This is a genomic window from Actinomadura sp. KC345 (assembly GCF_004348515.1).
Lineage (GTDB): Bacteria > Actinomycetota > Actinomycetes > Streptosporangiales > Streptosporangiaceae > Spirillospora.
In genome coordinates this window covers 1-51,963 of record NZ_SMKH01000012.1, presented here as the reverse complement: position 1 = coordinate 51,963, position 51,963 = coordinate 1, and the positions used below count along the sequence as shown (strand labels likewise).

Here is a 51,963-nt window from a genome sequence, read left to right as displayed (position 1 = left end):
AGACACCACCACCCCCACCCCCGAGATCGAGCTCGTCGACCCGGGCGCGTACGAGCACGGCGGCGTCCCGCACGGGCAGCTGGCCTGGCTGCGCGAGCACGATCCGGTGCACCGCCACCACGGCGACCCCGCCCGGGACTTCCCGCCGTTCTGGGCGGTGACCCGGCACGCGGACGTGGTGCACGTGTCGCGGCATCCGGAGCTGTTCTCGTCGTGGCGGCGGCTCGCCCTGTTCGAGGAACCGGAGGAGGAGCACCTCGCCCTGCAGCGGATGATGATGCTCAACCAGGACCCGCCGGAGCACTCGCGCAAGCGGAGCATCGTCAACCGGGGCTTCACGCCGCGCGCCATCGGCGCGCTGGAGGAGCACATCAGGGAGATCTGCCGGGAGCTGGTCGCCGAGACGGCGGAGCGGGGCGAGGAGGCCGACTTCGTCCGGGACCTGGCGGCGCCGCTGCCGCTGTACGTGATCTGCGAGCTGCTGGGCGCCCCGCCGGAGGACAGGGAGAAGATCTTCCACCTGTCCAACACGCTGATCGGCGGGGACGACCCGGAGTTCCAGCGGACGCCGGAGGAGGGCCAGGCCGCCGCGACGGAGCTGTACACGTACGCGAACGTCCTGGCCGCCGACCGGCGGGAGAACCCGCGCGAGGACATCGTCACCAAGCTGCTCCAGCCGGACGCGGGCGGGGAGGTGCTGAGCGGGGACGAGTTCGAGCTGTTCGTGATGCTGCTGTCGGTCGCGGGCAACGAGACGACCCGCAACGCGGCGAGCGGCGGCATGCTGGCGCTGCTGGAGCATCCGGAGCAGTGGGAGCGGCTCAGGGCCGACCGGTCCCTGGTCCGGACGGCGGCGGACGAGATCGTCCGCTGGGTCACCCCGGTCAACCTGTTCAAGCGGACCGCCGCCCGGGACACCGAACTCGGCGGCCGCCGGATCGCCGAGGGCGACAAGGTCGTGGTGTTCTACGCCTCCGCCAACCGGGACGAGGCGGTCTTCGACGACCCGTACGCCTTCGACGTGGGCCGCGACCCCAACCCGCACATCGGGTTCGGCGGCGGCGGGCCCCACTTCTGCCTCGGCGCCCACCTCGCCCGCCTTGAGCTCAGTGTGCTCTTCGAAACACTTTTGGACACTGTGCCCAATATTGAACTCATCGGTAACGTTCGGAGGCTAAGGTCTAGTTTCATCAACGGCATCAAGGAGATGCCGGTGCGTGTGCGGCCGTAGTGACCATGTGCGGGGTGACCGTGTGCGGTCCGACGCGGCCCGCGAGACTGACGGGAGTGGTGCGTGGGCAGGGGATGGCGTGGGTGAGGCAGGCGAGCCGGACGTTCCGTCACGCCCGGGCGGGCCGTTGCGCATCGCCCTGCTCTCGTACCGGAGCAAGCCGCACTGCGGCGGCCAAGGCGTCTACCTCCGGCATCTGAGCCGGGAACTGGCCGATCTGGGGCACACCGTGGAGGTGCTGTCCGGCCAGCCGTACCCGGAGCTGGACCGCGAGGAGATCACGCTCACGAAGATCCCGAGCCTGGACCTGTACCGGGACGAGGACCCGTTCCGCTACCCGGCGCTGAAGGAGTTCCGCGACTGGGTGGACGTCCTGGAGTTCGCGCACATGAAGACGGGCGGCTTCCCCGAGCCGCTGACCTTCAGCCTGCGCGCCCTGCGGCTGCTGAAGGAGCGCCGCCGCGACTTCGACGTCGTGCACGACAACCAGGTCCTCGGCCTCGGCAACCTCGGCATCGCCCGGCTCGGCCTGCCGCTGGTGACCAGCATCCACCACCCGATCAGCGTCGACCGGCGGATCGAGCTGGAGGCGGCGCGCGGCATCAAGCAGAAGCTCGGCAAGTTCCGATGGTACGGGTTCGTCGGGATGCAGTCGCAGGTGTCGCGGCGGATCGGCCCGGTGCTGACGGTGTCGGAGTCGTCCAAGGTCGACATCGTCAAGGACTTCAAGGTCGACCCGCGCGACATCGAGATCCTGCCGCTCGGCGTCGACACCCGCGTCTTCCACCCGCGCGGCGAGCGCGTCCCCGGCCGGATCGTGGCGATGGCCAGCGCGGACGCGCCGATCAAGGGCGTGGACGTGCTGCTGCGCGCGGTCGCCAAGCTCGCCACCGAGCGGGACGTGCACGTCATCGTCGTCAGCAAGCCGCAGAAGGACGGCCCGACCGAGAAGCTCGTGCGGGAACTGGCGCTCGGCGACCGCGTCCGCTTCGTCAGCGGCATCAGCGACGGCGAGCTGGGCGAGCTGCTGGCGTCCGCGGAGACCGCGGTGGTCCCGTCCCGCTACGAGGGGTTCTCGCTGCCGGCCGTGGAGCACATGGCGTCCGGGACGCCGCTGGTCGCGAGCCGCGCCGGCGCGCTGCCCGAGGTGGTCGGCGACGGCGGCGTCCTCGTCCCGCCCGGGGACGTGGAGGAACTGGCCGCGACCCTGCACCGGCTGCACGACTCCGCCGAGGAGCGCGCGCGTGTCGGCGGCGCGGGCCTGGCCCGCGTCCAGGAACGTTTCGCCTGGCCCGCGGTGGCCAAGGCCACGGTCGAGCACTACCGGGCCGCCGTCACCCAGCAGAACTACCTGCGGCTCGCCGCGGGCAAGGGCAAGGGCTGAGAGGCGCCCTTCCGGGCGTCCCTCGCATGGAAAGGAGCACGACCCTGCTGACCGTGGATTTCCAGCGGTTCCGCGTCGACCCCGGAGACCGCGTCCTCGACATGGGGTGCGGCGCCGGACGGCACGCCTTCGAGCTGTACCGGCGGGGAGCGCACGTCGTGGCCTTCGACCAGGACGCCGGAGAGCTGTCCGAGGTCGAGAAGATGTTCGGGGCGATGAGCCTCGAAGGCGACGTGCCCGAGGACGCGACCGCAGAGACCGTGCAGGGTGACGCGCTCGACCTGCCGTTCCCCGACGACCACTTCGACTCGATCATCGCGTCCGAGGTCCTGGAGCACATCCCCGACGACATGACGGCGATGCGCGAGCTGCTGCGCGTCCTCAGGCCGGGCGGGAAGCTCGCGGTCACCGTGCCGAGCTGGCTGCCCGAGCGGGTGTGCTGGGCGCTCTCGGAGGACTACCACACCGCGCCCGGCGGCCACGTGCGGATCTACACGCGGGCCGAGCTGGAGGCCAAGCTGAAGTCGGTCGGCTTCAGGGTGGGCGGCCACCACCACGCGCACGGCCTGCACGCCCCGTACTGGTGGATCAAGTGCGCGGTCGGGGTGAACAACGACGGCAACCCGCTCGCCAAGGCCTACCACCAGATCCTCGTGTGGGACATCATGAAGCGCCCCCTCGCCACCCGGGTGGCCGAGCGCGTCATGAACCCGCTGATCGGCAAGAGCGTCGTCGTCTACTTCGCCAAGCCGGCCGCGCCGGGCACGCCGGCGGCCCCGGCCAAGGAGACCGCGGATGCGGTCTGAGGCGGGCCCGCCCTCGGTGACCGGAGTCCTGTCCGCGGAGGACGTCCTCGCGACGGCGCGGAGCATCGCCGCGCAGCAGGAGGAGTCCGGCGCGATCCCCTGGTTCTCCCCCACGGGCGGCGTCCCCGGCCACGTGGACGCCTGGAACCACGTCGAGGCCGCGATGGCGCTGAGCGTCGCCGGGCTCGGCGCGGAGGCCAGGCGGGCCTACGCGTGGCTGCGCGACGTCCAGCGGCCGGACGGGTCGTGGCCCGTCAAGTGGGTGCTGGGCGAGGTCGTCGAGCCGGGCGGCGAGTCCAACCACGCCGCCTACATCGCGGTGGGCGTCTGGCACGAGCTGCTGACGACCGGGGACGAGGAGTTCGCGCGGGAGATGTGGCCCGCGGTCCAGCGGGCGGTCGAGTTCACCCTCGGGCTGCAGACCCGGCGCGGGGAGGTCATCTGGCTGCGGCACGAGAACGGCCGGGCGTCCGACCACGCGCTGCTGACCGGCTGCTCGTCGATCCACCAGTCGCTGCGGTGCGCGGTCGCGCTGGCCGAGCACCTCGGCGAGCCCCGGCCGGAGTGGGAGCTGGCCGCCGACCAGCTCGGGCACGTGGTGGCCGCGCACCCGGAGGCGTTCGCCGACAAGAGCCGCTGGTCGATGGACTGGTACTACCCGGTGCTGGGCGGCCCCCTGCGCGGCGAGGACGCGGCGCGCCGGTTCGCGGAGGGCTGGGACACGTTCGTCGTGCCGGGACTCGGCTGCCGCTGCGTGTCCGACCAGCCGTGGGTGACGGCGGCGGAGAGCTGCGAGCTGGTGCTGGCGCTGGACGCGGCCGGCGACCGCGACCGCGCGCTGGAGCTGTTCGCGACCATCCAGCACCTGCGCCACGAGGACGGCTCGTACTGGACGGGCTGGCAGTTCGAGAACCGGCGGCACTTCCCCGGGGACCGCTCCACCTACACCGCGGCCGCCGTGGTCCTGGCGGCGGACGCGCTGGCGGACGCGAGCCCGGGCGCCCGCCTCTTCAAGGAGATCGCCGGACGGCCGCTGGGCCCGTCCGAGGCGTCCGACCCGCTGGCGTGCGGCTGCACCCTGGTCTCCGCGGCCCGCTAGCCGGTCTCCGCGGCCCGCTCGTCGTTGACTTGCGGCGAGTCGTTGTTATCCGCGTGTCCTTGACAACAACACGCCGCAAGTCAACGGAGGGGGGCGGTGGTGGTGCGTTCCAGGATGCGGAGTGAGCCCTCGGCGCGGCGCTCCTCGAATTCGCCGCTTTCCAGAGCGCGTCGGTACACGCGGTAGGGGGCCTGGCCGCCGTCCTTGGGGTCGGGGAAGACGTCGTGGATCACCAGGGCTCCGCCGGCCGCGACATGGGGCGCCCAGCCCTCGTAGTCGGCCTGCGCGTGCTCCTCGGCGTGGCCGCCGTCTATGAAGAGCAGCGCCAGCGGTGTCCGCCAGAAGGCCGACAGCGTGCGGGACTGCCCGACGACGGCGACGACCTCGTCCTCCAACCCGGCGGCGGCGATCGTCTTCCGGAACTTGGGAAGCGTGTCCATCCGGCCGGTGCTCGGGTCGACGAGGGACGGGTCGTGGTGCTCCCAGCCCGCCTGGTTCTCCTCGGAGCCGTGGTGGTGGTCGACGGTGACGACGGTCGTCCCCGCCGCCCTGGCGGCGGCCCCCAGATAGATGGCGGACTTCCCGCAGTACGTGCCGATCTCAAGGATCGGGCCCGTGGCGGCCAGGCGCGTCCCGTAGTCGAGGGCCGTCTCGTAGAGTGCCAGGCCCTCGTCGTCCGGCATGAAGCCCTTCGCGTTGCGCGCGGCCCGAAGCAGGTCCGCGGGCATCGGGCCGGTGGACGTCCCGGTACCGGTGGGCTGGTTCTTGGTCATCGATCTCCTCCGTCGGGGCACCCTATCCGGGATCCGCCCGGTCATACCCACCCCCACCGCCCTATATTGGAACATGTTCTACTTTCGGGGTGGGCGCCGCCGCCCCGAACCCGGTTCGGTAGGTTGGCGGGCGAGAGTGGCGCCTCGGGGCCCCTGCACGCTCACGTGTGAACGGAGAAGGCGATGAGAGTACGAGTCGACCCGCTGGTGTGCGAGGCGAACGCCGTGTGCGTCGGGCTCGCTCCGGAGGTCTTCGACCTCAATGACGAGGACGAACTGGAGATCCTCAAGCCGGACGTCCCGGAGGGCGAGCAGGACCGCGTCCGGCACGCGGTCCGGTCGTGCCCGAAGGCCGCGCTGACGCTGGAGGAGTAGCCCCCGCGCCCGGTCGCACCCCCGCCACACGCCCGGTCGCAAAGCGGGCACACCGCACCCGGACGCGCGCGTATCATCCTTGTCGTCCGGTCGGACTCCCCTAGACGATCATGGAGCGCGGTGGTGCACGGTCTCCGGAGGCTCCTGGCAGCGGCCGTCCTGGTCGCGCCGCTGGCCGCGCCGGTCGCCGCGGCGGGCGCCGCCCACGCGGCCCCGGCGGTCCGTATCCGCCACATCCAGGGCGCCGCGCACATCTCGCCGCTGAACGGGTCCGCCGTCGCCGGGGTGCCCGGCGTCGTGACCGCGCTGACCGGCAACGGGTACTGGATGCAGGACCCCCGCCCCGACGGGAACGACGCGACGGCCGAGGGCGTGTTCGTCTTCACCCGCACGCGGCCGGACGTGGCGGTCGGCGACTCCGTCCGGGTGGACGGCCGGGTCGGCGAGTTCCGTCCCGGCGGGGGCTCGTCCGGCGGGCTCACCCGCACGGAGATCGGCGCGACCAGGACCGCGGTCGAGGCGCACGGCGCTCCGCTGCCGGCGCCGGTCGTGGTCGGCGCGGGCGGGCGCCGGGCGCCGGGGCAGGTGATCGACCGGGCCCACGGGAACGTCGAGCGGGGCGGCTCCTTCGACCCCCGCCGCGACGGCATCGACTTCTACGAGTCCCTCGAAGGGATGCGGATCGAGATCCGCGACGCGGTCGCGGTCGGGCCGTCCCGCCACGGCGAGATCCCGGTGCTGCCCTCCGCGGGCGCGGGCGCCGGGACGCGGACGGAGCGCGGCGGCATCCTGCTCCGCCCCGGCGACTGGCAGCGCGTCGGCGACGCCAACCCCGAGCGGATCATCCTCGACGACGCCCTCGCCCCGCTGCCGGGGATGAACGTCGGCGACCGGCTGCCCGGCGCGAACCACGGCGTCCTCGACTACGGCTACGGCGCCTACCACCTGCTGCTCACCGCGGCCCCGCGCCGCGCGGCGGGCGAGCTGACCCGGGAGGCCACGCGCCCGCAGCGGCAGGGCGAGCTCGCCGTCGCCACCGCCCGCCTGGACGGGCTGCACCCGGGCTCGCCGCCCGCGCGGTTCACCGACCTCGCCGGCGACATCGTGACCGGGCTGCGCTCCCCCGACCTCATCGCGGTCAGCGACCTCGGCGACAACAGCGGGCCCGACGACGACGGCACCGTCACCGCCGACCAGACCGTCGCCCAGCTGATCACCTCGATCAGCGCGGCGGGCGGCCCCGCCTACGACTGGCGGTCGGTGACCCCGCGCGACAACGCCGACGGCGGCGAGGAGGGCGACAACCGGCGGGCCGGGTTCCTGTTCCGCACCGACCGCGGGCTCACGTTCGTCGACCGCCCGTCCCTCGCCGACCCGCTCCCGGAGGACCCGCCCAAGGGCCCCGACCCGGCCGTGACGGCGGTCGAGCCCGTCCGGCGCGGCGGGACGGCGGGGCTGTCGCTCAGCCCCGGCCGGATCGCGCCCGGCGACGAAGCGTGGGCGGGCACCCGCAAGCCCGTCGCCGGGGAGGTCACCTGGCAGGGCCGCCGCATCATCGTGATCGCGAACCAGTGGTTCCCGCGGACCACCCAGGACCAGCCGTTCTTCGGCCGGAACCAGCCGCCGTCCCGGCCCACCCTGTGGCGCCGCGACGCCCAGGCCCGCGTGGTGGCCGGCTTCGTGCGGTCGGTCCGGAAGGTGGACGAGAACGCCGACGTGATCGTCGCGGGCGAGCTGAACGACCCGGAGACCGCCGCGCCCGTCCGCACCCTGTCCGAGGGCACCGGGCTCCAGTCCCTCGCGGCGAGGCTGCCCGCGGGCGACCGCTACACGGCGATCTCGGGCGGCAACTCCGAGACCCTCGACCACATCCTGCTCAGCCGGTCCCTGCGCCGGCACAAGCACGAGTTGGACGTGGTGCACCGCAACGCCGAGTTCGCCGATCACCCCGACGACCGCGACCCCGCCGTCGTCCGCATCGCGATTCCCGGGAAGTAGGGCGCTCCCCCAATTTGGGAGGCACCGAAAAGATCGTCAGGGGACGGCCCTGAATACCTCCGGTGTTTTCTCCCCGCCGGGCCGGGCAGCGAGCGATCGTCACACCCCCACCGGGAGGAGACGCCCCCAATGGCGACCCGATACCGGCCGCACATCAGCCTGGTCGGCCTCATCTACCTCATCATCGGCGTGTTCATCGCCTGGGACCGCGGCTACATCGACGAGGGCCTGATCGAGCGCATCATCAGCGCGCTGCTGGCCGTCTTCCTCTGGATCCTCGTCCTGCTCGGCGTCGACTTCCACATCGACTTCTGAGCCTCCGGACCGGGCACGGGCCGTCCTGCGTCCCCGCCATGGGGCGGCCCGTGTCCATACGACAGGGCACCCTCTACGACAGACGTACCTCGCGCCCGGGGCCATGGACCGGGCGCCGTGACGGGGTTATTTTCCGCCCATGACGACAAAGAACTGCAGTTGCGGACATGGCGGCGGATGCTCGTGCCCGAAGGGCTGCTCCTGCGGCTGCAACGGCTGACACCCGCACCCCCGCTTCACTCGGGAACGGCCGCCTTCCACAGCAGAGGGCTTTCCGAGTGCGCGCCGGCGACCGTCCCGGTGGCCAGGACGGCGGGGCCCATGGCGGTCATCGCGGTGAGCCGCCGCTCGCCCGGCCCGGCCAGGCCGGGGACCGGGAGCCGCCGCCAGGTGACGCCGTCCGCGGACGCCAGGACGGCCGCGTCCCGCCGTGAGGTGGTCGCGGCCGCGACGAAGCCGTCCGGCCCCGACGTGATCGCGGTGGCGACGAGGTCGCCGCCGAGGCCGTGCGCGGCCCAGGTCCTCCCGCCGTCGGCGGAGACCAGCGAGGCCCCGTCCGCGCCGATCGCCACCAGGACGCTCCCGTGCGCGGCGACCTTGGCGAGCGGCCCGGCGGCGAGGCCGGCCGGAAGCCCGGCGGCCGTCCACTTCGCGCCGTCGGCGGACGTCCAGACGGCCGGCGCCCCGTCCTTGCCGCCGACCGCCACGTACCTTCCGGCCGCCGCGGTCACGTCGGACGGTGCGCCGTCGAGGTCGGTGCGCCGCCACGTCGTGAGGTCGGCCGACCGCCAGATCACGCCCGTCCCGGCCGCGACGTAGCCGGACGGGCCGGCGGCGGCCGCCACGGGCGGCGGGCCGCCGGGGAACGCGGCCTTCCGCCAGGTCACCCCGTCCTTCGAGGTCATCGCCAGGGGGCCCGGGGACTCGCCGGACGTGCGGCCCACCGCGAGCCAGCCCTTGCCGCCGCGGACGACGTCCGACATCCGCCCGCCCGTTCCGGGGAACCGGGCCCGCTGCCATGCGCGGCCGTCCGGCGCCGTCCAGATCGCCGCTCCGCCGTTGGTGCTGCCGACCGCGACCGACCGGCCCGGGGAGGCCGCGAGCGACCGGACGGCGCGTTCCGGCCGGACGGCCCCCGGCACGCTCCGCAGATCCACGCCGTGCAGGTAGGCGTCGTCGCCCCGGCTGCCGGAGACCGCCACCGCGCCGCCCGAGGCGACCGTCAGCCCACTGCTCCGGACGGGTGCGGCCACCGTGCCGCCGTCCTTCCAGGTGCGGCCGTCGGCCGTGCTCAGGATCGTGTGGGCGCCCTTCGCGCCCTGCACGAGGACCGCCAGCCCGGCGGGCGTCCCGCCGAACCGCTCGACGCCGTGGCCCGGGAAGCGGCTCGCCGCCCGCCAGGTCCGCCCGTCCGCCGAGGTGAACAGGACCCCGAACCGGGTCGTCCTCCGGCGGTCCTTCCGGCCGGACGTGTGCCGGCCCTCGCGGACGGTGGCGAACCCGCCGGGGCCGAACGCCAGTCCCTTGGTGGACCCGTACGAGCCGTGCCCCTGCGGGATGCTCACGCGCGCCCACGTCCGCCCGCCGTCCGTGGAGCGCCAGACGCCCTGGCTCGGCACGGTGCGGGTGACCTTCCTCCTGCCGCGCTTCTGGGTGATGTTCCTGGGGTAGGTCCCGTTGGCCACCAGGACGCTCCCGGACGACGCCACGCGCTCGAAGGCCGAGATCCCCTCGATGCCCTCGATGCGCTGCCACCTCCGGCCGTCCGGCGAGATCCAGGCGACGGCCCGGCCGCTCCCGCCGCCCACGGCCACGAACCCCGTGCCGACGCGGGCCACGTCCCGCACCTCGTCGGACGGCTTGAACACGGCCCCGAGCGCATGCCGCGTCCAGGTCTGCGCGTTCTCGCTCGTCCACGCCACCGCGCCGCCGCCGGACGAGCGGCCGAGCGCCGTCCACCGGCCGCCTCCGCCGGTGACCATGTCCGGGCTGTCGCCGAGCGGGGCCACCGAGCCGTCCGGGGTGCGGACCCGCGCCAGCGACCACGCCTTCCCCGCGTCGATGGAGAAGAGGAACCGGGGCCGCTCCCGCTCCGGGGTGCCGTCGCCCTCGGTGCCCAGGGCGACGAGCGTCCCGCCGACGGAGGCGACGGTGCCGAGGTCCTGGACGAGCCCGTCGGTCTCGGCGGCCGGGTCGGGGGCGAACAGCGCGTCCGCCGCCACCGGCCCCGCGAGGCTCGGCTCGTCCGAGTCGCTCTCCCCCTGGGACACCGTGAAGATCGCGCCTCCGGCGACCAGCACGAGCCCGGTCGCGACCGCCAGCCGCGACCGCGCCCGGAGTCCCGGCCGCGGGGAGGACGCCGGCGCCCTCTTCGGCGCGGGCATGCTCGGCCCGGCCACCAGCACGTCGTCAGGGTCGGGCGCGGGCTTCTTCACCGCGGGCTTCTTCACCGCGGGCTTCTTCACCGCGGGCTTCGCGGACGCGGGCTCCGCCGAGGCGGGCTTCTTCGCGGCCGCCTTGTCAGAGGCCGGTTTCTTGGACGCGGGCTTCTTCGACCCGGGCTTCTTGGACCCGGCCTTCTCGGGCGCAGGTTCGGCGGGCCCGGACTTCGCCGCCGTCGCCTCGTCCCCGCCATCCGTCTCCAGGCGGACCTTGTTGACGCTCGCCGTGCCGCTCCCGGCGCGGTCCCGGGGCGGGGCGCCGTGGCCCCAGCGCAGCCCGGCCGCCCGCCACGCCTCGTAAGCGCGCTGCCAGGGCGACGTCGCCGCCGGCAGGTCGGCGAGGTCGCCGGCGACACCGAACGTCAGCCGCCGCCGGACCTGGTGGGAGCCGGACGCCTCCTCCCCGGTCTCCGGCCGAGCCTCGTCCTGCTCCGGGGTCCTCGCCGTCACACGCGCTCCTTCACGGTCCTCCAGGACCACCATCAAATCGCGCCACATCGCTGTCTGTACGGACATCGAGTGGAACGGCGGCCAATGGGCCCGCGGGAGCGTTCTATCACTTCAGCAACGGCGTATCCGATCTTTCGCTTCGATCGTTCCCTTGTAGGCATAACCCCGGACATGGACGACCGGCGCGTCGGCGGGCGGGACACCGTGAACCTCGGCCGAGACGCCTACACCGTCCGCTTCCACGCGGACACCCGGAGGCACGATGATCTCCACCAGCGACTTGTAGGCCAGGATCCTCAGCCTCGTGACGGGCCCGTCCAGGTCGGCGGCCCGCAGGTCGAGCAGCCCGGTGCCCTTGTAGACGACGGTGGTGAACCGCTCGGGCAGCCGCCAGCGTCCGCCGCGCGTGACCGAGCTCTTGTAGGCGACCTGGAACCGTCCGGCGGGCCCCGGGCGCTCCGGACAGGGCTCGTCCCCGTCACGGGGCAGGTCGGCGGCCACGGCGCCGAGTTCCCCGTGGGTGCGCGCCGCAAGGGCGAGGTCGATGCGCTCATCGAGTTCGGCCTCGCTCAGACGCCCCTCGGCGAAGGCGTCGTGCAGCCGGACGAGCATCTCGTCACGGTCGCGGTCCGAAGCGCGCAGCGAGGGCATGGGCTGGGCGAACTGCTCGACGCTCATCGCATCTCTCCTTCGGGACGGTCTGCCTCCCCTGCCGGGAGTCGCAGGCTCGTCCCTCCCCTGGGTGGAGGGTCAAGTCCAAGACAAGATGTATCTTAACTTTCCGCCCCTCGGTTTTCGAGACATTGGCCGCATCCCGACGCGCGATCATGCCTGCGCCGCCACCGGACCCGCGTCCGCTAAATTCGAGGAAGGCCAGGTGAGGGGGGACGGTCCATGGGCGGGACGCTCGGCCGCGCGCACGGTCCGTACACGCTGTACGACCTTGACGCGCTGCCCGAGGAAGGCCGCCGCTACGAGCTGGCCGACGGCTGGCTGAACGAGCTGCCGGGCGACCTGTGGCACGACCACGCGGCCGAACAGCTCAAGGGCATCCTCAAGGACGCGGCCCGCCAGGCGGACGCCGACGTCCACGTCGCCGGGGCCCCGCAGGACGTCACCACACCCGCGGGCATCCGCAAGCCGGACGTCTTCGCCGTGTCCCGGGACGTCGCCCGCACCGCCCTGGAACGCCAGACCCGCACCTACTACGGCCCCGACCTCATCCTCGTCGCCGAGGTCGTCACCCCGCGCACGGTCAACGAGCAGATCGACCGCGTCCGCAAGGTCGACGAGTACGCCGTGACCGGCATCCCCCACTACTGGCTGATCGACCTTGAGCCCCGTCCCACGGTCACCATGCTGGAACTGCGGGACGACCACTACGAGGTGGCCGCCAAGGCCCGCTCCGGCGAGACCGTCACGCTCAAGCGCCCGTTCCCGATCACCTTCGACCCCGCCCGCCTCTCCGAGATGGATTGAGCGTGCTCATTGCAGTAACGGCCCACTGTGCTCCCGTGCGTGGCCGGGGTTGCTGCTCCAGGTCCTAAGCTCGTGGTGTGCTCCTGCTTACTCCCCTTGATGCGTGGCTGGCGCAGGCCGGTCCGCGGTTCGTCTTGTCCGAGGCCGGCGCGGTGTGGGCGCCCGATGACGACGCAGCTTTGGCGGTCGCCGATGACGTGTTCAAGGAGGGGCAGGTCGTCGCCGTCACTCTCGATCCGGCGCCTGGGGCCGTGCCGGGACGCGGGGTCATCGACCGAACGACTGCGGTCCGGGTGCGGTATGTGCGGCGGGGGCCGGACGGGCGGCACGTCGCGGTGCTGGAGCGGCCCGCGACGGCGGAGGCGCTCGGGCTGCTGCCGCATCCGGAGGGCGGCTGGTACCGGGAGACGTGGCGGTCGGACGTCGCCTTCGCGCCCGACGGCTACCCGGGCGAGCGCGCCAGCGCCACCGCCATCTACTTCCTGCTGCCGCCCGGCGAGGAGTCGATGTGGCATGCAGTCCGGTCCGCCGAGGTGTGGCTGTGGCACCGGGGAGGTCCGCTGACGCTGTACCTGGGCGGGGGCGGCGACCGTCCGTCCGAAACGCAGGAGACCGTCACGCTGGGCCCGGACGTGGCGGACGGCCAGGTCCCGCAGGCCGTCGTACCGGCGGGCGTGTGGCAGGCCGCCCACCCGTCCGGCGACGAGGAAGTCCTGGTCAGCTGCGTCGTCTCCCCCGGCTTCGACTTCACCGACTTCCGCGCCCTGCCCTCTCCGTCGGGCCATTGACCCATGCCACCGACTCTCGGTCTCTTCGCGCTCAACCTGCACGCCTGCGCCGACCCGCACGCCGCCGCCCGGATCGCGCTTCGCCGAGGAGCACGCTCCGGGCGGGCTCGGGGCCCGCACCGCTCCGTAGAGGTACGGCGTGCCGCCCCGTGCGTGGCCTCACGGGGCGGCGCGCCGCAGGTCAATCCGAGGAGAACGCCGAGTCGAAGGAGGCCGTGGGGGGTTCCATCGCGTTGAGGGCGCGGACGAACTCCAGTGCCTCAGGGGCTCCCTGGAGGCGGTCCATGCCGGCGTCCTCCCACTCGACCGAGATCGGGCCGTCGTAGCCGATCGAGTTGAGGGCGCGGAAGACGTCCTCCCACGGGACGTCGCCCCGGCCGGTGGAGATGAAGTCCCAGCCGCGCCGGAGGTCCGCCCATGGCAGGTGGGACGAGAGGCGTCCGCGGCGGCCGTCGCCCGTCCTGACCTTGGTGTCCTTGCAGTCGACGTGGTAGATCCGGTCGCGGAAGTCGAACAGGAAGCCGACCGGGTCGAGTTCCTGCCAGACGAAGTGGGACGGGTCGAAGTTGAGGCCGAACGCGGGACGGTGCCCGATCGCCTCCAGCGTCCGCAAGGTCGTCCAGTAGTCGTAGGCGATCTCGCTCGGGTGCACCTCGTGCGCGAAACGGACGCCGGCCTCGTCGAAGACGTCCAGGATCGGGTTCCAGCGTTCGGCGAAGTCGGCGTAGCCGCGTTCGACCATCGCGTCGGGGGTCGGCGGGAACATCGCGACCGTGTGCCAGATGGAGGAGCCGGTGAAGCCGACGACGGTGTCGACGCCGAGCTTCGCGGCGGCGCGGGCGGTGTCCTCGATCTCGGCGGCGGCGCGCCGCCGGACGCCTTCGGGCTCTCCGTCGCCCCAGATCCGCTCGGGCAGGATCGCCTGGTGGCGCTCGTCCGGGATGTCGCAGACCGCCTGGCCGACGAGATGGTTCGAGATGGCCCAGACCTTGAGGTCGTGCTTGGCGAGCGTCTCCAGCCTGCGGGGGACGTAGGCGTCGTCGGCGAGGGCCTTGTCGACCTCGAAGTGGTCGCCCCAGCAAGCGATCTCCAGGCCCTCGTAGCCCCAGCCCGACGCCAGCCGGCAGACCTCCTCGAACGGGAGGTCCGCCCACTGGCCGGTGAACAGGGTGATCGGTCGTGCCATGTCAGTTGCTCCCTTCGAGGTCGACCCAGCTCCGGGACGCCGCGCTGTCGGCGACCGCGGCGAGGACGCGCTGGATCTGGAGGCCGTCGGCGAACGAGGGGCGGGGGTCGGTGCCGTCCGCGATCGCCGTGAGCAGGTCGGCCATCTGGTGGGTGAAGGTGTGCTCGTAGCCCAGGACGTGACCGGGCGGCCACCACCGCCCCATGTAGGGGTGGACGGGCTCGGTGACGACGATGCGGCGGAAGCCCGCGGTAGCCGCGTCCTCGGCCGCGTCGTAGAGCCAGAGTTCGTTCAGGGACTCCAGGTCGAAGGACAGGGCGCCGGACGAGCCGCTGACCTCGATCCGCAGCGCGTTCTTGCGTCCGGCGGCGGCGCGGGTGGCCTCGAAGGAGGCGAGCGCGCCGCCGTCGGTGCGCCCGATGAACAGGGCGGCGTCGTCCACGGTCACCCGGGCCGTGCCGCCGCCGGGCGCGGGGCGTTCGGGGACGAAGGTCTCCAGCGCCGCCGACACCGCGGTCAGCGTGTGGCCGGTGATGAACTGCGCGGTGTCGACGATGTGCGAGGCGATGTCGCCGAGCGCGCCCGACCCGGCCCTGTCACGGTCCATCCTCCAGTTGAACGGCGCCTCGGGGTCGGTGAGCCAGTCCTGGAGGTACTGGGCCCGGATGTGCCGGACGGTCCCGATGCGCCCCTCGGCGACCAGCCGCCGGGCCAGCGCGACCGCCGGGACGCGCCGGTAGTTGAACCCGACCATCGACCGGACGCCGCGCTCCCGGGCCCGCTCGGCGGCGGCGACCATGGCCTCGGCCTCCGCGACGGAGTTGGCCAGGGGCTTCTCGCACAGCACGTGCTTGCCCGCGTCGAGCGCCGCGACCGCGATCTCGGCGTGGCCGTCGCCCGGCGTGCAGATGTCGACGAGCTGGACGTCGTCGCGGCGGAGCAGCTCCTTCCAGTCGGTCTCCACCGACGCCCAGCCGAGCGACGCGGCGGCGGCGCCGGCGCGCTCGGCGGAGCGTCCGGCCAGCGCGGTCATGACCGGGGTCAGCGGCGGCCCGAAGAACGGCCCGACGCTGCGCCACGCCTGGGAGTGGGCGCGTCCCATGAACGCGTGCCCGACCATCCCGACTCCGACGGTCGTCATGTTCTGCTCACCTCTCTGTCTGGCCGGCGCGCCCGCCCGCGCGTGCGGACGGACGCGCCGGCGCCCCCGTCGCTCAGGACTCGAAGCCGAGCGGCATGTAGCGGTCGACGTTGTCCTTGGTGATCGTCTCGGACGCCAGTGTGATCGACTGCGGGACCTGCAGCTCGACCAGGTCGGTCATGCCCTTGCCCTGCGCGATCAGCCGGGCCAGCTTGATCGCGGACGCGGCCATCGACGGCGAGTAGGTGACGGTCGCCTCCAGCACACCGCCGTTCTTGATCTCGCGCATCGCGTTGGCGGATCCGGCGCCGCCGACCATGAAGAACTCGTCGCGCCCGGACTGCTTGATCGCCGCGAGCACGCCGACGCCCTGGTCGTCGTCGTGGTTCCACATGGCGTCGATCTTGTTGTGCGCCTGGAGCAGGTTGGAGGCGACCTGGTTGCCGGACTCGACGGTGAACTTCGCGTCCTGCTTGGCGGTGACGGAGAAGCCGTGGGCCTTCAGCGCGTCCTCGAAGCCCTTGCTGCGGTCCTGCGTCAGCGGGAGCGTCGCGATGCCCTGGATCTCCACGATGACCGGGTCCGCGACGCCCTTGTCCTTGAGCTTCTTGCCGATGTAGTTGCCGGCCGAGACGCCCATGCCGTAGTTGTCGCCGCCGATCCACGTCCGGTACGACAGGTTGTCGGGGAAGACGCGGTCGAGGTTGACGACCGGGATGCCCGCGTCCATGGCCTTGCGGCCGACCTGGTTGAGCTGCTCGCCGTCGTTGGGCAGGATCACCAGCACGTTGACCTTCGCGCTGATCAGCGACTCGACGGCGGAGATCTGCTGGTTGATGTCGTTGGTCGGCTCCACCGGCTTGAACGTCACGTCGGAGTACTTCTTGGCCTGCTCCTCGGCGTTCTTGGCGATCGCCGCGATCCAGCCGTGGTCCGCGGCGGGCGCGGAGAACCCGAGCGTGACCTTCTTGCCCGCCTTGTCGTTGTCGCCGGCGAGCGTGCCGCCCCCGGCGGCGGGCTCCGGGTCGTCCTCGGTGTTGCTGGTGCAGGCCGCGGCGAGGGTCCCGGCCGCGACGACGGCGCCGCCGAACAGGACGCCTCTGCGGCTCGGACGGGGGCCCTGCTGATTCGGGCGCTGTTCACGCATGACGTGCTCCTGGTTGTGAAGGGTGGGGGTGGAGGTGGATCGTCAGGTGGGCGAGCGGAGCCCGCGGCGCTGCAGCAGCACGGCGGCCACGATGATCGCGCCCTTGGCGATCAGCTGGTCGCTGGTCTGCAGGCCGTTCAGGATGAACAGGTTGGTGATCAGGGTGAAGGCCAGGACGCCGAGGATCGACCCGACGATGGTGCCCCGCCCTCCGGTGAGCAGCGTGCCGCCGATGATCACGGCGGCGATCGCGTCCAGCTCGTACAGGTCGCCGTGGGTGCTGGAGCCCGTGGTGGTCCGCGCCATGATGATGATCGCGGCGATCCCGCAGCAGAACCCCGACAGCGCGTACAGCATCAGGGTGTGGCGGCGGACGTTGATGCCGGCCAGCCGCGCCGCCTCGGTGTTGCCGCCGACCGCGAACGTCCGGCGTCCGAACGTGGTGCGGTTGAGCAGCAGCCAGCCGATGAGCGCGACGGCCGCGAAGATGTACACGACGAGCGGCAGCCCGAGCACCCGGGTGGTGGACAGCCCCACGAGGGCGTCGTTCTCCGGGCGGACGAGCTGGGTCTTGCGGTCCGACATCCGCTGCGCCAGGCCCCGCGCGGCGACGAGCATCGCGAGCGTGGCGATGAACGGGACGAGCCGCCCGTAGGAGATCAGCAGGCCCGTCACGACGCCCGTGCCGGTCCCGACGAGGATCGCGCACAGCGCCATCACCGCGGGGCCGTACGACTGCGTCGCCACGGTCGTCGCCCACACCGACGCCAGCGCCATCACCGACCCGACGGACAGGTCGATCCCGCCGCCGATGATCACGAAGGTCTGGCCGACGGTGATGACGCCGATGGTGGCGGCGAGCACCAGGATCGCGACCAGGTTCCCCGACGTCGCGAAGTTGTCCCGCTCGGTCAGCAGCCCGACACCCGCGAGCAGCAGCAGCGCGACGACCAGTCCGAGATGCCGGATCTCCCCCGGCCCGCGCGCCGCGCCGCCGCCGCCGAACGGCCGCCATGGCCCGCCGCCGTCCGCCTTGCCCAGCGAGACGTGCTTGGTCAGCGACCCTGTCACAGGGCACTCCCTTCCATGATCATGTTGAGCACGGCCTCCTCGTCGAGTTCGCCGGCGCCGGCGGTGTGCACGACGCGTCCCTCGCGGACGACCAGCACCCGGTCGGCGAGGCCGAGCACCTCGGGGACCTCGCTGGACACCAGCAGCACCCCGATCCCGCGCCCGGCCAGCTCGCGGATCACCGCGTACAGCTCGGCGCGGGCGCCGACGTCCACGCCGCGGGTGGGCTCGTCCAGGATCAGCAGGCGCAGGCCGTGGCCTTCTCCGGCGGCGCCGGCCAGCCAGCGCGCCAGCACGACCTTCTGCTGGTTGCCGCCCGACAGCGTCGCGACCGGGCGCCTCGGGTCGGGCGGGCGGATGTCGAGCGCCTCGATCTGGCGGTCCACGTCGGCGAGCTCGCGGCGGCGGCTGAGCCAGCCGAACGAGGCGTACCGGGACAGGCCCGCGACGCTGATGTTCCCGGCGACGGTCTCGTTCATCAGCAGCGCCTGGCTCTTGCGCTCCTCCGGCGCCATGCCCATGCCGCGCCGGACCGCCTCGCCGGTGTCCCCGGGACGGACCGGGCGGCCGTCGACGAGCACCCGCCCCCGCGCGGGGCGCCGCGCCCCGTAGACGGTCTCCAGGATCTCCGAGCGGCCGGAGCCGACCAGCCCGGCGAGCCCGACGATCTCCCCGGCGCGGACGGTGAACGAGACGTCCTCGAAGGCGCCGGGCAGCGTCAGGTTCTCGACGCGGAGCACCTCGGGCCGGTCGTCGTCGCCCGGTGCGGACGGGGGGCGTTCGGGGAAGACGTACTCGACGTCCCGCCCGGTCATCAGCGACACGATCCTGTCGGTCGACGTGCTCTGGGCGGGCAGCCCGACGGCGACGGCCCTGCCGTCCTTGAGGACGGTGACCCGGTCGCCGATCTCGCGGATCTCCTCCAGGCGGTGCGAGATGTAGATGACCGCGACGCCCGCGGCGGTCAGCTCCCGGATGATGCGGAACAGGTTGTCCACCTCGTCGTGGGCGAGCGCGGCGGACGGCTCGTCCATCACCAGGAGGCGCGCCTCGTGCGACAGGGCGCGGGCCATGCTGACGACCTGCTTGCCGGCCGCCGGCAGCCGCCCCACCTCGCGGCGCGGCGGGATCTCGGCGTGGCCGAGCCGGCCGAGCAGCTCGCGCGCCGCCCGCTCGGCGTCGCCGCGCCGGGTGAAGCCGAACGCGGCCTTCTCGTGGCCGAGGAAGATGTTCTCCGCGACCGACAGCCCGTCCACGAGGTCGAGCTCCTGGTAGATGGTCGCGATGCCGGCCCGCATCGCGGCGGTCGGCCCGGCGAGCCGCACCGGCTCGCCGGCGAACACGATCTCGCCCCGGTCCGGCTGGTGCGCGCCCGCGAGCACTTTGATCAGCGTCGACTTCCCGGCGCCGTTCTGCCCGAGCAGGCAGTGCACCTCGCCCGGACGCACGTCGAGGTCGACGCCGTCCAGCGCGCGGACGCCGGGGAACTGCTTGACGATGCCGCGCATCTCCAGCAGCGGTTCGGTTTCGGACGAGCCCATCGGGCCTCCTCGGTGGAAGGTGCCGCAGGGGGAGGGACACGGCGGAGGGGTCGGGACGTGGAGGGGTCAGGAGGCGGAGAAGACGTGGTCGCTGATCAGGCGGGCACCGCCGACCACCCCGGCGGCGCCGGCGAGTTCGGACAGGACGATGGGGAGGTTGCCGGTCGCCAGCGGGGCGGACCGGCGGTAGACGACGCTGCGGATCTCGGCGAGCAGCGCGTGGCCGAGGCCCGCGACGCCGCCCGCGATGATGACGAGCCCGGGGTTGAAGAAGCTGACCAGCCCGGCGAGCACCTGCCCGACGTGCCGGCCTCCGGCGCGGATGATCTGCACGGAGACCGGGTCCCCCGCGGCGGCCGCCTGGGCGACGTGCTCGCCCGACAGCTCCCCGTGGGTCTCCAGCAGCGCGGCGAGCTGCGGCGACTCCCCCGACCGGGCCGCGGCCTCGGCGTCCCGGGCGAGCGCCGCGCCGCCGAAGTATGCCTCCAGGCAGCCGGTGTTGCCGCACGCGCAGAGGGGCCCGTCGTCGTCGACGCGGATGTGGCCGATGTCCCCGGCGCTGCCGGACACGCCGCGGTAGATGGCGCCGTCCACGACGATGCCGCAGCCGATCCCGGTGCCGATCTTGACCAGGAGGAAGTCGTCGACCGAGCGGGCCAGCCCGGAGTGCAGCTCGCCGAGCGCCATCAGGTTCACGTCGTTGTCGACCAGCACCGGGCAGCCGAGTTCCTGGCCGATCGCGTCCCGCACCGGGAACCGGTCCCAGCCGGGCATGATCGGCGGGACGACCGGCATGCCGTCGCGGAAGCTGACCGGCCCGGGGACGCCGATCCCGGTGCCGTGCACCTGCGGGATCAGGCCCTCGTCGCGCAGCTTGCCGAGCAGGTCGAGGGCGCGGTCGAGGACCACGGTCGCGCCCTGCCGGACGTCGCACTGCTCGCTGACGTGCCCGAGCACCTCCATGGCGCCGTCCGTCACCGCGACGTCGATCGAGGTGGCCCCGACATCGAAGGCGACGAACCGCAGGTACGGCGACAGCCGCACGATCCCGGAGCGGCGCCCGCCGCGGGACGCCGCCAGTCCCGCGCCCTCGACCAGGCCCAGCTCGACCAGCCGGTCCAGCTCCACGGCCAGCTTCGACCGCGACAGCCTGACCACGTCGCCCAGCTCGGCCCGCGAGCGCGGCCCCTCGTCGCGCAGCAGCCGCAGCAGGCGTGCCTGATGCACGTTCTGCGGGCGAGCCGACATCCGCATCACGCCGTCCTCTCGGGTCCTGCGACGCGACCGGAGCACCTGTGACCCCGGTCTCATGGCGAGAACGTAACCGGCTTTCGCCGCTTTGAGAAGACCTTTTCATGATCGTGATCAAACTTTCTCCACTCAGAGGACAAAGATGACCGAGAGAAAGCCCCTGCCCGCACGGCGGCGGGCAGGGGCGGAGTCACCGGGCCGGCAGGCGGCCGTGGCGCTGTCAGCTGACGGGCTGGCGGCCGCTCATCGTGCGCATGATGTGCTCGACGAGGGTGATGAGCACCCGCTTGGCGTCCTCCCGGTCGCGGACGTCGCACGAGATCACCGGGATCTCGGGGGGAAGGTCGAGGGCGTCGCGGACCTGCTGGGCGGTGTGGTTTCCCGCCCCGTCGAACCGGTTGACGCCGATGATGAACGGGACGCCGCGCCGCTCGAAGTAGTCGACCGAGGCGAAGCAGTCGGCGAGGCGGCGGGTGTCCACCAGCACGACGGCGCCGAGCGCGCCCTTGGCCAGCTCGTCCCACATGAACCAGAACCGGTCCTGGCCGGGCGTCCCGAACACGAACAGCACGAGGCCGTTCGGCAGCGTGATCCGCCCGAAGTCCATCGCGACCGTCGTCGTGGTCTTCGCGGCGACCGCGCTGGTGTCGTCGATCCCGATGCTCTTCTCGGTCAGGGCCTCCTCGGTCCGCAGCGGACGGATCTCGCTCACCGCGCTCACCAGGGTCGTCTTGCCGACACCGAAACCGCCGGCCACGAGAATCTTGACCGTCAGCGCGGAATCGCCCTGGGCGGCGGCCGCGTCAGAGCGCACGGATTCCATCGATCACTTCCTTGAGTACGCGCTCGCCGGGGAACTGCGCCACCGGCGCGGGGCGCCGGACCTGAATCAGCGAATGGTCGAACAGGTCACCGAGCAGGACACGGACGACCCCGAGGGGAAGTTCCAGATCCGACGCTATCTCGGCGACCGACAACGGGGTGCGGCAAAGCTCCAAGATCATGAGATGTTCCGGTTCCGGCGCCCAGGGGGACGCCGCGAGAGCGGAGGAGTCGCCGTCCTGTGCGGGCGGCTCCACCGCGGCGATCAGCGCCACCAGATCGAACTCGACGCCGTCGTAGTGCGTCCGTCCTCCGGTGAGCGCGTACGGGCGGACGACGGGTCCCGCCGCCTCGTCGTACCAGGCGCCACCGCCTCGCCCGTCCACCTCACACGCCGCCCGGATCGGCCGCGGCGACCCGCGGGTCGGCCGAGAGGTGCTGCCCGACACGGGTCACGAGCATCGCCATCTCGTAGGCGATGACCCCGAGGTCGGCGTCGGCGGCGGCGAGGACGGCCAGGCAGGCGCCGTGCCCCGCGGCGGTGACGAACAGGAACGACGACTCCATCTCCACGATCGTCTGCCGGACGGGCCCGCCGCCGAACGTCTCCCCCGCCCCCCGCGCGAGGCTCTGGAAGCTGGCGGCCACGGCGGCCAGGTGCTCGGACTCCTCCCTGGCCAGCCCGCTCGACGCGGCCATCTTCATGCCGTCGCTCGACAGCACCACCGCGTTCTGCACCGGGGCGACCCGCTGGACGAGGCTGTCGAGCAGCCAGTTCAGCTCGCCGCCGGCTCCGCCCCGGGCCTCCGTGCCGGAGTGCTGGGCTCCTGTCATGGGGTGTCGTCCTCCTGGTCGGCTGGGTTCCGCGCGGTCTCCGCCTCGGCGTCGGCCGCGTCCTGCCTGCCACGCTGCCAGCCACGCTGCATGGCGGACATCATCGATCGCATCGTCTCGGGCGAGCGTGCGTCGTCCTCGGGGCCTTCCGCCGCCGGTCCGCTCTCCGGTGCGGGCGGCGCCGCGTCCGCCGGGACGGGCGCGGAGAGCGGCATCCCGGCCGGTTCGGGTGCGGGCGGCGGCCCGGCCGGCTCCGCCGGTGGCGGGGGCTCGCCGGGCGGGGCCTTGCCCTGGGCGGCCAGGCGCTCGTCCACCCGCTTCTTGAGCTGGGGCGCCAGATGCTGCTGCCGCCGCCGCTTGGGCAGCTCGCCCGGTTTCAGCGGGGGCGCGGGCTCGGGCGCGGCCTCCGCACTCGCCTCGGCCGGTTCGGGCCCGGTCCGGGGCGCGGGCGCCTCGGGTTCCGGGGGCGCGGACCCGGGCCCGACCAGCCGGACCAGGCCGGGATCGGTGCCGGTCGAATCGGCACGGGCCGACTCGGTGCGGGCCGACTCGGTGCGGGCCGACTCGGTGCGGGCCGACTCGGTGCGGGCCGACTCGGTGCGGGCCGACTCGGTACGGGGCGCCTCGACGGCCGGGCGCGCGGACACGGCGAGCGCCGGGGCGCCGCTCGGAACCTTCTGCATCGGTCCAGTGGCGCGGCGCGCGAACGGCTCGGGCTCGGCGGCCTCCACGATGAGCGAGCCGGGGATCAGCGCGATCGCGGTCGTCCCCCCGTACGGGGACGTCCGGAGCGTGACCTGGATGCCGTGCCGCTGGGCCAGCCGCGCCACGACGAACAGCCCGAGCTGGGCGCTGTCGGACGGGTCGAACTCGGGCGGATCGACGAGCCGCGCGTTGGCGGCGCGCAGCGCCTCCTCGGTCATCCCGAGACCGCGGTCCTCGACCTCGATCGCGAAACCGCTGGCGACCTGGTGGCCGCTGACCCGCACCGGCGACTGCGGCGGCGAGAACGTCGTGGCGTTCTCCACCACCTCCGCGAGCATATGGATGACGTCGGCGACGGCGGAGCCGAGCAGCGCGACCCGCGGCAGCGGCTGCACCCGGACGCGCGGGTAGTCCTCGACCTCGGCGACGGCGCCGCGGACGACGTCCACCAGCGGCACCGGGCGGCGCCAGCCGCGCCCCGCCGTCTTGCCGGCGAGGATCACCAGGCCCTCCGCGTGCCGGCGCATCCGGGTCGCGAGGTGGTCGAGGCGGAAGAGGTCCGACAGCTCCGACGGGTCCTCGGTGCGGCGCTCCATGGAGTCCAGCAGGCTGAGCTGGCGGTGCAGCAGCGCCTGGTTGCGGCGCGCGAGGTTGACGAACACCTCGCTGATGCCGCGGCGGGCCGCCACCTCGCTCTCGGCTGCCCGGACGACGGCATCGCGGGCGCGGTCGAACGACTCGGCGATCTGCCGGATCTCGTTGATCCGGTAGCCGGCCACGAACTCCGGCTCGGGGTCGGCGCCCCGCCCGGAGCGGATGCTGTCGGCCAGCCTCGGCAGCCGCGCCTGGGTGAAGTCGACCACGCCGCCGGCGAGCACGCGGCATTCGCGCACCAGCCGCCGGGAGACCCGGACCGCGATGAAGGACGACAGCACGATCGCGACCAGCCCGAGGCCGCCGGCGAGGGCGAGCCGCGTGAAGGCGCCGACCGCGATCCCGTGGGCGTGGTCGGTGAGGTCGTCGAGGAAGGCGTTCTCCAGCTCGTACATCTCGCCGTTGGCGGTGTCGAACAGGGACCGCCAGGCGGCGGGCTCGATGACGGTCACGTCGCCCGTGCCCGCCCGACCCTGCTGCGCGCCCTGCCCGCGCGCCGCGGGCGGCGGCTCGGCGCCGTTGATGACCGCGTTCTCCAGCGCCATCAGCCGGGCCGACGCCGGCGAGGCCATGAGCCGCTCGAAGCTCGCGCGGTGCTCCGCGGCCAGGTCCAGCGCGCTGTCGGCGTGGATCGCGTGGTGCGCCCCGACGAGCCTGGCGAACTGGGCGCGCTCGGCCGCGGTGATGCGTCCCGCGGCGAGCGCCCCGGTGAGCAGGGCGTCCTCGCGCGCCATGTACTCGCGGGCGCGGCCGAACGAGGTGAGCGTCTGGGCCCGCGCGGTGATGGACCCCTCCGCCGGCGTGGTCGCCTGGTAGACGGCGAAGCCCGCGTCGATGATCTCGTTGTACCGGTGCAGGACGCGCTCGCGGCCGGTGGTCCGGTCGTCCACGCCGGCGCGGAGCCCGCGCAGGTCGCCGAGCCGGCCGACGAGCCCGTCCATCCGCTCCACGACCCGGGGGAGGATCGAGTCGCGCAGGCCCTGGTCCCGGCTGCCCGCGCGGACCTCCCGGACCGCCTTGTCGGTGGCCTGCCGCTGCGTGCGCAGCGGCCCCTGGTCGGCCGGGCGGGCGCCGCCGAGCGCGGCCATCGACAGGCGTCTTTCCTTCTGCAGGCCGTCGATGAGCCGCTGCGTGGGCAGCACGGTCTTCTGCTGGAAGTCCCGGCTCTGCAGGAGCTGGTGCGCGTCGCCGTAGGTGACGCCGGTGATGAAGACCCACAGCGAGGCCAGCGCCAGCAGCGGCACGAGGACCAGCAGGGTGATCCTCGCCCGGATGGAGGAGAAGCGGGTGGCCATCACGGATTCGGCACTCGGGGGCGGGACATGCGGGGGAAACCTCCCGATGCGTGGAGTACGGGGGTGTGCGGGAGCCTACTACGTCGCGGCTTCCCGGCGATCAGGCGGACGCGAGCCATCCGGCACCTCCTGCGTGTCCGTCCAGGTCAGGACGTGCTCCATCAGCGCGACCAGAACCTCTTTCGACGATTCGCGGCGCCGGACGTCGCACAGCAGCACCGGGACGCCCGGATCCAGGTCGAGCGCGATCGCGACGTCCTCGGCCCGGTGCGTCCGCCGGCCGTCGAAGCAGTTGACCGCCACGACGAACGGGACGCCGCGGCGCTCGAAGTAGTCGATGGCCGGGAAGCAGCCGGTCAGCCGCCGGGTGTCGGCCAGCACGACCGCGCCGATCGCGCCCGCCGCCAACTCGTCCCACATGAACCAGAACCGCTCCTGGCCGGGGGTGCCGAACAGGTAGAGCAGCAGCTGCTCCGACAGGGTGATCCGCCCGAAGTCCATCGCGACCGTCGTCGTCGACTTGTCGCCCACGCCGGCCACGTCGTCGACCCCGACGCCGCGGTCGGTCAGCGGCTCCTCGGTGTGCAGCGGCCGGATCTCGCTGACCGAGCCGACCATCGTGGTCTTCCCGGCGCCGAACCCGCCGGCGATGAGGATCTTCGTCGTGACGAGGCGGGCGCCCGCACCCGGCCCCTCAGAGGGCGCGTAGACCATTGAGCACCTCCCGCAGCACTCCGTTCGGGGGACGGCTGCCCTCGGCGGACTCCGCCGCGGCGACGACCGCGACCAGGCCCTCGTCCCGCAGGTCGCCGAGCAGGACCCGGACGACGCCGATCGGCAGGCCGAGGTCGGCCGACAGGTCGACGACCGCGACGGGACGCGCGCAGCCGCGCAGGACCCGCGTGTGGTCGGGGCTGTAGCGCAGCCGGTCGCCCGGCGGGACGCCGGTGGCCGCGACGACCGCGATCAGCTCGAAGCCCTCGCCCTCCGGACGGGTCCGTCCCCGGGTCCGCGCGTACGGACGCACGACCGGACCGGCCTCCCGGTCCAGCCACCGCTCTGCCGACGACGCCATCGGTCACAGGCCCCGCTGCGCGGGCCCCCCGGCGGCCCCGAAGCCCTCACCCGGGTGCCCGCCTCCGAACCTGGGGCCGGCCTCCAGGTGCTGGCCGACGCGCTTCACCAGTACCGCCATCTCGTAGGCGACGAGGCCGGCGTCGGCCTCCCCCTCGGCCAGCACGGCGAGGCAGGTGCCGTCGCCGGCGGCCGTCACGAACAGCAGCAGGGCGTCCATCTCGATGATGGTCTGGCGCACGTTCCCGCCGGCGAAGTGCCGGCCCGCGCCGCGCGCGAGGCTCTGCACGCCGGACGCCAGCGCGGACAGGTGCTCGGCGTCCTCGCGGCCGAGTTCGGTGGACGCGGCGATCGCCAGGCCGTCACGGGACAGGATCACCGCCTGCCGCACCGGCGCCACCCGTCCGGCGAAGTCGTTGAGCAGCCAGTTCAGCTCGCCCGTCGCGGTGTTGTGCGTCATCGCGTCTCCTCGTCCCCCACGCTGTCCCCCCTGGTGTCCCCGGCGTGGTCTCCCACGTCCGTCGCGCGTCCGCGCCGCCAGCCCTGCTGTATCGATGCCATCAGCGAACGTGCCTCCTCCGGCGAGCGTGCGATGTCCCCGGACGCGCCCTCGCTGACGCGCGGCGGGGACGGCGGGGGCCTCTTGCGCAGCTGCGGCGCCAGGCTCTCCTGCCGCTTGCGGCGCGGCAGCCCCGCGTGGGTTCCCGCAAGCTGCGCGCGGGTGACCGCGGGCTGCCAGTCCTCGTGGGGGTCCTCGGCCACGTCCGCGTCGACGATCTCGTCGGCGTCGATGACCTCGTCCGCGTCCACGACCTCGCCGACGTCCACTCCGGCCGGTCCGAACGGCTCGGGCGGCGCGGGCTCGGCGACCGGCACGGCCTCGTCCGACCAGGGGTTCGGCGCGGGGCCGGGCGGGTCGCCGGGCGCGGCGCTCCCGGGCGGGCCCCACGGCGCCGCGGGCCCGGCCAGCTGCGGCAGCGCGGGCGGGGCCTCCGGGCGCCCGGCGCCGCCCTCGGCGCCCCGCCGGCGCCGGTGCGGCTCCCGCGCGGGCAGGGAGGCGAACCGGCCGGTCGTCTCGGTCTCGCGCAGCGGGACGACGGCCTCGCCCCGCGGCGCGGGCACCAGCGCGGGCTCCCGGTCGCCGGGCGCCCCGCCACCGGCCGCCGCGGGCGCGCCCGCCCCGCGCCGGTCCCGGCCGTGCTCACCCGGAACGTGCTCACCCGGGCCCTGCTCACCCGGACCGGACTCGTCGTCCAGGCCGGGCTCGGACGCCGGCGGCAGCATGGCGGCCGCCATGTGCTCGGCGGGCACCACCAGCTCGTGCGGCAGCAGCACGATCGCGGTCACGCCGCCGTACGGGGACCGCTGGAGCGACACCGTGACGTCGTGCCGGGCGGCCAGCCGCGCGACGACGAACAGCCCGAGCTGGTCGGTGTCGACCAGGTCGTAGTCGGGCGGCTCGGCGAGCCGCCGGTTGGCCTCGTCGAGCCGCTCGGCCTTCACGCCGAGGCCGCGGTCCTCGACCTCGATGGCGAACCCGACGCCGACGCGCTCGGCCATCAGCCGCACCTCGGTGTTGGGCGGGGAGAACGTCGCCGCGTTGTCCAGCAGCTCGGCCAGCAGGTGGATGACGTCGGTGACGGCCGGGCCGACCAGCCCGTCCTCGGACTCGGTGAGGACGGTGACGCGGGTGTAGTCCTCGATCTCCGAGACGGCGGCGCGCAGCACGTCGGCGAAGCGCACCGGATGCCGCCAGCCGCGGCCCGGAGTGGCGCCGGACAGGATGATCAGGCTCTCCGCGTGCCGCCGCATGCGGGTGGTGAGGTGGTCGATCCGGAACAGGTCCTCGAGGTCGTCGGGCTCCGCCCGGCTCTCCAGGGCGTCCAGCATCGCGAGCTGGCGGTGCAGGAGCGACTGGTTGCGGCGCGCGATGTTGAGGAAGATGCGGCTGACCCCGGCCCGCAGCTCGGCCTGGCCGACGGCGGCGTCGACGGCGGTGCGCTGCACCTTGGAGAACGACTCGGCGAGCCGGGCGACCTCGGTGGTGCGGCCGGTGTCCAGGGGCGGCGTCTCCGCGCCGACGTCCACGCCCTCGTTGCGGCTCAGCCGGTCGACGAGGGCGGGCAGGCGGCGGTCGGCCAGCTCCTCGGCAGAACCGCGCAGCCCGACGAGCTCGCGGACGAAGCCGCGCCCGAACCGCAGCGACAGCAGCACCGAGGCGAGGACCGCCAGCAGGCCGAGCCCGCCGACGGCGCCGAGCCGGATGTAGGCGGCCCGGCCGAGTTCGTCGGCCCGCTCCCCCGCGCGCTGGGAGTTGCTCAGCACCATGGTGTTGACCATGGACACGAGCTGCTGCGCGGCGCGCTGCCACTCGTCGCCCCGGACGGGAAGCGGCGTGCGCGGATCGGCGTCGGCGATCCGGTCCTCGATCCCCCTGAAGCCCTGGTAGACGGGGGACGAGAACACCTGCGCGGTCCCGGTCGCGTAGACCTCCGGGTCGAGCAGCGAGCGCTGCTTGACCCACTGCCAGCGCTGCTCGCCCACCATCTCCACGAACAGCCGGTGCTCCGCCGCGGTCATCCGGCCGCCGGTGACGAGGGCCGAGGCGATCAGCGCGTTCTCGCGCTGGAGCAGCTCCATGGCGCGGCCCGCGTGCCGGGTGGACAGCGTCCAGTTGTACAGGTCGGCGTTGTCGATGACGACGAGGCCGTCGTACAGCCGGTGCATGTCGTCGACCATGGTGCTGTAGTTCTGGATCGCGGTCAGCCGCTCGACGGAGCGGCCGTCGACCGCGGACCGCAGTCCGGTGAGCCCGCCGAGCGACGTGAGGACGTCGTCGACGCGCTCCTCCATCGCGGCGGTGGTGGCGTCGCGCGCCTCGGCCGAGGTGGCCTCGCGGCGGAAGCGGGCGACGGCGTCGTCCACACGGCCGCGCTGCAGGACGAGCGAGTTCGGCGTGGCGGGCGCCTTCGCGCGCGGGGTGCTGAGGAACACCGCGGACGCCTGGCGCTCCTTGCCCAGCTCCACCAGGACGCCCTGCCCGCTCGGCGCGAACTTGCGGTCGAGCGTGTGGTAGTTGCGCTGGGCGAGCGCGTCCCGGCCGGTGACGTTGGCGGCGTACCCCCACAGCACGACGAGGGACAGCAGCGGCACCAGCAGCAGCGCGGCGACCTTCGTCCGGATCGAGCGCGTCCGGACGGGGCGCGGGCGCCGGCCGCCGGACCGCCCGTCCGCACGGCGGAACCGCCGGCGGCGCCGGCCGTTCTTCGCCGTGGGGTCCTGGGGGGCGTCCCCCCTGGATGAAACGGGTTCCATGAGACCTCAGAACGTTCCGGCGCGGAGGGTCCCTGGATCATAAAGGCGGGCGACGACCGAACCGCAACCCCTTTGGAGCCTTTCGTACGTATTGCGGCCATTCCTTGCCACCTGCGGCTAAGCACCGGACCGCACTGGAGAGACCGAACCGCGACAAAGAGATAGCGGGCAAATTCGGACAATTTGCTTCATTTCCCCCTGTCGCCGCGGGCCGGATGCGCCATACTGTGCTGCTTCACCCACCGCTCGCGTCGCGGCCGGCACGGGAAGGAGATCCACGATCCATACAGGCAACGAGGGCCGGAACGAGGGCGCCCGCACCGGGCCGCCGGACACGGCCGGCCGGGACGGGTTTCCGGCTCCCCGGCCGCAGGGCGTTACGATGCCCGCCGTGAGTCCCGAAAGCCAGGCATCCGAGGCACTGCCGTCGCGACGGCGCCGCACACCGCGCGGCGGCCGGCACCGCGGCGACGAATCCTTCCTGCTGCCCCCCGGATCCCCCACGCTGGTCCTGGCCGTCCCCGGCCCCGCCCGGCACGCCGGCACCGAGATCGCCACCGAGCTCGCCAGGCTCGTCGAGCTGGAGCACACCGGCCAGCCCGCCCACATCGGCCACCTGGAGGGCGACGAGGCGGGCCTGCACGCGGTCCTGGCCGGGCTGCGCCGCGAGGAGGACGAGCTGGCGGCCGTGGTCGTCCCGCTGTCCACCGGGCCCGACCCGGCCCTGGACACGGCCGTCAGGGCCGCGGTGGCGGCCACCCCGGCGCACGCCGTCGCCGCCGAGCCGCTCGGCCCGCACCCGCTCATCGCCGAGGCGCTGCACGACCGGCTCGCCGACGCCGGCCTCGCCCGCGCCGACCGGATCAGGCTGATGACGATGGTGACCGCCGCGTCCGGCGTCATCGTGGCCACCCCGGGGGACGCCGCGGCCGTGCGCCAGGCCGAGGTCACCGGCGTGCTGCTCGCCTCCCGGCTGGCGGCCCCGGTCTTCACCGCCTCGCTGAACGACGAGGCGTCCGTCAAGGCCGCGGCGGAGCAGCTGCGCGCCGCGGGCGCCACGTCCATCGCGGTCGCGCCCCACCTGATCGGCTCCGAGCCGGAGGCGAACCTGACCGCGCCCGCCGCGGCCGCCGTCGGCTCCGCCCACGCCGCCCCGCTGGGCGCCCATCCGGCCCTGGCCAGACTGGCCGCGCTCCGCTACGTGGAGGCCCTCTCCCTGGCCCTGTCCGAGTAGCCTGGCCCTGTCCGAGTAGCCCGGAGGCTGACCCCCGGGCCACTCGGACCGGAGGCGGTTCAGCGGTTGCCGAACTTGGGGGGTCGCTTCTCCATCGTGGCGGTCATGCCTTCGGCCAGATCCTCGGTGAAGAACGCGAGGGCCTGGGCGGCGGTCTCCGCCTGGAGCTGGCGCCGCAGTCCGGGCGCGTCCAGGGACGCGTTGAGCAGCTCCTTCGTCCGGCGCAGTCCGTAGGGGGACTTGGTGAGCAGTTCGTCGGCGAGGGCCTGGGCCGCCTCCAGGTCGGCGCCCTCGGCGGAGATCTCGGTGATGAGGCCGAGGGCGTCGGCGCGGTTCACGTCCAGGCGCCGTCCCCGGTAGGAGATCTCCGCGGCCCTGGCCGGGCCGACGAGGCGGGGCAGCAGCCAGGACAGGCCGCAGTCCCCGGCGGACAGGCCGAGGTCCACGAACGGCACCACGAACCGGGTCGTCGGGTCGGCGACCCGCATGTCGCAGGCCAGCGCCCAGGAGACGCCCATCCCGGCGACCGGGCCGCGCAGCGCCGCGATCACCGGCTGCGGGATCTCCCGCAGCCGCGCGGTGACCTCGCCGCCGCGGGCGATGCCCCGGTAGAGCCGCTGGGCGCGCCCCTCCGCGCTCTTCTCGCCCGGGTCTCCGCCCTGGATGTCCATGCCCGAGCAGAACCCGCGCCCCTCGCCGGTGAGGACCACGACCTGGGTGCCGGGGTCGCGCGCCAGCTCGTGCAGGACGTCGAGCATCTCCTCGGTCAGCGCGCCGTCGACGGCGTTCAGACGCTCAGGGCGGGACAGGGTGATGGTGAGGACCCCGTCCCGCCGGTCGAGCTTGATCCCGGCCAACGGCTCAGGAGCCGAGCTGCTGGATGAGCGGGCCCATCTGCTCGCCCACGTTCCTGAACACGGTCATCGGCTCGGCCGCGTTGATGGCCGCCCAGTTGTCGCGCACGTCCTCCACCGACAGCGTCGTCTTCTGCCCGTAGCCGGGGCCCTCCGCAACGAAGATCTTCGCGATGCGGCCGCCGCCGACCGTGTAGACCTCGCCGGAGTCCTCGTTGCCCTCGTGGACGAGGTAGGCGACCAGGGGCGTGACCTGGTCGACGCCGAGCTTGTCCGCGAAGTCGGCGGGCAGCAGGTCCTCGGTCATGCGGGTCCAGGCCACCGGCGCGATCGCGTTGGCCTTGATGTTGTACTTGGCGCCCTCCTGGGCGAGGGTCTTGGTGAACCCGACGAGCCCCATCTTGGCCGTGGAGTAGTTCACCTGCCCGAAGTTGCCGAACAGGCCCGCCGGGGACGAGGTGTTGACGATCCGGCCGTAGCCGCCCTCGCGCAGGTGGGGCCACGCGGCGCTGGAGACGAGGAACGAGCCGCGCAGGTGGACGGCGATGACCGAGTCGAACTCCTCCGGGGTCATGTTCTTGAACGACTTGTCGCGCAGGATGCCCGCGTTGTTGATGACGATGTCGACCTTGCCGAACGCGTCCAGCGCGCCCTGGACGATCGCCTGCGCGCCCTCGGAGGTCGCGACGTTGTCGGGATTGGCGACGGCCTCGCCGCCGTTCTTCTTGATCTCGTCCACGACATCCTGCGCGGGGCCGGCGGAGGCGCCGGCACCGGACCGGTCGCCGCCGAGGTCGTTGACGACGACCTTGGCGCCGCGTGCGGCGAGCTCCAGCGCGTGCTGGCGGCCGAGGCCGTGGCCCGCTCCGGTCACGACCGCGACGCGGCCGTCGTAGCGCAGTTCCGACATCCCTGTCTCCTCACATCGCACCGACTACGCTCCCCGGGTCATCACCCAGGGGGATACACAGTGGTACCACTGAACCGAATCCCGCTCGGCCGCGGCCCCCGGACTTCCTTCCCTCCTGGACGCCAGGGCAGTCCTGCGTACGATGAGGCAAGGGGGAAAGTTGCGCTGAATGCCCTTTTCGCCGGAGCGGACGGCGTAACCTCCTGTGCCGAGGAGCAACGGAGGTCCCGTCTCGATGAGCCCTGCCGACGCGTTCACGTCCAGCACCCGCCCGTACCGCGTCGTGCAGTGGGCGACGGGCGCGGTCGGCCGCAGCGTGATCCGCGGCGTCCTCGACCGGGACGACATGGAGCTGGCCGGCGCCTGGGTCCACACCGCGGCCAAGGACGGCGTCGACGCCGGAGTCCTCGCCGGGCGCGACCGCGCCGGCGTCACCGCGACCGGCGACATGGCGGACATCCTCGACCTGGACGCCGACTGCGTCGTCTACGCCCCGAGCCCGGCGCCCGACCGGTCCACCGAACTCGAGACGGTCTGCGCGCTGCTGTCCTCCGGCAAGAACGTCGTCTCCGTGAACGGCTTCGTCTACCCGCAGGCGCACGGCCCGCAGTACGTGAACGAGCTGGAACAGGCGTGCAAGCGCGGCGGCGCCTCGGTGCACGGCAGCGGGATCAGCGGCGGTTTCATGGCCGACCTCATGCCGCTCATGCTGGCGCGGCTGTCGCGGCGGATCACCCACGTCTACGTCCGCGAGGTCACCGACTTCGCCCCGCACCCGTCCTGGCGGATGATCCACCACATGCTCGGCTTCGGGAAGGACGAGGAGGCGTACCTGCGCGCGCTCCGCCCCGCCCGGACCGCGATGCGCGCGGTGTTCTCCGAGAGCCTGCACCTGGTCGCGGCCGGCCTCGGCGTCGACCTGGACGAGATCGACGTGGACGCGGAGCACCGGCTCGCACGCACCGACCTCGCCACCGCCGCCGGCCCGGTCCCGCGCGGCACGGTCGCGGAGGCCCGCTGGACGTTCAGCGGGCTCGCCGCCGGACGGCCCGTGATCACCCTTGAGGTCGTGCACAAGGCCGACGCCGCGCGGACGGGCGACGAGTGGGGCAGCCCCGGGTACTCGCTCCGCGTGGACGGCCGGCCCTCGCTCACGCTGGGGACCGACGACGCGTGGGTGACCGACGCGATCTCCGCCGCAGCCTCGCACGCCCTCAACTCGATCCCGGTCGTCTGCGCCGCCGAGCCGGGCATCCGCACCGCCCTCGACCTCCCCATGGTCCGCGGCCGCATGCGGATCTGAGCGTCCGCCACCACCCCGGGGACGTCCCGGGCCGGGCACCGGCGGATATCGTGGGCTGCGGGACCACCCCATCGGCGTCGGGAGGAGTGCGGAATGAGCGTCCAGGAGGTCGAGGGGGGCCGGTTCGTCCGGCAGCCGAACCGGTTCACCGAGCGGATCACCGCCGACGGGTCGAGCGGCCTGCCCGCCGAGCCCGGCCGCTACCGGCTGTTCGTCTCCTACGCGTGCCCGTGGGCGCACCGCAGCCTCATCGTGCGGCGGCTGCTCGGACTGGAGGACGCGATCAGCGTCGCCGTCGTCGACCCGATCCGCGACGAGCGGGGCTGGCGCCTCCCCGGCCGCGACCCGGTCACCGGCGCGGAGTTCCTCTCCGAGCTGTACCTCGGGACCGACCCCTCCTTCGAGGGCCGCTACACCGTCCCGTGCGTCTGGGACACCGAGACGGAGCGCCTGGTCACCAACGACTTCCCGGCCATCACCACGATGATGGAGACGGAGTTCACCGCGCACCACCGGGCGGGCGCGCCCGACCTGTACCCGGAGGCGCTGCGCCCCGGGATCGACGAGCTGAACGAGCTCGTCTACACGACCGTCAACAACGGCGTCTACAAGGCCGGGTTCGCGACCTCCCAGGACGCCTACGAGGAAGCCGCCGGCGCCCTCTTCGCCACCCTCGACCGGCTCGAAGAGCGCCTCTCCGGCAGCCGCTACCTGTTCGGCGACGAGATCACCGAGGCCGACGTCCGGCTCTACCCGACGCTCGCGCGCTTCGACGCCGTCTACTACTCGCACTTCAAGTGCAACCTGCGTCGCGTGACGGACTACCCCGCCCTCTGGGGCTACGCCCGTGACCTGTACGCGATCCCGGCGTTCGGCGAGACCACGAACTTCGATCACATCAAGCGCCACTACTACGTGACCCACCCCCACATCAACCCGTCCGGGATCGTCCCCATGGGCCCCCTCATCGACTGGTCCGCCCCCCATGGCCGGAACCGCTGACCTCGTCACTCTCGTTATGCTGGCGAACCTCTAGCAATCACCACGAGAGGCACGACCCGACCATGCGCAGCCAGTTCTTCGGAAACATGGACCAGGGGCAGCAGCTCCCCGGCCACTTCGCACTCCAGAACTCCAAGATGCTCCGGATCCACCTCAACGGCGACGTCCTGGCCCGGCAGGGGTCCATGGTGGCCTTCCAGGGCCAGATGGAATTCGACTACGAGGGCTCCGGCGGCATCGGCAAGTTCATGAAGAAGGCCCTGACCGGCGAGGGCGTCCCGACGATGCGGGTCAAGGGCCAGGGCCTGCTGTTCGTCGCCAACGACGCCGACGACATCCACCTCTTCTACCTGGAGAACGAGGGGCTCACCGTCAACGGCGCCAACATCCTCGCCTACGACGCCCACCTGCAGTCCGACATCCAGAAGGTTCAGGGCGCGGGCATCGCCGCGGGCGGCCTGTTCAACACCACCCTCACCGGCACCGGCTTCGTCGCCCTCACCACCCACGGCACCCCGGTCATGCTCGACTGCGGCCGCGCCCCCACCTTCGCCGACGGCCAGTCCGCCGTCGCCTGGAGCACCAGCCTCCAGGTCGGCGTCAACCGGACCTTCAAGGCCGCCGCCCTGATCGGCCGGGGCAGCGGCGAAGCCATGCAGCTCGCCTACCAGGGCCAGGGATTCGTCCTGGTCCAGGCCAGCGAGGGCCCGACCGTCGCCCCCCACAACCACTGATCAGGCCGGCGAACACTGCCGAAGCCACGGTCCTGGCTTCGGCAGGTTGAGCCATACTGGGGCGGCGCGTGGGCGGCGTCTCACCGTGCTGGCATGTGACAAGAGCAAGAACGAGTAGCCTTGTTGAGTCTAAGAAATTACCTGCGAGCTGCGGAAGAGGGCGATCTCCGCCGTGTCGACAGAGTCGTCGCAAACTAGTGCCGACCCAACGATGACAGACTTCGGTGCCAACGAGTGGCTGGTCGACGAGCTGTACCAGAAGTACCTCGAGGATCCGAACTCGGTTGACGAGGCCTGGTGGAACTTCTTCGCGGACTACCAGCCGGACAGCCGGGCCGGGTCCGTGACCCCCGCCTCCCCGGGGGCGCCCCAGGCGCCCGCCGGGACCACGGCCCCGAAGGCCGGCAACGGCACGGCGGCCGCTCCGCCGACACCGCAGCAGCCGGTCGGGCCTCCCAAGGCCAAGCCCTCCCCGAAGGCGGAGAAGCCGGGCACCGGGAAGCCGGCCGCGGGCAAGCCGGTCCCGCCGCCCGTGCCGGAGGGCGCGGAGGAGATCAGGTTGCGCGGCGCCGCGGCCCGGACGGCCACCAACATGGAGGCCAGCCTCGCGGTTCCGACCGCGACGAGCGTGCGCACCGTCCCGGCCAAGTTGCTGATCGACAACCGCATCGTCATCAACAACCACCTCAAGCGCGGCCGCGGCGGCAAGGTGTCGTTCACCCACCTGATCGGGTACGCGATCGTCAAGGCGCTCGCCGCGATGCCGGAGATGAACACCGCGTTCACCGAGGTGGACGGCAAGCCGGTGCAGATCCGGCCGGAGCACGTCAACTTCGGGCTGGCGATCGACCTGCAGAAGAGCGACGGGTCGCGGCAGCTGGTGGTGCCGAGCATCAAGGCCGCCGAGACGCTCGACTTCCGCCAGTTCTGGGCCGCCTACGAGGAGGTCGTCCGCAAGGCGCGCAACAACAAGCTCACCATCGAGGACTTCCAGGGCACGACGATCAGCCTGACGAACCCGGGAACGATCGGGACCGTGCACTCGGTGCCGCGGCTGATGCAGGGCCAGGGGACGATCATCGGCGTGGGCGCGATGGAGTACCCGGCGGAGTTCGCGGGCGCGTCCGGCGAGACGCTGTCGCGCATGGGGATCAGCAAGACGATGACGCTGACCTCCACCTACGACCACCGCATCATCCAGGGCGCGCAGTCCGGCGACTTCCTGCGCCGCATCCACGAGCTGCTGCTCGGCGCGGACGGCTTCTACGACGAGATCTTCGAGGCGCTGCGCATCCCGTACGAGCCGGTGCGCTGGGTCAAGGACATCTCCGCGACGCACGAGGACGACGTCGCCAAGGTCGCCCGCGTCCACGAGCTGATCCACGCCTACCGGGTCCGCGGCCACCTGATGGCCGACACCGACCCGCTGGAGTACAAGCAGCGCCGCCACCCCGACCTCGACATCCTCAAGCACGGCCTCACCCTGTGGGACCTGGAGCGCGAGTTCGCGACCGGCGGGTTCGGCGGCAAGCCGACGATGAAGCTGCGCGACATCCTCGGCGTCCTGCGCATGGCCTACTGCCGGACGGTCGGCATCGAGTACATGCACATGCAGGACCCGGAGGAGCGGGCCTGGATCCAGGAGCGCGTGGAGGTCCCGCACGACAAGCCGTCGCGCGAGGAGCAGCTGCACGTGCTGCGCCGCCTGAACAGCGCCGAGGCCTTCGAGACGTTCCTGCAGACGAAGTTCGTCGGGCAGAAGCGGTTCTCGCTGGAGGGCGGCGAGTCGGTCATCCCGCTGCTGGACGCGGTGATCTCCGCGTCGGCGAAGGCCAGCCTGGACGAGGTCGTCATCGGCATGGCGCACCGCGGCCGGCTGAACGTCCTCGCGAACATCGTCGGCAAGTCCTACGGGCAGATCTTCGGCGAGTTCGAGGGCAACCTCGACCCGCGCAGCGCGCAGGGCTCCGGCGACGTGAAGTACCACCTCGGCGCGTCCGGGGACTTCGTCGCCGACGACGGCTCCAAGATCCACTGTGAGCTGGTCGCCAACCCGTCCCATCTGGAGACGGTCGACCCGGTGCTGGAGGGCGTGGTCCGCGCCAAGCAGGACCTCCTGGACGTCGGCGAGGCCGGCTTCAGCGTGCTGCCCGTGCTGATCCACGGCGACGCCGCGTTCGCCGGGCAGGGCGTGGTGGCCGAGACGCTGAACCTGTCCCAGCTGCGCGGCTACCGCACCGGCGGCACCGTGCACGTAATCATCAACAACCAGGTGGGCTTCACGACCGCGCCCGAGTACTCGCGCTCCAGCGTGTACTCCACGGACGTGGCCCGGATGATCCAGGCGCCGATCTTCCACGTCAACGGCGACGACCCGGAGGCGTGCGCGCGGGTGGCTCAGCTCGCGTTCGAGTACCGGCAGACGTTCAAGAAGGACGTCGTCATCGACATGGTCTGCTACCGGCGCCGGGGCCACAACGAGGGCGAGAACCCCTCGTTCACCCAGCCGCTGATGTACGACCTGATCGACGCGAAGCGGTCGGTGCGCAAGCTGTACACCGAGGCGCTGATCGGCCGCGGCGACATCACGGTCGAGGAGGCCGAGCAGGCGCTGCGCGACTACCAGGAGCAGCTCGAGCGGGCCTTCACCGAGACCCGCGAGGCCGTGAAGCGGCCGCAGGAGCCGGGCTCGGTCGTCAAGCCGGACGAAGAGGAACGCATCCCGATCGACCATGGCAAGGCCGGGACCGCGATCTCGGAGGAGACCGTCAAGCGGATCATCGAGACGCAGGTCAGCCTGCCGGAGGGCTTCACCCCGCACCCGCGGCTCCAGCCGATCCTGCAGCGCCGCGCCCAGATGATCGAGGACGACGCGATCGACTGGGCGACCGGCGAGCTGCTGGCGATGGGCTCGCTGCTGATCGACGGCCGCCCCGTGCGGCTCGTCGGGCAGGACACCCGGCGCGGGACGTTCGGCCAGCGGCACGCCGTCCTGGTCGACCGCAAGACGGGCGAGGAGTACACCCCGCTGAAGCAGTTCGGGCAGGGCGTGTCGAAGTTCTACGTCCACGACTCGCTGCTGAGCGAGTACGCGGCGATGGGCTTCGAGTACGGCTACTCCATGACCCGGCCGGACGCGCTGGTCGCGTGGGAGGCGCAGTTCGGCGACTTCGCCAACGGCGCCCAGAGCATCGTGGACGAGTACATCTCGTCCGGCGAGCAGAAGTGGGGCCAGCACTCCGGCGTCGTGCTGCTGCTGCCGCACGGCTACGAGGGCCAGGGGCCCGACCACTCGTCCGCGCGGATCGAGCGCTTCCTGCAGCTGTGCGCGCAGGACAACATGACGGTCGTGTACCCGACGACCTCGGCGAACTACTTCCATCTGCTGCGCTGGCAGGTGCTGTCGGGCCGCAACAAGCCGCTGGTGGTGTTCACGCCGAAGTACCTGCTGCGGCTGAAGGCGGCCGCGTCCCGGGTCTCCGACATCACCGGCGGCGCGTTCCAGCCGGTGATCCCGGAGAGCGACCCGGCGATCGACCCGGCGGGGGTGCGGCGGGTGCTGCTCACCACCGGCAAGATCTACTACGAGGTGGTGAAGTCCCGGGAGGCCGCGGGCGCGAACGACACCGCGGTCGTCCGGGTCGAGCGGCTGTACCCGCCGCCGGTGGACGAGATCAGGGCCGAGCTGGCGAAGTACCCGGCGGACGCCGAGATCGTCTGGGTGCAGGACGAGCCCGCCAACATGGGCGCCTGGCCGTTCATGGCCCTGAAGCTGGCGCACCACCTCGAGGGTCTGAAGATGTCGCGGGTGTCGCGCCCGGCGTCCTCGTCCCCCGCGGTGGGCTCGGCGAAGCTGCACCAGGCGGAGCAGGAGGCGCTCCTCGCCAGGCTGTTCGGCGAGCAGAAGCAGTAGTACGGGCAGAGCAGGGCAGACGCAGGACGCGAGGGCTCCGGTGCACCGCGCCGGGGCCCTCGGCGTCGGCGTGGCGGCGCCGCAGGAATCGGAACGCGCAGAAAGTGGATCAGGCCATGTACTTCACCGACCGGGGCATCGAGGAGCTGACGGAGCGGCGAGGCGAGGAGCAGGTCGGCCTGGCGTGGCTGGCCGAGCGGCTGCGCGAGTTCGTCGACCTCAACCCCGAGTTCGAGACGCCCGTCGACCGGCTCGCCACCTGGCTGGCGCGCCTGGACGACGAGGACGAGGACTGATCCGTTCACCGCCCAAACGCGATACATCTTGACTTTCCGCTGACGCGACATATCGTGTTTACTGGTCACAGGACGCTCGGACGAAGGGCATACCCCGATGTCGCGCTGGACGATCGACGAACCGACCACCCTCGACTTCGACGGCGCCGTCGCGCTGCGGGCGACGCTGATCGCGGGCGACATCTCGGTGCTCGCCTCCGACGAGCGGCCGTCCGTCATGATCGGCGACGTCGAGGGCCCGCCACTCGTGATCACCCATGAGGCGGGCATGCTGACGATCACCCACGAGAAGCTGTGGGAGGGCGTGCTGACCTGGCTGCGCACGCAGAGATGCCGCGCGTCCATCACGGTGACCGTCCCGCACGACTGCCCGCTCACGCTGAACCTCGTGTCCGCGGACGCGGTCGTGACCGGGATGACGGCCCGCACGTCCATCAAGAGCGCCTCGGGCGACGTCACGCTCGACGAGGTGGCGGGCGCGATCGACGCCAACACCGTCTCCGGCGCGATCGAGGCGCAGGGCCTGGAGGGGACGGTGTCGTTCACGTCCGTGTCCGGCGACCTGTCCCTCGCCGGCGGGTCCATCGACCACCTGACCGCCCGGGCGGTCAGCGGGCGCATCGCCGCCGACGTCGACCTGGTCGGCGACGGCAGGGTCGACGTCAACACGGTCTCCGGCGAGGTCGCCCTGCGCATCCCCGAATCCGCCGGCGCCGAGGTCACGCTGAACTCGGCCGCCGGGCGCATCGACACGTCGTTCCCCGAACTCGGCCGGCAGGAGCGGCCCGTGGCGCGCAGCGTCGCCGGCAAGATCGGCGACGGTTCGGGACGGCTCACGGTCAACACGGTCTCCGGCCCGATCACCCTCCTCGGCCGCGACGACGAGCCGGACATCACCACCCCCCGGAAGGACTCAACGTGAGCCCCGTCTTCGGCCACGGTCGCCTGCGGCTGTACCTGCTCAAGCTTCTGGAGGAGAGCCCGCGGCACGGCTACGAGGTGATCCGGCACCTGCAGGACCGGTTCCTCGGGGTCTACTCCCCCTCCCCCGGCACGATCTACCCCCGGCTGGCCCGGCTGGAGGCCGAGGGCCTGGTCACCCACGAGGTGGCCAAGGGCAAGAAGGTGTACTCGCTGACCGACAAGGGCCGCGAGGAGCTGGAGCACCGGATGGGCGAGCTGGCCGAGTTGGAGGAGGAGATCTCCGCCTCGGCGCAGGAGTTCGCGCGGGGCGTCCAGGAGGACGTCCGGCAGACCGTCCGGAGCCTGCGCGAGGAGCTCACCCAGGCCGCCCGGACGATGCGCGACCAGGGCGGGACCACGTCCAAGGACGCGTGGAAGGAGACCGCCGAGCGCCAGAAGGACGAGTGGAAGCGCCAGAAGGAGCACTGGCGCGAGCAGAAGCAGGCGTGGAAGGCGGAGTGGCGGCAGAACTGGGACGACGCGTGGAAGACGGCGACCGGCGCCCGCGAGGACGTCGCGCGCCTGAAGCTGGAGCGCGTGCTCAGCAAGTTCGTCGAGGACGTCGGCAGGACGGCGAGGAACACCCGGCTGGACGAGGACGGCCTGGCCGCCGTCCAGGCGGTCATGGACGAGGCCGAGCGCGGCCTGTCGGCGGTGCAGGCGGTCCTGGACGAGGCCCGCGCCCGCCTGAAGGAAGAGGTCCTCCAGCGGGACCGGGACGACGAGGGCGACCAGGGCAAGCCGTGACCGGGGCGTCCCCGGCCGCGGCCCGCACCCGGTCGGCAGCCGCGCCTCAGGGCGTGAAGACGATCTTTCCGAAGAGGTCGCCCCCGGCCATCGCCTCGAACCCCTCGCGGGCTCTGCTCAGCGGCAGCGTCCGGTCGATCAGCGGCTTGGTCTCCGTCTTGACCAGGAAACGCGCCAGCCGCTCCAGCTGGTCGCGGGTGCCCATGGTGGAACCGATCACCTGAAGCTGCAGGAAGAACACGCGGTTCAGCTCCGCCGGCGGCACCTGGCCGCTGGTGGCGCCCGACACCACGATCCGGCCGCCCGGCCGCAGCGACTTCAGCGAGTGCGACCACGTCGCCTGCCCGACGGTCTCGATGACGGCGTCCACCCGCTCGGGAAGCCGCGCGCCCGTCTCCAGCGCCGCGTCCGCGCCGAGTTCCTGCGCCCGCTTGCGCTTGGCCTCGCTGCGGCTGGTCGCGTAGACGCGGAAGCCCGCGGCCGACGCCAGCGCGATCGCCGCGGTCGCGACGCCGCCGCCCGCGCCCTGCACCAGGATCGACGACCCCGGCTGCAGCCCGGCCTTGTCGAACAGCATCCGGTAGGCGGTGAGCCACGCGGTCGGCAGGCAGGCGGCCTGCGCGAACGACAGCTCCGCAGGCTTCGGCACGAGGTTGCGGCGCGGCACCGCGACCTTCTCGGCCAGGGCCCCGGGATGGTTCTCCGACAGCAGCGACCGCTTCGGGTCGAGGGTCTCGTCCCCGCCGCCCCGCGCGGGGTCGCCGATCACCGAGTGGACGATGACCTCGTTGCCGTCCTCGTCCACCCCGGCGGCGTCGCAGCCGAGGATCATGGGGAGCTTGTCGGCGGGCAGGCCGACGCCCTTGAGCGACCAGAGGTCGTGGTGGTTGAGCGCGGCGGCCTTCACCGTGACGGTCGTCCAGCCGTCCGGTACGTCGGGTTCGGGCATCTCCCCCGCGGTCAGCCCGTTCAGCGGATTGTCTGCGTCGATCTGCGTAGCCGTGACAGCGAACATGAACGCACACTAACCACCGCCCCGAGCCGACGGACGGCCCGCCCCCTCGCAGCAGAGCGGGGCAGTACCCCGGCACGCAAAACACTCGGCCGGAAGTCCGGCCGAGTGTCTCGCCGAGCTGGATGAGCCGGGCCGAACGGGCCGTGGACCGGGCCCTAGAAGTCCAGTTCCCCGGCCTTGATACGGCCGAGAAGGCCCGACAGCGCCTCCCGGCCGACGGCGAGGTGGGGGGTGTGGGGGTTCTTGCTGTCCCGGATGCCGACAGAGCCGTCCAGCGAGGCCAACTCGACGCACTGACCGGAGTCTCCACCGCTGTAGCTGCTCTTACGCCACTGGGGAGCGGTCTTGCTGCTCTCGTTCACATCGTCTCCAGTACTTCGCGGATCAGAGCTTCCGATTCTGCCGCAGGTAGGGCCTTTTCCCTGATCAGCTCGAACCCTACTGCAAACTCCGTCACCTGCGGTCCCGGCTCGATCAGCCGACCTCTCCCCCCTACGGACTCCTCGTAGCCCATGTCAGGGTCGGTTTCGAAGGATAGGACGGTGAAGGACCCTTCGGGGAACACCTGTGCGGAGTGCCCAAGCACGTAGATGGCGAAGTTGGGCTCGTTGCAGTACTTCAGGAGCTGCTCAAGCTGCGCTCGAGTGATCTCTCGAGACCCTGCGACCTTCCGGAGGACGCCTTCCTCCAAGGCGACGATGACGTTCGGCGGGTCTTCCCTGTCGAAGATCTCCTTACGGCCCATACGGGTCTGGACAAGTTCCTCCAGGTGCTCCTGCTTTTTGCCCGCACGCATGACCTCGCGTGCGTACTCCGGTGTCTGAAGAACTCCAGGGATGACGAACTGCCCGTAGATCCGGATTTGGGAGGCTCGGGCCTCCTCCTCGACGTACTCCCAGAAGCCGGGAGGCAGACCGGCCTCCTCGGCGATGCGGGGGAGCATCGCCTCGAAGAACTTCGGTATCTGGAACAGCTCGTCCATTGCGGTGGAGAGCTTCATGTTCGGGCGGCGCCTCTTGGTCTCCACGAGCCCGATGAACTTGCCCGTGTAATCGACCTTGGCACCGAGGGCCTCTTGGGAAAGGCTTCTGCCTTCCCGAAAGCGCTTCATGTGGAACAGGTAGAAGTCGAGAGCGGATGCCATGGGGTCAATATCCGGCATCTGTGAACCTTTCGGGCCTACCTACAGCGGACTGTAGGCGTCGGGGGGCATGTGTAGGCGCGGTTCTCTGGCTGAGAGTAGCCCGGAGGTTGACGATGTGTGTCAGAGAACACGAGAACCCAACGAATTCGGAAGTACGATGCACCCCCAGAGCCACTCGAATCCCCGCAAAGACGACTTCGCCCTCACTCTGAAACCCGTTCGCGAGTCGGTGAAGCTCGCCCGGGATCTAGTCGCCGTGGCCTGGGACCACTGGGGGCTGGGGGACGACTACGTTCCCCGCCTCGTCGCCTCCGAGCTGGTGACCAACTCCGTACTCGCCTCCGAGAAGTACGGGGTCACCCAGGACATCCTCTTCCGCTGCCATCTGGACGGCTGCCGCCCGATCATCGAGGTCCGCGACGGCATCTCGGAACCGGCCGTTCTCATCCCGCTGTCGGACCGTTCCGAAGGCGGTCGGGGACTTCCCTTGGTCGCCGAACTGTGCGCCCAGTGGTGGATGCACTGGGAGGACGACAACCGGAAGGTCATCGGGGCGGAACTGGCGGTTTCGGCATGACTCCTGATCTCTGGCCGCTGGTCTGGCCCATCCTGATCGCCGTCACGGTATCGGTCCTCTCCGGTCTCATAACGGGCCTCCTGCTCTACCCATGGGCGGTCGGCCGCGCACGTAAGGCGCGGGGCCGACACGAAAGGCGCCCTGGAGATCCGTTGTCCAATCCGAAAGAAGAGAGCAGGTGGTCTATCGACCGCTCAAAGCCATGAGACGAGCCCCTCCCTTCAAGATCCGGAGAAGAAGTCGTATGACACTCACAGTCCAGGCCCCGGCCCGCGACCCCCGGGAGCTGATCTCCCCCGACCTGTTCGACCGGCTCGTCGGGCGTCTTCGGGACGAGTACCTGTACGTCGCCCGCTTCTACGCCGAGTCAATGGTGGAGCAGATGCTCTGCTTCCTCGCGGCAACCGCCGAGTACAACCCGTCCAGCCCGCCCGAAGGCATCGTGCGGGACGCGGAGGAGTTCAACCACCTCACTCCGTCGAAGGAAATCGACGACGCCTTGCACGCTTTCCTGGACCTGACCGCGGACTACCGGGAATTCTGCAAGAAGCTGACGGGTGACCGGTTCATCGACCACGTCCCGGTCAGCAACTCATCCATCACCAGCGGCCGATCGGTCGCCATCACCGTCCGGGCGATGCGCCACTACGGATGGCCGGTGGACGACCGCTTCTGGGAGTCGGGAACGAGCTGCTGCTCGGACATCTGCCAGGGCCGCCTCACCAGGTTGTAGGGAACATGACGCGAAGCGACTGGGACGACCTGCCCGCCTCAGAACGAGAGGCCATTACCAACCAATACGGGCAGATCAAGGACATCCGTCCCGCCGACTCCGGCAACCACGCCGACATCGCCTCAACGGTGATCGGCGAACATGGAACCGTGTTCGTCAAGGCGGCGCGCAAGCTCCCGGAGAAGGACGGCCCGGAGGTCACGTCGCTTCGGTGGGAGGCGAAGGTCAACCCCTTCGTCAACGAGTTCGCCCCTCGGCTTCTGCGGAGCACGGAGGTCGAGGGGTGGCTCGTGCTCGTGTTCGAGCACATACCGGGCCGTCACCCGGACTACTCCCCCGGTTCCTGTGACTTGGACCTGGTCGCCAAAGCGGTACATCTCCTCCAGAAGACGTCCCCGCCCGCCGTGGTGGACCGTCCCGTCACCATGCGCTGGCACGGCATCGGCGGGGATGCATCCCCGATGTCGGGGCAGGCGTTGCTGCACACCGACATCAACGCCAAGAACGTCCTCATCACCCCTGAAGACGCGGTCTACTTCGTGGATTGGGCCTTCGTCAGTCACGGAGCCCCATGGGTCGAGATGGGGCAGATGATCCCCTGGTTGCTGTCGGCTGGGCACACTCCCGCTTCGGCCGAGAAGTGGCTGCACCAGTTCCCCGCCTGGCGGGAGGCAGATCCCACCTCCATCGACCAGTACGCCCGGCTGCACACCGCCGTGTGGACCCGCCGCCACGAGATGGTCTCGGCCGAGTGGATCGGCCCCTACTTGGCTGATGTGCGGCGCTGGGCGTCATACCGAGGAGTCCTCGAATGAGTCGGCATGACAGCCAAGCCTCAGAAGCACCCAAGGCCGTTCAAGTGCATGCTGTCGAGACACTCACCACACCGACTGGTGAACACGTCCAGATCGACTGCCGGATGGTCCCGCTCGTCCAGGCACTTTGGGACACGGGAATCGGGACCTTCCAGTGCTGCGAGGACGTCGGCGCGAGCGTCCACGGCGGAGGGTGGCTGTACCCGAAGCCACGCAGGGCCCGCTACGCGGCCTTCTGGGACGGCTTCGCCTGGTTGCAACTGCCTCTCGAAGACGCCGAGCGGCTCGTCGCCCTGACGGCGGGCATCGCTGCGGGGCACGGCTGGGAGTGCAGCAGCCCGATCACAGTCCAAGGGCGTCGGCCCGGCGCGAACCTGTACCTCCCTGCCCGGCAGATCGACCAGGTGCTCGCCGTGCTCAAGACGTGAGGCGGCGCCCCCTGCCGACGAGAAGAGAGGACGTGGTCTATCGGCTAACGAACCGCGGAAGACGTGAAGCATGGAGGCCCCGCGGGGCGCGGGGCCTCTTCACGGGTACGACAGGAGGAAGCAGCCGCTGGTACCGGGACCCCTCCTAAGATCATCTGTTATGCCCCTCACCGATGATCAGGTCCGCGAACTCGTCGGCCGCTTCGCCACGCTCGACATGACCGGATGGGACGAGGCCGCGTTCGACCGGGCCCCGGCCCATCTCGGCTGGCTGCCGACACGGGCCTCCGCCGAGGAACGGAAACGGAGCCGCCTCTACCCCCGGTTGTGGAACTACGAGGACTTCCGCCCGGGATGCAAGGGGGAGTCCCACGATCAGTACGACACCGGCCTCGGCACCGGCCTCGGGCAGGTGGCCCGGCACGGCTCCGATCTCGGCTCCGAGATCTCCGTACCGGTGGGAGAAGGCGAAGATCTCTTCCTCAGCGTGCGCGCTGCCCTCGAAGAGACCCTGGGCCCGCCGTCGATCATGCGGGGCCCCGGGCCGCTGCTGCGCTGGCGCAACCCGGTGCGGTTGCTGGAGCTCGAACACGCCGGCGGCCACACGTCCCTGCGGGTCAGCCCCACCGATGCCGTCGACCGCGACGAGCACCTCTCATCGAACTGGGCCGAGCCTGAGCACACGCTCGAGCAACTCGGCTACTGGCAGGTGCTCGGCCGGGGGTGGGACTGGGCCCCGGGCGGCGTCTGGGCCGACGACTGGAACCAGTTCGAGGAGCAGCTGGCGACCACACTGGGATCGGTCGTCCGGGACTTCGCCCTCCTGGACGTACCCGACCGCTTCACCGTGGTCGTGCGCACCCCGGAGGACCTCCGATTCGTGCAGTGGACCACCTTCGAGGACTGGACGCTTCATCTCCAGGCGCGCGTCCCCGACGATCCCGGCCCCGGCTGGTCGGAGGCGATGGCCGACCTGGGCTGGCAACCGGCCGACTCGCGCGACCTTGACGGCCTGCTGACGTGCGACTTCCCGACGGTCGGCTGGCAGGAGGCCCAGACCGCAGCGCGCATGCTCGTCGGCGCGCTGCGGTCCTACGGCGTCCCCTTCGACGACCTCTGGCACGAGGTGATCTCCCCGGACGTGGAGTTGCTCGGGATCGGGCTTCCCACGAAGCGCGGTGGCCGCGTCTGACTCAGCCGACGTCCGCGGCCGTCGTCGACGAAGGGGTCCGTCTGAAGTCGCCCCTTCGCCATGGAAAACCGGATGTGCTCAGAGGACCTTGGAGAGGAAGTCCTGGGTGCGGGCGTGCTGGGGGTTGGCCAGGACCTCGCGGGGCGTGCCCTGCTCGACCACGGCGCCGTCGTCCATGAAGACCAGGGAGTCGCCGACCTCGCGGGCGAAGCCCATCTCGTGGGTGACCACGATCATGGTCATGCCGTCGAGGGCGAGCTGCTTCATGACGTCCAGGACCTCGCCGACCAGCTCCGGGTCCAGCGCCGAGGTCGGCTCGTCGAACAGCATCAGCGCGGGCTCCATCGCGAGCGCCCGCGCGATCGCCACCCGCTGCTGCTGCCCGCCCGACAGCTGCGACGGGTAGACCTGCGCCTTGTCGCTCAGCCCGACGCGCTCCAGCAGCGCGAGGGCCCGCTGCCTGACCTGGTCCTTCGGCTGGCGCTTGACCCAGATCGGCGCACCCATCACGTTCTCCAGCGCCGTCTTGTGGGGGAACAGGTTGAAGCGCTGGAACACCATGCCGATCTCGCGGCGCTGCGCCGAGACCTCCCGGTCGCGCAGCTCGTACAGCTTGCCGCCCTGCTGCCGGTAGCCGACCAGGTGGCCGTTCACCCACAGCCGCCCGGCGTTGATCTTCTCCAGGTGGTTGATGCAGCGCAGGAACGTCGACTTCCCCGAACCGGACGGGCCGACGACGCACATCACCTCGCCCGTCCGGACCTGGAGGTCGATGCCCTTCAACACCTCCAGCCGGCCGAACGACTTGTGCACCTGCTCGGCCTTCACCATCAGACCGCCGCTCTCCGGCGCCGGTTCCTTGGCGAGGGTCACCTCGTCCTCACCTCCGCTCATTGGCCGCCGCCTCCGCCGCGGAAGCGGACCCGCTGGCGGCGTGGCGACGCCCCCTTGCCGACCCCCCGGCTGAAGTACCGCTCGATGTAGTACTGGGCGATCATCAGGACCGAGGACAGCAGCAGGTACCACAGGCACGCCATCACCAGCATCGGAATGATCTTGTAGGTGCTGGCGTAGATGGTCTGCGCGGTGAACGTCAGCTCGGAGAACGGGACCGCCGCGACCAGCGAGGTGTTCTTCATCATGGAGAGCACCTCGTTGCCGGTCGGAGGGACGATGACCCGCATCGCCTGCGGCAGGACGATCCGGCGCATGGTCTGCATCCGGGACATGCCGAGCGCGCTCGCCGCCTCCTGCTGCCCCTCGTCCACCGACAGGATCCCGGCCCGGACGATCTCCGCCATGTAGGCGGCCTCGTTCAGGATCAGGCCCAGACCGGCGGCGATCATCGGGGTGACCAGCGCCTGCGTCTCCCAGGTGTGGAACTCGGGCCCGAACGGGATGCCGATCCCGACCGTCGGCAGCAGCGTGCCGATCGCGCCCCAGATGAGCAGCTGCGTGTAGAGCGGCGTGCCGCGGAAGAACCACAGGTAGAGCCAGGCCGCGCTGCTCAGCAGCGGATTGGCCGACAGCCTCATCAGCGCCAGGACGGTGCCGATCAGCATGCCGCCGACCATCGCGGCGACCGTCAGCAGGATCGTGTTGCGGACGCCCCTCAGCACCGCTTCGGACGTGATGTACTTGCGCTGCTCCGACCACTCCAGGGCATCGCTCGTCAGCAGGAAGTTGACGAACATCGCGAGCAGCACGACCACGACCGCGGCGGCGACCCAGCGGCCGGGATGCCGGACCGGGACGGCCCGGATCGCTTCGGGCCGCCCCTTCTCGACGTCGTCGTCGACCGTCATGCGATCAGCTCTGCGCGGCGTTGATCGCCGGGTCGGTGATCGCGCCGCTCTCCACCCCGGCGTCCGTCAGGATCTTCTTGTAGGTGCCGTCGGCGATGAGCGCCTTCAACGCGGCGAGGACGGCGTCCTTGAACTGGCCGGAGTCCTTGCCGAGGGCGTAGCCGTAGGGCGCAGTGTCGTAGGCCTGGCCGATGATCTCCAGCTTGCCGGTCTTCTTGATCGCGTCACCGATGATCGGCGAGTCGGCGGCCATCGCGTCCACCTTGCCCGCGACCAGGTCGTTGTTGACCTCGGTCTGCTGCTTGCGGACGACCTGCTTGATCGCCGGCTTGCCCGCGTCGGTGCACTCCTTGCTCTTGGCCGTGAGGTCGTCGACCTGCACCGTGCCCTGCTGCACGCCGATGCTCTTGCCGCAGGCGTCGTCGGGGTTGACGCCCTTGGGGTTGCCCGTGAGCGACGCCCAGGCCGTCCCCGCCGTGTAGTAGGTGACGAAGTCGACGGCCTGCTCGCGCTCCTTGGTGTCGGTGAAGGAGGAGACCCCGATCTCGTACTTGCCCGACTGGACGCCCGGGATGATCGTGTCGAAGCCCGCGTTCTTGTACTCGGTCTTCAGGCCGAGCTTGGCCGCGACGGCGTCGAAGAGGTCGACGTCCCAGCCGACCATCTCCTGGGTGGCCGGGTCGACGGACTCGTTGGGCGGGTAGGACCCGTCGGTGCCGACGACGATCTTGCCGTCGCTCTTGACCGCGTCCGGGACCATGGCCGCCAGCTTGGCGTCCGCGCTCGTGTTCGAGCCGCCGGAGCCCGGGTCGGCCGAGTCGTTGCTGTCGCCACATGCGGACAGGGCGAGAGCGCCCGTCAGCACGAGCGCGCCCGCCGCGACGGCGCGACGGCGCAGAGAACCGGTGTTCACTGGTCCCCCTCCAAGTGGTTGCGTCGGATCCGCGCGGATCCGAAGGTCAGGTGCACATTTTGACCCACGACCGCCCTGATCTGGATAAAGGACCCGAAACAATCACGCAACGACGCAGCCCCGGAACGACCGTCCAGCGGCGAACTCCGCTCGCCCCCCGGTCCTCCAGGCCGCGGTGGGGTGGATCACGTGATGGTTACCACCACCCCGGTCCCCGGGCGGGCGGAGCCCCGTATGAGAGAATCGGACGACGGGTGACCCCCGTACGTCGCGAGATGACCACCAGGTGACCGGCCACCACGCCACACCACCGCGGCGGCATCGCAAGAAAGCCAACTTTCACTGACAGGGGTCGCTGTGGCTGCTGAGCCCATTCCCACCGAACCGTCCTCACTCGACGATGATCCGGCCTTTACGCTGCACCGCGGCGGCAAGCTGGAAATGCGGTCGACCATTCCGGTCCGCAACAAAGACGATCTTTCGCTGGCCTACACGCCGGGCGTGGCCCGGGTGTGCACCGCGATCGCCGACCGTCCCGAACTGGCCTACGACTACACCTGGACGTCCAAGGTCGTGGCCGTCGTCACCGACGGGACCGCCGTGCTCGGCCTCGGCGACATCGGTCCCGCCGCCTCCATGCCGGTCATGGAGGGCAAGTCCCTGCTGTTCAAGGAGTTCGCCGACGTCGACTCCGTGCCGATCGCGCTGAACTGCACGGGCGTGGACGAGATCGTCGACACCGTGACCCGGCTGGCGCCGAGCTTCGGCGGCATCAACCTGGAGGACATCAGCGCCCCCCGGTGCTTCGAGATCGAGGACCGGCTCCGCGCCGCGCTCGACATCCCCGTCTTCCACGACGACCAGCACGGCACCGCGATCGTGGTGCTCGCCGCCCTCAAGAACGCGGCCCGCCTGGTCGGCAGGCCGCTGTCGGAGCTGCGCGCGGTCGTGGCCGGCGCGGGCGCGTCCGGCATCGCCGTCTCCAAGATGCTGATCGAGGGCGGCATCGGCGACATCGCGCTGTCCGACAGCAAGGGCCTCATCTACGAGGGCCGGGACGGCCTGAACCCGGTCAAGACGCAGATCGCCGCGATCACCAACCGGTCGCACCTGAAGGGCTCCACGGAGGAGGCGCTGCGCGGCGCCGACGTGTTCATCGGCCTGTCCGGCGGCACCGTCCATGAGACGTGCGTCGCCACGATGTCGGAGAACGCGATCGTGTTCGCGCTGTCCAACCCCACCCCCGAGGTGCACCCCGACGTCGCGCGGCGGCACGCCAGGGTCGTGGCGACCGGCCGCAGCGACTACCCGAACCAGATCAACAACGTGCTGGCGTTCCCGGGCATCTTCCGCGGCGCCCTGGACGTGCGCGCCCACTCGATCACCGAGGGCATGAAGCTCGCGGCGGCCAACGCGCTCGCCGACATCATCGGCGACGACCTGGGCCCCGACTACGTCATCCCCGGCCCCTTCGACGACCGCGTCGCCCCGGCCGTCAGCGCGGCGGTGGCCGAGCAGGCCCGCAAGGAGGGCGTGAACCGCGTCTGACGGAAATTCACGATCGACTTTCCGGACGGCCCGCGTTCCCGCCGGGGAACGCGGGCCGTCCGGGTGTTCGCGGCCTCTTTTCGATCAATTCCGCGTCGCCCGCCTCATTTTCTCCCCAAGAACCGGTGTATTTCTTGCCATGAGGGAATGAGACTGGGTCCATTGAGGCCGCGTCGATCAGGAGCGAAGGTGAATCTCGCATCATACGCAGACCTGGCGATCGATCTCGTGAACACGCAGGGTCCCCAGGGCGACGACCTGCGTGATCTCGATGGGCTTCGGGCACTGCTGGCGCACCGGCCGCATCTCGGCGGGCGGATCGCGCACCGCGATCTCTACGCCATGCGGGAACTGCGCGCACAGCTGCGGGCGATCTTCACCGCCGCCGCCCGCGGGGACGAGGACGACGCCGTGGACCGCCTCAACACGCTGCTCATCCATCATCCCGTCCATCCGCAGATGTCCCGCCACGACGGCCACGACTGGCATCTGCACTTCAACGAGTCCGGCTCGATACCCGACCGTTACGCGGCCCGCGCCGCGATGGGCCTGGCGGCCAAGGTCGCCGACCGGGGGATCGGCCGTTTCGGCCTGTGCAAGGCCGAGGGCTGCGAGCAGGTGTACTTCGACACGACCGCGAACCGCTCCCGCCGCTACTGCTC

At 71.7% G+C, this 51,963-nt stretch carries 49 protein-coding genes; 24 read left to right on the top strand and 25 right to left on the bottom strand.

Annotated features, from left to right (window positions below):
• The first annotated feature begins 25 nt into the window (after positions 1–25).
• The 4 genes from E1281_RS03830 (at position 26) to E1281_RS03815 (ending at position 4,520) form a co-directional block, all read left to right on the top strand.
• On the top strand, positions 26–1,231 hold the full coding sequence (locus E1281_RS03830; protein ID WP_131875722.1) for a cytochrome P450: 1,206 nt from the start codon (positions 26–28) through the stop codon (positions 1,229–1,231).
• A 79-nt stretch (positions 1,232–1,310) separates the two neighbouring features.
• Positions 1,311–2,615 carry a glycosyltransferase family 4 protein gene (locus tag E1281_RS03825; RefSeq protein ID WP_243716551.1) on the top strand — a complete coding sequence of 435 codons (1,305 nt, stop codon included), beginning with the start codon at positions 1,311–1,313 and terminating at the stop codon, positions 2,613–2,615.
• A gap of 26 nt (positions 2,616–2,641) precedes the next feature.
• Positions 2,642–3,421 carry a class I SAM-dependent methyltransferase gene (locus E1281_RS03820; protein WP_207943084.1) on the top strand — a complete coding sequence of 260 codons (780 nt, stop codon included), beginning with the start codon at positions 2,642–2,644 and terminating at the stop codon, positions 3,419–3,421.
• Complete coding sequence (locus E1281_RS03815) at positions 3,411–4,520, top strand: prenyltransferase (protein ID WP_131875716.1); 1,110 nt, start codon at positions 3,411–3,413, stop codon at positions 4,518–4,520. The genes E1281_RS03820 and E1281_RS03815 overlap by 11 nt, the downstream gene beginning before the upstream one ends.
• An 80-nt stretch (positions 4,521–4,600) precedes the next feature.
• Here the strand turns inward: E1281_RS03815 and E1281_RS03810 are convergent, their stop codons facing one another.
• The gene (locus E1281_RS03810) at positions 4,601–5,293 is read right to left on the bottom strand and encodes a class I SAM-dependent methyltransferase (RefSeq protein ID WP_243716549.1); all 693 of its coding nucleotides are present in this window, start codon (positions 5,291–5,293) and stop codon (positions 4,601–4,603) included.
• A gap of 183 nt (positions 5,294–5,476) precedes the next feature.
• Between E1281_RS03810 and E1281_RS03805 the strand changes: the two genes are divergently transcribed.
• From E1281_RS03805 to E1281_RS03795, 3 genes are all read left to right on the top strand, one after another.
• Entirely contained in the window at positions 5,477–5,668 is a 192-nt protein-coding gene (locus E1281_RS03805) for a ferredoxin (protein WP_131875715.1), read from the top strand.
• Positions 5,669–5,788: 120 nt separating this feature from the next.
• Entirely contained in the window at positions 5,789–7,666 is a 1,878-nt protein-coding gene (locus E1281_RS03800) for an endonuclease/exonuclease/phosphatase (protein ID WP_243716547.1), read from the top strand.
• A 129-nt stretch (positions 7,667–7,795) separates the two neighbouring features.
• A complete protein-coding gene (locus tag E1281_RS03795) occupies positions 7,796–7,981 on the top strand; it encodes a hypothetical protein (protein WP_131875714.1) in 186 nt (61 codons plus the stop codon).
• A 236-nt stretch (positions 7,982–8,217) separates the two neighbouring features.
• On the opposite strand, the gene E1281_RS03790 is transcribed toward E1281_RS03795, so the two are convergent.
• Together E1281_RS03790 and E1281_RS03785 are read right to left on the bottom strand one after the other, a co-directional pair.
• Positions 8,218–10,872 carry a hypothetical protein gene (locus E1281_RS03790; RefSeq protein WP_131875713.1) on the bottom strand — a complete coding sequence of 885 codons (2,655 nt, stop codon included), beginning with the start codon at positions 10,870–10,872 and terminating at the stop codon, positions 8,218–8,220.
• A gap of 111 nt (positions 10,873–10,983) precedes the next feature.
• The gene (locus E1281_RS03785) at positions 10,984–11,550 is read right to left on the bottom strand and encodes a DUF1707 domain-containing protein (RefSeq protein ID WP_131875712.1); all 567 of its coding nucleotides are present in this window, start codon (positions 11,548–11,550) and stop codon (positions 10,984–10,986) included.
• A gap of 216 nt (positions 11,551–11,766) precedes the next feature.
• Between E1281_RS03785 and E1281_RS03780 the strand changes: the two genes are divergently transcribed.
• Positions 11,767–12,351, top strand: coding sequence for a Uma2 family endonuclease (locus tag E1281_RS03780; protein ID WP_131875711.1), 585 nt, complete (start codon positions 11,767–11,769; stop codon positions 12,349–12,351).
• A gap of 77 nt (positions 12,352–12,428) precedes the next feature.
• Positions 12,429–13,139, top strand: a complete 711-nt coding sequence (locus E1281_RS03775; protein WP_131875710.1) for a cupin domain-containing protein — start codon at positions 12,429–12,431, stop codon at positions 13,137–13,139.
• Positions 13,140–13,320: 181 nt separating this feature from the next.
• On the opposite strand, the gene E1281_RS03770 is transcribed toward E1281_RS03775, so the two are convergent.
• The 14 genes from E1281_RS03770 to E1281_RS03705 form a co-directional block, all read right to left on the bottom strand.
• The gene (locus E1281_RS03770) at positions 13,321–14,325 is read right to left on the bottom strand and encodes a sugar phosphate isomerase/epimerase family protein (protein WP_131875709.1); all 1,005 of its coding nucleotides are present in this window, start codon (positions 14,323–14,325) and stop codon (positions 13,321–13,323) included.
• 1 nt (position 14,326) lies between these two features.
• Positions 14,327–15,466, bottom strand: a complete 1,140-nt coding sequence (locus E1281_RS03765; protein WP_131875708.1) for a Gfo/Idh/MocA family oxidoreductase — start codon at positions 15,464–15,466, stop codon at positions 14,327–14,329.
• 73 nt (positions 15,467–15,539) lie between these two features.
• Entirely contained in the window at positions 15,540–16,613 is a 1,074-nt protein-coding gene (locus E1281_RS03760; protein WP_131875707.1) for an ABC transporter substrate-binding protein, read from the bottom strand.
• 42 nt (positions 16,614–16,655) lie between these two features.
• Positions 16,656–17,684, bottom strand: coding sequence for an ABC transporter permease (locus E1281_RS03755; RefSeq protein ID WP_131875706.1), 1,029 nt, complete (start codon positions 17,682–17,684; stop codon positions 16,656–16,658).
• Positions 17,681–19,225 (bottom strand): sugar ABC transporter ATP-binding protein, encoded by a 1,545-nt coding sequence (locus E1281_RS03750; RefSeq protein ID WP_131875705.1) that lies wholly within the window; start codon positions 19,223–19,225, stop codon positions 17,681–17,683. Before E1281_RS03750 ends, E1281_RS03755 begins: the two co-directional genes overlap by 4 nt.
• Positions 19,226–19,291: 66 nt before the next feature.
• Complete coding sequence (locus E1281_RS03745) at positions 19,292–20,479, bottom strand: ROK family transcriptional regulator (RefSeq protein ID WP_207943083.1); 1,188 nt, start codon at positions 20,477–20,479, stop codon at positions 19,292–19,294.
• 217 nt (positions 20,480–20,696) lie between these two features.
• Positions 20,697–21,299, bottom strand: a complete 603-nt coding sequence (locus E1281_RS03740) for an ATP/GTP-binding protein (RefSeq protein ID WP_131875704.1) — start codon at positions 21,297–21,299, stop codon at positions 20,697–20,699.
• Positions 21,280–21,684, bottom strand: coding sequence for a DUF742 domain-containing protein (locus E1281_RS03735; protein WP_207943082.1), 405 nt, complete (start codon positions 21,682–21,684; stop codon positions 21,280–21,282). Before E1281_RS03735 ends, E1281_RS03740 begins: the two co-directional genes overlap by 20 nt.
• Position 21,685: 1 nt before the next feature.
• Positions 21,686–22,132, bottom strand: a complete 447-nt coding sequence (locus E1281_RS03730; protein ID WP_131875702.1) for a roadblock/LC7 domain-containing protein — start codon at positions 22,130–22,132, stop codon at positions 21,686–21,688.
• Entirely contained in the window at positions 22,129–24,786 is a 2,658-nt protein-coding gene (locus E1281_RS03725) for a nitrate- and nitrite sensing domain-containing protein (RefSeq protein WP_131875701.1), read from the bottom strand. The genes E1281_RS03730 and E1281_RS03725 overlap by 4 nt, the downstream gene beginning before the upstream one ends.
• Positions 24,787–24,864: 78 nt before the next feature.
• Positions 24,865–25,500: an ATP/GTP-binding protein gene (locus E1281_RS03720; protein ID WP_131875700.1), complete on the bottom strand. Its 636-nt coding sequence runs from the start codon at positions 25,498–25,500 to the stop codon at positions 24,865–24,867.
• Positions 25,481–25,861: a DUF742 domain-containing protein gene (locus E1281_RS03715; protein WP_131875699.1), complete on the bottom strand. Its 381-nt coding sequence runs from the start codon at positions 25,859–25,861 to the stop codon at positions 25,481–25,483. Before E1281_RS03715 ends, E1281_RS03720 begins: the two co-directional genes overlap by 20 nt.
• Positions 25,862–25,864: 3 nt before the next feature.
• Complete coding sequence (locus E1281_RS03710) at positions 25,865–26,320, bottom strand: roadblock/LC7 domain-containing protein (RefSeq protein ID WP_131875698.1); 456 nt, start codon at positions 26,318–26,320, stop codon at positions 25,865–25,867.
• Entirely contained in the window at positions 26,317–29,175 is a 2,859-nt protein-coding gene (locus tag E1281_RS03705) for a nitrate- and nitrite sensing domain-containing protein (RefSeq protein WP_131875697.1), read from the bottom strand. Before E1281_RS03705 ends, E1281_RS03710 begins: the two co-directional genes overlap by 4 nt.
• Before the next feature lie 391 nt (positions 29,176–29,566).
• Here E1281_RS03705 and E1281_RS03700 point away from each other — a divergent pair, with 391 nt between their 5' ends.
• Complete coding sequence (locus E1281_RS03700; RefSeq protein ID WP_131875696.1) at positions 29,567–30,409, top strand: hypothetical protein; 843 nt, start codon at positions 29,567–29,569, stop codon at positions 30,407–30,409.
• A gap of 59 nt (positions 30,410–30,468) precedes the next feature.
• Here E1281_RS03700 and E1281_RS03695 read toward each other — a convergent pair whose 3' ends face one another.
• Positions 30,469–31,266 (bottom strand): enoyl-CoA hydratase-related protein, encoded by a 798-nt coding sequence (locus tag E1281_RS03695; protein ID WP_131875695.1) that lies wholly within the window; start codon positions 31,264–31,266, stop codon positions 30,469–30,471.
• A 4-nt stretch (positions 31,267–31,270) separates the two neighbouring features.
• Positions 31,271–32,173, bottom strand: coding sequence for an SDR family oxidoreductase (locus E1281_RS03690; RefSeq protein WP_131875694.1), 903 nt, complete (start codon positions 32,171–32,173; stop codon positions 31,271–31,273).
• A gap of 235 nt (positions 32,174–32,408) precedes the next feature.
• Between E1281_RS03690 and E1281_RS03685 the strand changes: the two genes are divergently transcribed.
• From E1281_RS03685 to E1281_RS03655, 7 genes are all read left to right on the top strand, one after another.
• Positions 32,409–33,476, top strand: a complete 1,068-nt coding sequence (locus E1281_RS03685; RefSeq protein WP_131875693.1) for a dihydrodipicolinate reductase — start codon at positions 32,409–32,411, stop codon at positions 33,474–33,476.
• Between the two features lie 93 nt (positions 33,477–33,569).
• Positions 33,570–34,478: a glutathione S-transferase family protein gene (locus E1281_RS03680; protein WP_131875692.1), complete on the top strand. Its 909-nt coding sequence runs from the start codon at positions 33,570–33,572 to the stop codon at positions 34,476–34,478.
• A gap of 62 nt (positions 34,479–34,540) precedes the next feature.
• Entirely contained in the window at positions 34,541–35,212 is a 672-nt protein-coding gene (locus E1281_RS03675; RefSeq protein ID WP_131875691.1) for an AIM24 family protein, read from the top strand.
• A gap of 172 nt (positions 35,213–35,384) precedes the next feature.
• Entirely contained in the window at positions 35,385–39,125 is a 3,741-nt protein-coding gene (locus tag E1281_RS03670) for a multifunctional oxoglutarate decarboxylase/oxoglutarate dehydrogenase thiamine pyrophosphate-binding subunit/dihydrolipoyllysine-residue succinyltransferase subunit (protein WP_131875690.1), read from the top strand.
• Between the two features lie 116 nt (positions 39,126–39,241).
• Complete coding sequence (locus E1281_RS03665; protein WP_131875689.1) at positions 39,242–39,421, top strand: DUF6104 family protein; 180 nt, start codon at positions 39,242–39,244, stop codon at positions 39,419–39,421.
• Positions 39,422–39,518: 97 nt separating this feature from the next.
• Entirely contained in the window at positions 39,519–40,343 is an 825-nt protein-coding gene (locus E1281_RS03660) for a DUF4097 family beta strand repeat-containing protein (RefSeq protein WP_131875688.1), read from the top strand.
• Positions 40,340–41,131, top strand: a complete 792-nt coding sequence (locus tag E1281_RS03655; protein WP_131875687.1) for a PadR family transcriptional regulator — start codon at positions 40,340–40,342, stop codon at positions 41,129–41,131. Before E1281_RS03660 ends, E1281_RS03655 begins: the two co-directional genes overlap by 4 nt.
• Positions 41,132–41,177: 46 nt before the next feature.
• Here the strand turns inward: E1281_RS03655 and E1281_RS03650 are convergent, their stop codons facing one another.
• The 3 genes from E1281_RS03650 to E1281_RS03640 all read right to left on the bottom strand — a co-directional run bounded on the left by E1281_RS03650 (position 41,178) and on the right by E1281_RS03640 (position 43,308).
• Positions 41,178–42,146 (bottom strand): zinc-binding dehydrogenase, encoded by a 969-nt coding sequence (locus tag E1281_RS03650; protein WP_131875686.1) that lies wholly within the window; start codon positions 42,144–42,146, stop codon positions 41,178–41,180.
• A 155-nt stretch (positions 42,147–42,301) separates the two neighbouring features.
• Complete coding sequence (locus E1281_RS03645; RefSeq protein WP_131875685.1) at positions 42,302–42,508, bottom strand: DUF397 domain-containing protein; 207 nt, start codon at positions 42,506–42,508, stop codon at positions 42,302–42,304.
• Positions 42,505–43,308, bottom strand: coding sequence for a DUF5753 domain-containing protein (locus tag E1281_RS03640; RefSeq protein ID WP_131875684.1), 804 nt, complete (start codon positions 43,306–43,308; stop codon positions 42,505–42,507). The genes E1281_RS03645 and E1281_RS03640 overlap by 4 nt, the downstream gene beginning before the upstream one ends.
• A 139-nt stretch (positions 43,309–43,447) precedes the next feature.
• Here E1281_RS03640 and E1281_RS03635 point away from each other — a divergent pair, with 139 nt between their 5' ends.
• The 5 genes from E1281_RS03635 (at position 43,448) to E1281_RS03615 (ending at position 47,035) form a co-directional block, all read left to right on the top strand.
• A complete protein-coding gene (locus tag E1281_RS03635; protein ID WP_131875683.1) occupies positions 43,448–43,867 on the top strand; it encodes an ATP-binding protein in 420 nt (139 codons plus the stop codon).
• Positions 43,868–44,111: 244 nt separating this feature from the next.
• The gene (locus tag E1281_RS03630; protein ID WP_131875682.1) at positions 44,112–44,600 is read left to right on the top strand and encodes a hypothetical protein; all 489 of its coding nucleotides are present in this window, start codon (positions 44,112–44,114) and stop codon (positions 44,598–44,600) included.
• Between the two features lie 5 nt (positions 44,601–44,605).
• On the top strand, positions 44,606–45,415 hold the full coding sequence (locus E1281_RS03625; RefSeq protein ID WP_165958779.1) for a phosphotransferase: 810 nt from the start codon (positions 44,606–44,608) through the stop codon (positions 45,413–45,415).
• A 44-nt stretch (positions 45,416–45,459) separates the two neighbouring features.
• Positions 45,460–45,843 (top strand): hypothetical protein, encoded by a 384-nt coding sequence (locus E1281_RS03620; RefSeq protein ID WP_165958778.1) that lies wholly within the window; start codon positions 45,460–45,462, stop codon positions 45,841–45,843.
• A gap of 160 nt (positions 45,844–46,003) precedes the next feature.
• A complete protein-coding gene (locus E1281_RS03615; RefSeq protein ID WP_131875679.1) occupies positions 46,004–47,035 on the top strand; it encodes a hypothetical protein in 1,032 nt (343 codons plus the stop codon).
• A gap of 78 nt (positions 47,036–47,113) precedes the next feature.
• Here E1281_RS03615 and E1281_RS03610 read toward each other — a convergent pair whose 3' ends face one another.
• Genes E1281_RS03610 through E1281_RS03600 form a run of 3 tightly spaced genes read right to left on the bottom strand, consistent with a single transcriptional unit; the run spans position 47,114 to position 49,753 of the window.
• Entirely contained in the window at positions 47,114–47,929 is an 816-nt protein-coding gene (locus E1281_RS03610; RefSeq protein WP_131875678.1) for an amino acid ABC transporter ATP-binding protein, read from the bottom strand.
• Positions 47,926–48,840 carry an amino acid ABC transporter permease gene (locus E1281_RS03605; protein ID WP_131875677.1) on the bottom strand — a complete coding sequence of 305 codons (915 nt, stop codon included), beginning with the start codon at positions 48,838–48,840 and terminating at the stop codon, positions 47,926–47,928. The genes E1281_RS03610 and E1281_RS03605 overlap by 4 nt, the downstream gene beginning before the upstream one ends.
• Before the next feature lie 4 nt (positions 48,841–48,844).
• A complete protein-coding gene (locus E1281_RS03600) occupies positions 48,845–49,753 on the bottom strand; it encodes an ABC transporter substrate-binding protein (protein ID WP_131875676.1) in 909 nt (302 codons plus the stop codon).
• 357 nt (positions 49,754–50,110) lie between these two features.
• Here E1281_RS03600 and E1281_RS03595 point away from each other — a divergent pair, with 357 nt between their 5' ends.
• Positions 50,111–51,301, top strand: a complete 1,191-nt coding sequence (locus E1281_RS03595) for an NADP-dependent malic enzyme (protein ID WP_131875675.1) — start codon at positions 50,111–50,113, stop codon at positions 51,299–51,301.
• Between the two features lie 189 nt (positions 51,302–51,490).
• On the top strand, positions 51,491–51,963 hold a 473-nt coding region (locus E1281_RS03590; protein WP_131875674.1), incomplete at its 3' end, for a CGNR zinc finger domain-containing protein.

Excerpts from the sequence above, each read along its gene's own strand:
- E1281_RS03820 (WP_207943084.1), top strand. The coding sequence starts at position 2,642 with ATGGAAAGGAGCACGACCCTGCTGACCGTGGATTTCCAGCGGTTCCGC.
- E1281_RS03815 (WP_131875716.1), top strand. The coding sequence starts at position 3,411 with ATGCGGTCTGAGGCGGGCCCGCCCTCGGTGACCGGAGTCCTGTCCGCG.
- E1281_RS03810 (WP_243716549.1), bottom strand. The coding sequence starts at position 5,293 with ATGACCAAGAACCAGCCCACCGGTACCGGGACGTCCACCGGCCCGATG.
- E1281_RS03805 (WP_131875715.1), top strand. The coding sequence starts at position 5,477 with ATGAGAGTACGAGTCGACCCGCTGGTGTGCGAGGCGAACGCCGTGTGC.
- E1281_RS03795 (WP_131875714.1), top strand. The coding sequence starts at position 7,796 with ATGGCGACCCGATACCGGCCGCACATCAGCCTGGTCGGCCTCATCTAC.
- E1281_RS03785 (WP_131875712.1), bottom strand. The coding sequence starts at position 11,550 with ATGAGCGTCGAGCAGTTCGCCCAGCCCATGCCCTCGCTGCGCGCTTCG.
- E1281_RS03780 (WP_131875711.1), top strand. The coding sequence starts at position 11,767 with ATGGGCGGGACGCTCGGCCGCGCGCACGGTCCGTACACGCTGTACGAC.
- E1281_RS03770 (WP_131875709.1), bottom strand. The coding sequence starts at position 14,325 with ATGGCACGACCGATCACCCTGTTCACCGGCCAGTGGGCGGACCTCCCG.
- E1281_RS03765 (WP_131875708.1), bottom strand. The coding sequence starts at position 15,466 with ATGACGACCGTCGGAGTCGGGATGGTCGGGCACGCGTTCATGGGACGC.
- E1281_RS03760 (WP_131875707.1), bottom strand. The coding sequence starts at position 16,613 with ATGCGTGAACAGCGCCCGAATCAGCAGGGCCCCCGTCCGAGCCGCAGA.
- E1281_RS03750 (WP_131875705.1), bottom strand. The coding sequence starts at position 19,225 with ATGGGCTCGTCCGAAACCGAACCGCTGCTGGAGATGCGCGGCATCGTC.
- E1281_RS03745 (WP_207943083.1), bottom strand. The coding sequence starts at position 20,479 with ATGCGGATGTCGGCTCGCCCGCAGAACGTGCATCAGGCACGCCTGCTG.
- E1281_RS03740 (WP_131875704.1), bottom strand. The coding sequence starts at position 21,299 with ATGGAATCCGTGCGCTCTGACGCGGCCGCCGCCCAGGGCGATTCCGCG.
- E1281_RS03730 (WP_131875702.1), bottom strand. The coding sequence starts at position 22,132 with ATGACAGGAGCCCAGCACTCCGGCACGGAGGCCCGGGGCGGAGCCGGC.
- E1281_RS03725 (WP_131875701.1), bottom strand. The coding sequence starts at position 24,786 with ATGGCCACCCGCTTCTCCTCCATCCGGGCGAGGATCACCCTGCTGGTC.
- E1281_RS03720 (WP_131875700.1), bottom strand. The coding sequence starts at position 25,500 with ATGGTCTACGCGCCCTCTGAGGGGCCGGGTGCGGGCGCCCGCCTCGTC.
- E1281_RS03715 (WP_131875699.1), bottom strand. The coding sequence starts at position 25,861 with ATGGCGTCGTCGGCAGAGCGGTGGCTGGACCGGGAGGCCGGTCCGGTC.
- E1281_RS03710 (WP_131875698.1), bottom strand. The coding sequence starts at position 26,320 with ATGACGCACAACACCGCGACGGGCGAGCTGAACTGGCTGCTCAACGAC.
- E1281_RS03705 (WP_131875697.1), bottom strand. The coding sequence starts at position 29,175 with ATGGAACCCGTTTCATCCAGGGGGGACGCCCCCCAGGACCCCACGGCG.
- E1281_RS03690 (WP_131875694.1), bottom strand. The coding sequence starts at position 32,173 with ATGTCGGAACTGCGCTACGACGGCCGCGTCGCGGTCGTGACCGGAGCG.
- E1281_RS03685 (WP_131875693.1), top strand. The coding sequence starts at position 32,409 with ATGAGCCCTGCCGACGCGTTCACGTCCAGCACCCGCCCGTACCGCGTC.
- E1281_RS03680 (WP_131875692.1), top strand. The coding sequence starts at position 33,570 with ATGAGCGTCCAGGAGGTCGAGGGGGGCCGGTTCGTCCGGCAGCCGAAC.
- E1281_RS03675 (WP_131875691.1), top strand. The coding sequence starts at position 34,541 with ATGCGCAGCCAGTTCTTCGGAAACATGGACCAGGGGCAGCAGCTCCCC.
- E1281_RS03665 (WP_131875689.1), top strand. The coding sequence starts at position 39,242 with ATGTACTTCACCGACCGGGGCATCGAGGAGCTGACGGAGCGGCGAGGC.
- E1281_RS03660 (WP_131875688.1), top strand. The coding sequence starts at position 39,519 with ATGTCGCGCTGGACGATCGACGAACCGACCACCCTCGACTTCGACGGC.
- E1281_RS03650 (WP_131875686.1), bottom strand. The coding sequence starts at position 42,146 with ATGTTCGCTGTCACGGCTACGCAGATCGACGCAGACAATCCGCTGAAC.
- E1281_RS03640 (WP_131875684.1), bottom strand. The coding sequence starts at position 43,308 with ATGCCGGATATTGACCCCATGGCATCCGCTCTCGACTTCTACCTGTTC.
- E1281_RS03635 (WP_131875683.1), top strand. The coding sequence starts at position 43,448 with ATGCACCCCCAGAGCCACTCGAATCCCCGCAAAGACGACTTCGCCCTC.
- E1281_RS03630 (WP_131875682.1), top strand. The coding sequence starts at position 44,112 with ATGACACTCACAGTCCAGGCCCCGGCCCGCGACCCCCGGGAGCTGATC.
- E1281_RS03625 (WP_165958779.1), top strand. The coding sequence starts at position 44,606 with ATGACGCGAAGCGACTGGGACGACCTGCCCGCCTCAGAACGAGAGGCC.
- E1281_RS03615 (WP_131875679.1), top strand. The coding sequence starts at position 46,004 with ATGCCCCTCACCGATGATCAGGTCCGCGAACTCGTCGGCCGCTTCGCC.
- E1281_RS03610 (WP_131875678.1), bottom strand. The coding sequence starts at position 47,929 with ATGAGCGGAGGTGAGGACGAGGTGACCCTCGCCAAGGAACCGGCGCCG.
- E1281_RS03605 (WP_131875677.1), bottom strand. The coding sequence starts at position 48,840 with ATGACGGTCGACGACGACGTCGAGAAGGGGCGGCCCGAAGCGATCCGG.